Source organism: Sediminibacterium sp. C3, assembly GCF_000508085.1.
Taxonomy (GTDB): Bacteria; Bacteroidota; Bacteroidia; order Chitinophagales; family Chitinophagaceae; genus Sediminibacterium.
The window spans coordinates 619,918-677,588 of the sequence record NZ_KI669560.1; the positions used below are offsets into that span (position 1 = coordinate 619,918).

Sequence of the window (57,671 nt, forward strand, 5' to 3'; positions counted from 1 at the left end):
AGAGACCCCAATGTATTCTGGCACGACAAGACTAAACAGTGGGTAATGGTAGTGGCCATGCCCAATGAAAAAATGATTTCTTTTTACACCTCTTTTAGTTTAAAGCAGTGGACCTATCAGGGCGACTTCGGTCCCATTGGGGATACATCGGGCGTTTGGGAATGCCCTGATTTAATTCAGGTACCGGTGGTTGGTGAACCCGACAAAAAGAAATGGATTTTACTGGTATCTCAGAATTCCAGCATGCAATATTTTGTGGGTGAATTTGATGGATATAAATTCTATAACGAAAACCCATCCAACAAAGTAGTACGTCCCGATTATGGCAGCGATTATTATGCAGCCATTACGTACAAAAATACACCCGATAAAATTCCGGTTTCTGTAGGTTGGGTAAACAACTGGAATTATGCCAACGAAATTCCCACCAACCCCTGGAAAGGAGCCATGTCCATTCCCAGAAAATTGGCCGTGAAAAAAATGGGATCGGAATGGGTGCTGGTACAGGAACCCATCAAGGCCTTGCGTGCCATGCGTTCTACGGGTCAGGTATTGAATGGACCCATTGCTGTTAAGAATGGTTATACCCTTCCTTTCCGCAGCAATTGTTTTGAAATGGAAGTAGATCTAAAGCCTGCTATTACCAGTATCAGTGGGATTAAAATTGCCGTAGGAGGCAACCGTAGTTTTGTGATTGGTTACGACGCCACTTTGGAACAACTCTTTATAGACAGAACCAATACACCATCCGGCTTCAGTAGACAGTATCCGTATTTTGCCAAGAAGAATGCCTATTTAAAACAGCAGAACGACAAAGTGAAGCTGCATATATTTTTTGATAAGAGCATTATAGAAGTATATGCCAATGACGGAGAGCTGGTATTTACTTCACAAATATTTCCTGAAGAAAATGATACAGGCATAGAGTTTTTCAGCGATGGAAATGTTTCTGTCTTCGAAAATATATGGTTCTGGCCTATGAGATCCATCTGGAAATAAACACGATCTTTGCACAGTAAAATAATACTATGAGTTTCAGGAATTTTAAGATGGTCAGTTATGTGGTTTTCGGCCGCGGAAGTTTTAATCAGTTGGATGAAATTTTAACGCCGCACAGAAAGGGAGATGCTCCCATGGTGTTTCTGGTGGACCATTTTTTTGAAGGCAAAGCTTTACTCAACAGAATTCCTTTAAGAGGAAAAGATAAAATTATACTGGCAGATGTAACCTATGAACCCAAGACTACACAAGTAGACGCATTGGCCCGTTCTTTAAGAGAAGAATTTGGAACCATCAGCGGAGTAATTGGTATTGGAGGCGGATCTACCATGGATCTGGCCAAAGCAGTTTCCTTGATGATGACCAATCCGGGTTCCTCTGCAGACTATCAGGGCTGGGATCTGGTGCAGGTTCCGGGAGTATATAAAGTAGGTATTCCAACCTTAAGCGGAACAGGTGCTGAAGTGAGCAGAACCACGGTATTAACAGGACCTACCCGTAAACTCGGAATGAATTCTGATTTTACTCCTTTCGATCAGATTGTGCTGGATCCTGAATTAACAAAGGATGCGCCGGTGAATCAGCGTTTTTATACAGGTATGGATTGTTATATCCATTGCATTGAAAGCTTGGAAGGCACTTACTTAAATGAGTTCAGCAAAAGCTATGGCGAGAAGGCCCTACAGCTTTGTCAGAAAGTATTTGTAGAGAAGAATCACTGGGACGATGAATCGGATGATCAGTTGATGATGGCATCTTATGCAGGTGGAATGAGCATTGCTTATTCTCAGGTGGGAGTTGCGCATGCGGTGAGTTATGGCTTAAGCTATTTACTCGGCACCAAACATGGTATAGGCAATTGCATCGTAATGAATCACCTGGAAGAATACTATCCTGCCGGAGTTAAGGAATTCAAATTAATGGTGGAGAAAAACAATATTGAAATTCCACAGGGCATCTGCAAGGGTTTAACCGATGAGCAATTCGACACCATGATGAATGTATCCTTAGGCATGAAACCCTTATGGGAGAATGCTTTGGGCAACGACTGGGAAAAAATCATGACCCGCGAAAAACTCAGAGAGCTTTACGAACGATTATAATAAACGTAATAAAACCCGCTCGAAGATTTTCTTTATAAAAGTTTAGCCGCTTTGATTAAATCTTCGGGCGTGTCTATTTCTACCCCCATGTATTGGGTCAATACCATTTTTAGCGGAACCCCGTATTCCAGATAGCGAAGGCATTCAATTTTTTCAGCTGCTTCCAGTGGCGTCATCGGCCAATTTGTAAAATGAATCAGCGCCTGTTTTCTGAAAGCGTATACACCAATATGTTCGTAGTAAGGAATGGTAATGCTTTTGTCTCTGGGATATGGAATAACACTGCGCGAAAAGAACAGCGAATTCATATTTCTATCTACCGCAACTTTTACATAGTTAGGGTCTTCTATAGATGTTTGATCTTTTAATTCCTGCATCAAAGAAGCTACCTGTACTTTTTCATCAGCAAAAACCGCCAGTAATTTTTCCAAAGGATCTTTTTGTACAAAGGGTTCGTCTCCCTGAACGTTTACAATAATATCAACGTCCATATCTGCGGCCGCTTCTGCAATCCGGTCGCTCCCACTCTCGTGATTTTTTTTGCTCATCACTGCCTTACCGCCATGGCTGGTAATTTCATTGAAAATGATATCGCTGTCGGTTACCACTACCACATCGCTGAACAATCCCGTTGCTATTGTATTGTCATAAGTATGACGAATCACGGATTTATTTCCCAATTGCTGCATCAGCTTGGCAGGAAAACGAGTGGCAGCATAACGCGCAGGAATCATGGCAACAATCTTCATATAGAAACTTTGTACAAAGATGCACTACCTCGGGCTGAAGTAGAAAAAAATGATTCGGAAATATTAATACTGGGTTTTTATTGAGTTGTCGAAAGGAATTTTTAGCTGATAGTTGAGTTGCTCGTCTGTACTGTCATCCAGTACATCCAATCCGTAACGTAAAGAATCTACGGGGGTGTAATTATAGGTTCCAAACAAACGGTCCCAGATAGAAAAGATATTGCCGTAATTGCTGTCTGTTTGTGGTTGTTTATAGTGATGATGCACTTTGTGCATATTCGGAGAAATAATGATCCAGCTGATGGCATTGTCTAACCAGAGTGGCAAGCGCATATTCGCATGATTGAACTGAGACAAAACCGCACTTAAACTCTGGTACAACATTACCAGCCACATAGGTGCTCCACAGATAATTACACCGATGGTAGTAAACACCGCTCTGAAAACACTTTCACCAGGATGGTGTCTGTTGGCGGTGGTAGTATCTACATGGGTATCTGCATGATGCACCATATGAAACTTCCACATCCATTTTATTTTGTGTTCAATGAAATGAATGAAATAAGCCCCAACCAAATCAAGCAATAACAATCCACCAATCAGCATTACCCAGGCTGGCAGGGTGGTCAACTGCAATAAACCAAATTGATTTGCAATGGCCCACTCACTGGCTTTTACAATCACCAATGCAAAAGCAAAGTTGATGATAATGGTAGTGGCGGTGAAAAACAAATTGATACCAGCGTGATGGTATTTATTGTATTTGAACCTGGCCAATGGTACAATCCCTTCAACAATCCAGAAAAACAAAATACCACCTGCTAATATCAGGGCCCTGTGTAAACTGGGAATGGTGTTGAAATAGTCAATGATGGATGCTATCATGGACAGTACAATTAGTTATTCAACATCAACGGCATTACCAGCATCAAAAGGTCTTCGCCTTCTGCCTGCTCGGTTGGTTTAATTAAACCAGCCTTGGTTGGTGTAGACAATTCCATTTTAACATCGTCGGTATCTGCTGCGTTCAGCATTTCAATTAAGAAACGTGCATTGAAAGCAATTTGTAAATCTTCTCCATCGTACTGACAGCTCATGCGCTCGTTACCTTCAAAGCTGAAGTCAACATCTTGCGCAGCCATTTGTAGCTCTGCACCGGTAATATTCAAAGCTACCTGGTTGGTGCTTTTGTTAGAGAATACATTCACGCGACGCAGTGCATTCTGGAAAGAAGATTTGTTTACAATCAGCTTATAAGGATTGTCTGCAGGAATCACCACTTTGTAATCGGGGAAACGGGCATCAATCAAACGACAAATCATATGCGTAGAACCATGCTTCACAAACAAGTGATTGCTGTTGTAGCTGATGGTTAGTTCGTCTTCATTATCAGGCAAAGCATTCTTCAATAAATTCAATGGCTTCTTAGGCACAATGAATGAATCGGTCTTGGTAGCATGGGTATCGGTGCGCTTGTAACGTACCAGTCTGTGCGCATCGGTTGCTACAAACTGAACGCCATCCTTGCTCAACTCAAAAAATACGCCCGTCATAGCAGGTCTTAAATCATCGTTGCTTACTGCAAATAAAGTTTTATTGATAGCAGTCAGCAATGCACCACTGTGCATGGTAAAGCTGGTGGTATCATCTGCTGATGGTTCTTTTGGAAAATTATCAGGGTTCTCTCCCATTACCTTGTACTTACCATTGTCACTGGTAATTTCTACCGCAAAGTTTTTGTCAATGGTGAAAGTAAGCGGCTGGTCTGCAATATTCTTTAGTGAATCCATTAAGATTTTTGCAGGAATACAAACGCGGCCATTGGCCTTGCTTTCCACATCCATCTGAACACGCATGACCGTTTCCAGATCGGTAGCCACTACATTTAATTTTTTATCTTCTATTTCAAACAAAAAGTCTTCAAGAATCGGAAGTACAGTATTGGCATTAATTACACCACTGATCTGCTGCAAATGCTTTAACAGGGAAGAGGAAGAAACGATAAATTTCATATGAACGTTTTAATCTGGACAAACTTACTGTAAAGGGACGATATTTCACAAGCAATTTACACCCAAAATATCAGCCATTGTAGAAGTTGAGCCGGTCAATCAGCTCCTGGTATTTGATCTTGTTAATGGGCTTGACAATATAGTCGGTAACCCCGCTGTATTCCTTAGATCGCTGTATATCGCAATCGTCTACGGAAGAGCTCACCATATAGATATAAATGGGCTTTTTGAAACGTTCCATTAACTTATGGTATTCGTCTAAAAACTGCCACCCGTTCATGATGGGCATATTGATATCAAGGAAAATCACATCCGGTAATTCCTGTTGGCCGCTTTCTACTTTCTCTTTAAAAAATCCAATGGCTTCACTCCCGTTGTAAAACGACAATATATTCTTGGCCAGTCCGGTGGACTCCAAAATTTTTCGTGAAGTAAACTGATAGATTTTATCGTCGTCTATCAAACAAACATTGTATTGTGTTACAGCCATCTTGTGCAGGACTTCAGTTTTACCGGGGGATATTTGGGGTCCTGAAACAAATATAATTACTTTACCTAAAAATACTAACAGTTGTTTTCAACCGACCCAAATAGCACAATAGAGAAAGCCTACATGAAGCTAAAGCATTATTGTGGCTACCAGGACCGTTGCCATCAGGAGGTAAAAGAAAAGCTGTACAGCCTGAAATTGAACAAAGCCACCGTAGAACAACTACTTTCCCGTTTAATAGAAGAGGATTATTTAAACGAGGAACGATTTGCCAAAGCCTTTGTGGGAGGGCATTTCAGGCAAAAGCAATGGGGGAAAGTTAAAATTGCCTATGCCCTCAAACAGAAAAGAGTAAGTGAGTACAATATCAGAAAAGCCATGAGTGAAATTCCTGATGAGGATTACCGTGCACTTGCCGAAAAACTGATAAAAACAAAATGGGATAGCTTAAAGAATGACCAGTATATCCACAGAACCGTAAAGACCAAAGCTTTCTTACAGCAAAGAGGCTTTGAGCCAGCACTGGTTCAATCCATTATCCAGCAAATCCGATCCACCCCATGAGTACAAATAAATTATTTGGATTGATGCTGATGATGGCGGTCTGGACTAATGCGCTGAATGCACAGTCGATAGGACTTACTACAGAGAACGATGCCTATCTGTTGAAAATGGAAGACGCCTATTATACCAACGGACTTTTTTTACATTATAGTTATGCAAAATTGGGTAAATCGGGATCCAGACAGATCCATCAGTTTACTTTGGGGCAAAAAATATTCACCCCGTTGCTAAGAAATACCCAAACCCCTGTAGATATTGACCGGCCCTATGCAGGCTACAGTTTTGCTCAATACAGCCAGACTCATTTTTTAAAAGACAGGTCTGTGTTTCAATGGGCGGGAACCCTTGGCATTATTGGTCCGGCTTCCGGTGGTGAGGGATTGCAAAATACCTATCACCGTTGGTTGAACTATGCCCAATTTAGGGGATGGAGATATCAGATCAACAATCAGCTGGTGCTGAATGCGGGCGCTATGTATGCATACCATATGGTTAACACCCAACAGTTTAAAGGCATTCTTATTTCAGATGCACAATTGGGCACCGGTTTTGTGAATGCATCTTTGGGAACCAAATGGGTGTATGGTTTGCTTAATTCGGCTCAGCAGAGCCAGCTTTGGAACGCAGCACAGGAATCCAAGCGTAACAACAAAAAAGAATTCTATTTCTATTGGTATCCCAAAATTACCTGGCAGGGATATAATGCCACAATTTCCGGGGGGAGCAGAACCACTGCTGATTCATCGGTTACACGAACCCCACAACGCTGGGTATTTCAACATACGCTTGGCCTGGCATACAGCGCTGGCAGATGGGCCGCTCAGATGGAACTGGTGCATCAATCGCGGGAAACACTTGAGCAATTGAAAAAACATCGCTATCTGAGCCTGCAATTACAGTATCGAATCCATTAACTTGCTGTTTCAAAACAGCCCTATGCATCCTTTATCTGTTACCCTGATACAAAGCAATTTACACTGGGAAAATAAAGAAGCAAACCTGAAGCAGTTTGCTGAAAAAATACAGCATCAGACTGCACCAGGTCAGCTGGTGATCCTGCCTGAAATGTTCAGCACCGGCTTTAGTATGAACCCTGCTCAACTGGCTGAAACTATGGAGGGTCCTACCGTTCAGTGGATGAAGGAAACGGCAGCGAAACAGAAAATAATTCTAACCGGTTCTGTTATTATACAGGAAAAAGAAAAATTTTTCAACCGTCTTTTATGGGTTTTACCCAATGGAGTGGTTGCCCACTACGACAAAAGACATTTGTTTGCATTTGCGGGTGAGGACCGGTTTTATGCTTCCGGAAATAAAAGATTCATTGCATCAGTCAATGGCTGGAAAATCAATCTGCAGATCTGCTACGATCTGCGCTTTCCTGTTTGGGCAAGACAACAAATTACGGATGCACCTGAATATGATTTGCTGGTATATGTTGCCAATTGGCCGGAGAGAAGAAACCATGCCTGGAAAACCTTGTTAACGGCCAGGGCTATCGAAAACCAATGTTATGTTATTGGGGTTAACAGGGTGGGTGAAGATGCCAATGGAATCATCCATAGCGGAGACTCTATGATTGTGGATCCACTGGGACAGGTACTTTATCATAGTGCTCAAGAGGAAGCCATAACTACGCATACACTGTATCCCGAACATTTACAGGATTGCAGAACCCGCTTTCCTTTCTGGAAAGATGCAGATGCTTTTTCTATTTATTAACAAGATTTATGAAACGAATTGTAGCAGCTGAAAAATTATTTACCGGTACCGATTGGCTAATGAATCATGCAATGATTCTGGAACAGGATCAGGTGCAATCCATTGTACCGATTGTTTCTTTAAATGAAAAGCCACAACAGGTATATCCCTTTATTATTCCCGCATTAATCGATTTGCAGATTTATGGTGCCGGAGGTCAATTGTTAAGTGTTTTTCCAACGGTAGAAGCATTGGCATTACTTCAGGAATATTGCATTAAAGGGGGAGCAGCCTGGTTTCAACCTACAGTAGCCACGAATAGCCATGAAGTGATTCATGCTTGCATTGATGCGGTCAGGAAATTTCAACAGTTACCCGGAAATCGTTGTATAGGATTGCATGTAGAAGGTCCTTGGATTAATCCGGAAAAAAGAGGAGCACATTTAAGCGAATACATTTATCAACCCAATAAAGAACAGGTTGCTGCTTTACTGGAATATGGCAAAGGAGTCATCACCATGATTACCCTGGCTCCGGAAATGGTGAGTTCCGATTTGGTTGATTACATACAATCCCGTGGTATTGTAGTGTCTGCGGGTCACAGCAACGCTGATTACAAAACAGCTACAAAAGCGTTTAACCAGGGGATCAGAACTGCGACACACTTGTACAATGCCATGAGTCCCTTGCAACACCGCGCCCCCGGCATGGTGGGAGCCATTTTTAATCACCCCATGGTAAATTGTAGTATTGTACCGGATGGTTACCATGTAGATTTTGAAGCCATTGAAATTGCCAAAAAACAAATGGGCGAACGATTATTTGCCATTACCGATGCGGTAACTGAAACTCATTCAGGCCCTTATCCGCATCAATTGAATGGAGATAAATACGAAGCCAATGGTATTTTAAGCGGGTCTGCCTTAACCATGCTGGCCTGCATGCAGAAATTGCATTGGCATGCGAACATTGAATTGGGTGAAGCCATCAGAATGTGTTCGTTGTATCCTGCAAGGGTTATACAAAAAGAAAATATTTCTGGAATGTTAAAACCAGGCCAAAAAGCCGATTGGATTGCCCTTGATGCGCAATTATCCTGTTTTAAAACAGTAGAATAACTAACTTTAGGGAGTAATAAAAACGAATCAAAATGAAAAAACTATGGGTATTGGCATTGGCTGCCATCATTACGGTTGGTGTGCATGCGCAGGAAGCCGCGTGGAAACAAATGGAAGATTTTCACGGCGTAATGGGTAAAACCTTTCATGCAGCCGAAGAAGGTAATTTAAAACCCTTAAAGGAAAATGTTGCCACGCTTGTAGCCAAGGCAAAAGCATGGGAATCGGGTGCAGTGCCTGCGGGATACGATGCCAAAGTTGCCAAGCCAATTTTAAAACAACTGGTTGCAAAATGCACAGCAGTGGAAGCAGCTGTAAAAGCAAAAAAATCCGATAAGGAATTAACTGCTTTGATTACTGCTACCCATGATGTATTTCATGAAATAAAAGAAAAATGCAAACCCGGAGAAAAACACTAATTGTTTTTTGATTGAATCATTTGAAGAATAGCCGCCATTTTCGGATCCCATCCTTCACGGATGGCAGTAGAAGATGGCGGTATTTTTATGTCCGGAACAATTCCTCCCCCTTTGGGCCGAGTACTGTCTATGACCATTCTGTAGAGTGGTAGTCTAACGCGCAGTTTTGTATTTGGCAAAGTGATATTGGGTATATGCATGGCTGAGTTGCCATAATATCCTCCTCCTGATTCTTCACCTACTACTTTAATATTTTCCTGACCTTTCAATGCTCCTACAACCAGTGTGGCGGCACTGAATGTGTACCCGCCTTGCACCAGGTATATCTGTCCATTGAATTTATATTTCGTATTCGGTTTAAAATAGTGTTGCTCGAATCTGCGGTAATGAATACTGCCGTCTTCTGCTTTTCGTGCTCCCAAGTTCATAGCCAGCCAATACATCCAGCTATGCTGAATATATCTTCCGTATTTTAATTTTCGATTGGTAGCTACCACAGAGTCCGCTACTTTAAATGGCTTGTTTGTCAGGTATCGAGTTAAACTGATGCTGTTGCTGATTTTTCCACCTCCATTCTCTCTTAGATCAATAATTAAGTGTTGTATATTTTCTTTTTTCAGTTTTTTAAAGCTTCTTCTGAAAAATTTTTTCAGACCCCCATTGCTAAAACTGGTAAGTCTTAAATACGCAGTATGTGTTAGGGTATCAATGGATAATGAACGAATGCTCAAGAGACGCATTTGTCTTTTTGAAATCTGTGGTCTTGATGTAGATGGCGGAGGTCTTTTGCTGATACTGTCCCTGGGAACCGGAGAAAAGTTTCCCAATGATACCGTATCTCTTTTTCCTTTGGCGTCAACAAATCCAATCAGGTAACTACTGTCCAGACCAAACACTTGTTTATATAAATCCGGAAAACCGTTGCTAATTACCTGATAGGAATGATTAATCGCATTTCCGTCATTTGAAATTTGTTGGAACAATCGGTTTCTGTACCAGGATATGGGCAGTCCATTGATTTGTTCAATAATGGTTCCCCTTCTGATGGCGGAATCCCTGGTATATCCATTGCTTAAAACAACGGCACTGTCTTCCCAAAATTTTATCTGTAGTGGAAATCTTGGATAGCGGTACTGACTTAGATTTTTCAAAAAGCGCTTGGAATACAATGTGCTGGTATGCCCGCACTTAATTTGTGCAACCCAGTTTGCAACCTTGTTTTTGAATGCTATTTCGTTGAGTGAATCGTTTAGTGAAATGAGCAGTTTGTTAAAGCTGCTGTCCAGTTCATCTTTAGAAGTGAACCAGTACAAACTCGGATGATTGGCTTCAAGAATTTTTTTTAAGAGTACCGCATCTTCTTTGAGTTCAGTAGATGCGAATTTGGGCAGGGATACTATTGATTGTTGGCCAACTACTGTTTGCATTGGTACAATTGCACGCATCAAAAGAAGTACCCATCCAATCCATGCCCTGTTCCTCATACTTATGAATTGAATGCATTCCAGCCCTGTGCTTTTAGATCAAAAGTATTTCCTCCCTTAGTCAGCAACTTAACTCCCTCAGTATTTTCAGTCATATAGCCAATTACGCTGATTTCTTCGTTGAGCACAATTTTATCGTGGTCTTCCTGGCGAATGGTAAAAATTAATTCATAGTCTTCTCCGCCATTCAACGCACAAACCGTTGGATCCAATCCGAATTTGAATGCTGCTTTTCTGCTGGCATCGGCAATGGGAAGCTTCTCTTCGTATATACGTGCACCCAATCCGGACTGTTTACAGATATGCAACACTTCGCTGCTGATTCCATCGCTTACATCCATCATAGCAGTTGGAATAATTTCATTTTTTCCAAAGAATTCAATGATGTCTTTTCTGGCTTCGGGTTTTAGCAAGCGACCCACTATATAACTCTCCCCTTCCAGGTCGGGTTGAATATTGGGATTCTCCTGGTAAATTTTCTTTTCTCTTTCCATCAGGGTTAAACCCAGATAAGCGCCGCCCAGATCCCCACTTACACAAATTAAATCACCTTTTGAAGCCGTACTTCTCTTAATAAATGTATCGGGCGCCACTTCACCAATAGCCGTTACAGAAATGATGAATCCTTTCTGCGAGGAAGAAGTATCTCCTCCAATTAAATCAACACCGTATTTTTCACAGGCAAAATATACGCCCTCATAAAATTCATTCAATGCTTCCAAGCTGAAGCGATTGCTGATTCCAATACTCAGGGTTATCTGAGTAGGGGTTGCATTCATGGCATAAATATCGCTTAGGTTTACTACCACGGCTTTGTATCCCAGGTGCTTCAGCGGCGTATACATTAAATCGAAATGAATTCCTTCCAGCAACAGATCGGTGGTTACAACAGTTTGCTTGCCAAAATGGTCAATCACGGCTGCATCATCCCCTACGCCTAAAATGGTAGAAGCATTCTGGGTTTCCGCATTTTTGGTAAGGTGTTCAATCAAACCAAATTCACCTAAACTCGCTATTTCTGTTCTTTGTTCCATACGTCTTTTTTATGATGACCTTTAATTTTCCTTTAGAATGCACCTCCATTCACTACTGCTACCAGCTCATCGTGAATTAAGCCGTTGGTTGCAATAATATGAGGCTGATAAGGAGAATAATAATTGCCTTTGAAGTCGGTTACTTTACCGCCCGCTTCTTCTACCATTAAAAATCCTGCAGCACTGTCCCAGGCCTGTAGTTTATGTTCATAAAATCCATCAAATCTTCCGGCCGCTACCCAGCATAAGTCGATGGCAGCACTTCCCAGTCTTCTTACCGGAACCCCCTTTCTGATTAATTTTTCAAAAACCTGCAAGGGTCCGTTAGGGGCATCCAGGTAGGTATAAGGGAATCCGGTAACCAGACAGCTTTTAATTAGTGTGGTCTTATTTCCTACCTGTATTTTTTTGTCATTTAAATAAGCACCTTGCCCTCTTTCGGCAAAGTAAAATTCATTCATAAATGGGTTGTAAACAGCGCCCAGTATCATTTCTCCGTCTTTTTCCACTCCAATGCTTACACAACAAATGGGTATGCCATTGGCAAAATTGACGGTTCCATCAATGGGATCAATAATCCATTTATAGGTTGAATCCTGTTTAAGCTCTCCTGACTCTTCACTTAAAATAAAATGATCAGGAAAAGCAGACTGGATGGCATCTATGATGGCTTTCTCAGCCGCATGGTCTGCTTCTGTAACTAAATTATTGATACCTTCTTTATTACTGATTACAAAACTTCCGTTAAAAAATCTTCTGAGTTCAACAGCGCCCGCTTCTGTGGCTTTTAATAAGGTTTCTTTAAGCATGAAGCAAAAGTAACCCAGATTCTGCATCTTTGAAATATTATTGTGTCTGCACTACTAACCATAATCATCGTTCATTATCGGGTGTACCATCACCTGGATCATTGCCTGGCATCCATTCAGCGGTCTCAACATTCCTTTCGGGTTGAGATTATGGTGGTAGATAATGAATACAGTCCGGAAGATCAAACCCTACTTGCCACAAAATATCCGACAGTTCAATGGTTATCAGAATCCAAAAATATTGGCTTTGCCAAAGCCAATAATCGCGCTTTGCAACAGGTATCTACTGATTATGTTTTGTTTTTGAATCCAGATACGCTTTTATCTACAGATGTTTTGCAGCGATCGGTTGAATATTTGCAGGCAAATAGTGAAGTGGGGGCTCTGGGTGTTCAAATGAGAAACAGCCAGGGGTTTTTTTTACCGGAAAGTAAAAGGGAAATACCCACCATTAAAGGATCATTTTTTAAGTTGTCGGGATTGGCTGACCGTTTTCCGGATTCTGCCTTTTTTAACAGTTACGCGCTGGGACATTTAAATGCCGGAGGCCTGCACAAAGTGCCCGTTCTGGCAGGAGCGTATATGATGATACCAACGGAGGTGGCAAAGCAGGCAGGCGGCTTTGATGAGTCTTTTTTTATGTACGGGGAAGACATTGACCTGAGCCTCAGAATATTGGGCTTGGGGAAGGAAAACCATTATTTGGGAACAGCTTTTATTACGCATATTAAGGGCGCTAGTTCAAAACAGAATCCCGATTACCTGAATCATTTTTATGGCTCCATGAAAATATTCCTGGATAAATATCCTCATTTGTACGGAGGCAAATCAGGGATTTGGATACTGAAGATTTTTATACAAACAATACTGTTTGTTTCCCGCATAACTAAAAACTATAAATAACGCTTTTCACAAAATATTTTATATAATTCATTTAGTTTAGCTTCGTAACTCAACTGTTAAAGAACGCATGCCAATCTTTGATCTGAAACTCCCCAATGCCATTTTAAGAGCCCTTCGGCTTCCTGAAAACAATCTTAGAAGAGAACAGTTAAGGGTTTTAAAGAAGCTATTAAAAAAAGCCAGGTTTACTTCTTTCGGACAGCAGTATCGTTTTGATGAAATTTTATTAAGCAAGCATCCCGGAAAAAAGTTTCAGGAGATTGTACCCACATTCAATTACAATAAAATTTACAATGAATGGTGGCACAAAACCATTGAAGGGCAATCGGATATTTGTTGGCCAGGCAAAATTAAATACTATGCACTCAGCAGCGGTACCAGTGAATCGGCCAGTAAATACATTCCCATTACCAATGATTTATTGAGGGGAAATAAAATGGTGATGATAAAACAATTGCTAAGTCTGAGTAAATATGAAAATATTCCTTATGCTTCTATTGGGAAAGGTTGGCTTACTTTGGGGGGCAGTACGGAACTGCAAAAAGGACCAGGATATTTTGCCGGAGACCTGAGTGGCATAACCGCCAAGAAAGCGCCTTTCTGGTTTCAGCCCTTTTATAAACCAGGGAAGAAAATTGCCAAACAAAAAGACTGGAATAAAAAAATTGCAGAGATTGTTGATAAAGCGCCTCAATGGGACATTGGTTTTTTAATTGGAGTTCCTGCCTGGATTCAGATGTGTGTAGAACAAATTATTGAGCGGTATAAATTGAATAATATTCACGAAATCTGGCCCAATCTGGCCTTCTTCGTACATGGTGGTGTAAGTTTTGAGCCGTATAAAAAAGGATTCGAGAAAATGCTGGGTAAGCCCATCACTTATATAGAAACCTATCTGGCTAGTGAAGGTTTTATAGCCTATCAGGATCGCCAGCATGCCAAGGGGATGAGACTGGTAACGAACGAACATATTTTCCATGAGTTCGTTCCTTTTGATGATAAAAATTTTACTACAGACGGAGAAATGGTTGAGAATCCGGAAGCCTTAATGTTGCATGAAGTAGAGGAAGGCAAAGATTATGCCTTGTTGATCAGCACTACTGCCGGTACCTGGCGCTATTTGATTGGAGACACAATTCGATTTGTAGATAAAGAAAGATCTGAAATTATCATCACAGGCAGAACCAAACATTTCTTAAGTCTGGTTGGAGAACACCTGAGTGTAGACAATATGAATAAGGCCGTGCAAATGGCATCTGAAAAATTCAATATCAGCATACCTGAATTTACAGTAGCTGGTGTACCCTCTGGCAACTTCTTTGGCCATCACTGGTTTGTTGCCTGCAACGACAAAGTAGAGGAGAATGCTCTTTGCAATTTTATAGACGACTGTCTGAATGAATTAAACGACGATTATGCAGTTGAAAGAAAAAGTGCGCTCAGGGAAATAAAATTAACAGTACTGAAGGAAGAGGCCTTTTTAAATTTCATGCTTAGTAAGGGTAAAGTTGGTGGGCAGCATAAATTCCCCAGGGTTTTAAAGGGGTCTATGTTGCAGGATTGGTATCTGTTTTTAGAAAAGAAGAACGAATGCTAAAAACTCTTTTTGTTACTTTTTTCTTTTTGAATCCTGTATTCTTTCAGCATTCTTTTGCACAAAAGCCAAAGACAAATCTAACGGTTAGGAAACAGGATTTTGTAGCACCGGATACGGTGAATGTTTTGTTTACAACCACTCAGGGCAATTTTATTATTCAGGCATACCGAAACTGGGCGCCGCTGGCAGCAGACCGTTTTTACACTTTGGTCAAGCAACAGTTTTACACCAACAATTATATTTTCAGAGTAGAAAAAGACTATGTGGTTCAATTCGGTATTGCCGGACGAACCAAGGAAGACAATAAATGGGATCTGCAGCGCTTGCCGGACGAACCAGTCAGAAAAAAACACCTCAAATCAATCGTTGCTTTTGCAAGAAGTGGTAAAAATACCAGAACTACACAACTGTTTGTGAATATGCAGGACAATCCAAAGTTGGATACAACCATGCGGGAAGGAGTTCACGGTTATCCCCCCTTTGGAAAAGTAATCAGGGGAATGGATGTTTTGTTTAAACTGAACGGGAAATACAGAAAGCAAATTCTACCGCTGCAGGATTCGGTTTATAAATGGGGAAACTCCTATCTGGATAAAAAATTTCCGGGCCTGGATAAAATTATTAGCGCAACAATTATCCGCTGAAATAGCCCCAATCAGTTATTTTTGTAATTCAACTTTAATTGGTTTAGATGATTGCACCATTGATGAAGGGGCTGGTTTTAGGACTGATTCTGAGTATTTCAGTAGGCCCGGTTATTTTTGCCATCATCAAACAAAGCCTTGCAAACGGTCATAAAGCGGGGTATACTTTTGTTGCAGGGGTTTCAGCAAGCGATATCAGTCTGGTACTGGTTTGTAATTTGTTTACCAGCTTTTTCACAACGGCCTTATCTCATAGCAATACCATTGCCATTGCAGGTAGTATTTTTTTAATTGGCGTAGGCATTTATACTTTTTTCTTCAAGAAGGTAATTGTTGATGAAGACAATAAAGTGGAAATAAAAAAATTCCGCAAAAGAGATCTGGCCGGAATTTTCTTGTCAGGATATTTTATGAATATGCTAAATCCTGCCGTCTTTCTTTTTTGGTTTGCGTGGACTGCGGCAATAACTGGTGATGCTGCGGGAACTCCTAATCCAACGCAATACAAATGGATTGTATTCATTACTTGCCTTGTTTTTGTTTTACTCGCAGATATTGCCAAAGTTGCCTTAGCAGGAAAATTAAGACAACGTTTGACACCTAAGAATCTTCACTTTATCAATAAACTTTCGGGGATTATCCTGATAGGATTTGGCGTTGCCCTGATTTGGGGTGTGCTTAATTTTGGGGACAAGCTGAAATAGGTTGTATCTTCCTCTTGAAATTATTTGTTGTGATTAAAAAAATCTGGAAGAAAACAAAACGCATCCTCTGGATACTCTTTCTGAGTTCACTTTTATATACCATTGTTTGCAGATGGGTTATGCCACCGGTTACCATGACCCAAATAGCCAATTCATTCGGATATGGACTCAAACGAGACTATGTTTCCTGGAATCAGATTAATCATTCGGTAAAGCTGGCCGCCATTGCCAGTGAAGACCAGGTATTTCCTGACCATAGTGGTTTTGACTGGGATGCCATTGAAAAAAGCATCAAACCCAAAAAGAAAAATAAAAAAACCAGAATACCATTGGGAGGTGGCGCAAGTACCATAACGCAGCAAACAGCCAAGAATGTTTTTTTATGGCAGGGAGGATCCATCACCAAGTTCATCCGAAAAGTACCAGAGTTGTATTTCACAAAATTAATTGAATGGATCTGGGGTAAGCAAAGAATTCTGGAAGTATACCTGAATGTGATAGAAATGGGTCCGGGTATTTTCGGTATCCAGGCTGCTTCCAGACATTATTTCAAAAAAGATGCGTCGCAATTAACCAGGGCCGAAGCCGCTATGATTATTGCTTCATTGCCTAATCCGAAAAAATTCTTGGTGAAACCCATAAGCCGCAGGGTTGCCTGGCGATATCCGCAAATTCTGAAACAGATGAATAATATTGAGGGGGATGAAGATATCAAAGCCTTGCTAAGATAATTGAAGGAACTGATTGGTTGCCGTAATTGCAGCGACAGTTCTTTCTGCATTTGTTCCGCTGATCAAAGCCCAGGGCACTGTTTGGTTAATTAATAAGTCTTTGTAAATAGCAAACAGTTCCTGTCGGGGTTTTTCATCAGGATATTCTCTTAGTTCATCTTTCACCCAGGGCAGATCGATATTGCAAAGTAAATAACCGTCGTATTTTCTTTTAATAATGGTATCGAGAATAAAAAAATCACAGGTTCCGAAAACATATTCACTCCAGACCTTCATTACGTACATATCAGTGTCAACAAAAAGAAGTGAACTTTTAGTTTCCTTCTGCACTTTTTGGATGTATTCATCTTCAAGTTTCAACTGACCTTTTGCAATAGTCAATAAATCTGTCGGACCATAATTGGTTCCGTTTTGTAGCAGGTATTCTCTTGCATACTCGGGACACCATAAGGTTTGATAATGATCAGCAAGGGCTTTGCTTAATGTACTTTTACCTGTACTTTCCGGACCTATAATGACTATTTTTTTAATTTCCTGCATGACCGGCTTTTTTCCGCCAGCTTATTAAACCGGCAATCGCTAAAATGAGTAATACTACAAACTGCACACTGGTAAAAACATATCCTTTCGTAAAGTATAACGGAATGGAAGCAATATTTGTTGCTATCCACCAATACCAGCTCTCTACTTTTTTTCTTGCCATTAGCCACATACCTGTGTAGGCAGTTGCACTGGCAAATGCATCTGCCCATGGGATTGCTTCCGGAGCAAAGGAAACCTGAAGTTGTTGCAATGAAAAGAACAATAAAGTATAAAACAAACCAAAAAACAGAACTTGTTCCGCCCATTCTTTGGAAGAACTGAATTGAATTTTCAGCATTTTTTCCTTTGTCTGATTATTTTTCTTCGACCACAAAATCCAGCCATAAATACTCATAATTGTATAATATAAATTCACGCTGGCTTCCCCGTATAAATGTCCTTTTACGCTGAGGTAGATATAAATGGTAGTATTGATTAACCCAATGGGATAAACCCAGATATTTTCTTTTCTGCTAAACCATACACTGCCTATTCCTGCAAAAACGGCAATGAATTCCAAGATACCGGTTTCTTGTATTCCGGTAACAAACGCATCATAGACCTGAGGTATCGTCATTTCTGTTGATTTCTGGTAAAATAAAAAATAGAACCGTCTTTAAATTGCCATTCGCTTGTTTGACGATAATGTTTACGAATAAAAGCATCATCTATCAGGTCGTCGTTTTTTCCGTAGACAAACCAAACCAGATAAATATGTGGAGTTTTAAGAAAGTCACTGATTTCAGAAGGAATATCTTTATGGGGTAAAGGATTAGCTTTTATATCAGCCAGAAAAAATACGGCATCATTGGTATTGGAATAAATAGGTGCCTGGTATTGCTGATGATGACTTTTCATGAACTTTAGTAGCGGAGAACTTTTCCAGTGCATATCTGTGTAGCCGGGGATACCAGCATAACCAATGCCTTCCCAATTAAAAGCATGAGTCTGATAATGATAATGGGCGCCTGCGGTATATCCACTTAAAAACAATGCTATAACCAGCCATTTTTTATACTGCCTGGTTTTAATTATCCAGGTATAAAAAAACCAGGCAATTAAAATAATGATTGGAATATAAAGAGGAATTAATAACCGGCTGCTCAGGGTTTCGAAACGGGAAACACTTGCAATAAAAAGCATGAACCCTCCATACACGAGTGTGAATAGGCTGATGATGGTAACCGGACTATTGTAAAACTGCTGCTGTATAAATCGGAATCCCAAAAAAGTAATAATCAGTAACAGCAAAAGGGTTCCGAAGATTATTAAAAGACTTTGATTTTCAGCATTGCCTAACGGGAACCAATATCCCAGCACATTTAAAAAATCTGCCAGGTTAGAAGTGAATGATTTAAGAGATGTCTGACGTACCCCGGCAATGGTATCGGTTACCCAATAGTTTCTTAAGGTATTCAATAAGGGTAAGATGGCTCCTGTTATTCCAAAAACAAGGACATGTTTTAATTTCAATTGCCAGTTGAATCTTGTATTAAATAGGATTAAAATGCCTCCTGTAATGATCCAGGTAACTCCCACGTAGCGAACCATGCAGGTGAAACTAACTATAAGAGCAGCCCATAGCAGCCAGGAAATTGAATGGGATTTCAGGTATCGCAAAAAGGCCATCACAAAAAACAATCCCAAAACCAGAAATACTGTTTCGGACCATAACATGGAATACACTTCCAGCATGCCCGGGTTGCTTAGAATAAAAACCAATATCAAAAGCCTGAAGATCCCTGATTGTATTCCGGTTTCAATCAATAAAAAACTAACAGTATAAAGAACCAATGCCAGCAGGAATGCATTTAAACAAGGGGCTAACAATAACAGGTTTGCGCCTGATACCCATTTGATAACACCTAATAAAAAGGGGTAGCCCAATGGAAAATTCACCAGCGGGAGATTGTTGTAATCTGAAAAACGAAATGAATCGGCAAAATGATCAGCCGTACTTAAATAAGCTACCGAGTCCGGTGAAATACCTATCCCCCCTTTTGAAGTATAAAAAGCAATCCAGATACAGCCCAAAGCAGACGCCAACAATGCATCCCAATGACGGAACAATAAATGTTGTATGATTTGCTTCATGTAATGCAAGATAATGCACTACCGAGGTTTATTCTGCTTCAGCCACTACTTCTTTCACTTCAGGAATCATTCTCTTCATCATGCCTTCAATTCCCGCTTTAAGGGTAATCATGGAAGAGGGGCAACCGGAGCAAGAACCCTGCAACATCAGGTTTACAACTCCGTCGTTATAACTTTTAAACTGAATGGCGCCGCCATCCATTTCAACTGCAGGCTTTACATAGTTTTCCAGTAATTCCTTCACTCTCTTCACAATATCATCATCGTCTGCACTTACGGTATTGCTTGCTTCCTGTTTTACCTTAGCAACTTCTTCTTCATTAACTACCACTCCACCGTTTTCAAGGTATTGTTTTAAAAATTCCTTAATGGTAGGAATCACATCCTGCCAGTCTTCTGTATCGGCGGTCTTGGTAAGGGTAATAAAATTACTTGCTATGAAAACGCTCTTGATAAAAGGGAAACTAAACAATTCCTTTGCCAGCGGCGAGGGTGCCGATAGGGTTTCATCTGCAAAATCAATGCTTTTTCCAGGATATAAAAGCTTGTTGGCTACAAACTTCATTGTCTCTGGATTTGGAGTCATTTCTGTATAAATGCTGATGACAGGGTTGCCAGTCGTTATCATGGTATGCGTTTTTTAAATGTGAATCAGGTACAAATTTAAAACAAAAGGATGGGAGGGAAAGTTCAAAGCACCTAGTTTAACGGTTTGTCCGTCTTATTTTTCGGATATCGTAAGTAAAGCCAATAAACCGGCAAATTTTACGTTATCAGTAATGCATTTCGCCTTTTTTGAAGAGCAGCTAATGAAATAACCCATGCGAAACCTAGTCTTTTTATGTATCTGGATGGTGTTTTCAAGCCAATTAAAGGCTCAGACCGATCCTTTTTTGCTTGGAATGACCCTGGGCGGGGGTGAAATCAATGAAAATCAATTGCCCGGCCAGCTGAATGAACATTACCAATATCCAACAGAGGAAGAAGTTGACTATTATTATCAAAAGGGATTCAGGTTAATCACCATTCCATTTAGATGGGAGCGGGTACAAAAAAATCTGGGTGGGGATCTGGATTATGGTGAAATCGGGGAAATCCGTAAAGTGGTAACCTGGGCTTCGAATCGGAATATGCAGGTAATTCTTTCCATGTACAACAGCGGCAGGTACCGAAAGTATGGAGTGGATTATATTGTAGGGTCTTATTCGGTAAGCAGACAGGATTTTGCAGATTGCTGGAATAAAATTGCCAATGCTTTTGCAGGATACCCCAATATTTATGGCTACAACTTAATGTCTGAGCCACATGATATGCAGGCTTTTGACTGGCAGACTACTGCACAGTGGGCCATTAGTTCCATACGACAGGCAGATCGCAGAAGCCGTATTATTATTTCCGGAAATAACTATGCAGCTGCGGAAAGCTGGCCCGATTATTCGGATGCCTTAAAATACCTGAATGATCCTCAGGACAAGTTGGTGTACAATGCACATTGTTATTTCGACAACGACTTCACCGGCAAGTATTTGTTTTCCTACGACCAGAATCAGGCCTGGGATTCAACAGGTATACAAAGGGCAATGCCATTTGTACAGTGGTTGAAGCAACACAATAAAAGAGGAATGATTGGCCAGTTTGGGGTACCGGATACGGATGCACGCTGGTTAAATATCATGGATAAATTCCTTCAATATTTGAAGTCTGAAAATGTAACTGCCCAGTATAGTTCCTCTGGAAAAAAACTTTCGGGCAATCCGGTTAGTACCTATCCACTGGCCAGTGTTGAACGACCACAAATAAAAACCCTGCAGTCTTTTCTGGATGCTTCCGGATTTTCCAATAAACCCTGGGTTGAAAAAACAGAAACAGTTTCCAATGCAGATCTGAATAAAAAACAAGAAGTAGAAACGCCACCTGAGCCACCCTCTTCCTTTTTGTTTTTACCGGGAACGGTTTTACTTCCACAGCCTAACGGGGGTTTGTACAAACCAACCATTAAATCGAATATCAGAGAGAAATCAGTGCGAACAGCGAAATACCGTAACCCCTAGTTTATTTTATATGCTTAGGAAACGATTCTAAGCTTTGCATAATTTAGCATGATTTTCTTTTCTCCATTAACGCCAAAATCAATGGTAGCAACAGGATTATGAGCCGATCCTTCCATAGATTTAACTGTACCAAACCCAAATTTTTGGTGTTCTACTTTCTGTCCGGCTTCTAAATTGGAAGTATCGCTGGGTGTAAAATCAGCCGAAGGAATATGTGCTACTACTTTAGGTGCCAGTGGCTGAATTGGCATGTATTCAGGTTTGCTTGTTGCTGGTTTCTTCGAAGGAGGAGGACCATATTTCTGTGCAGCCTGCTGGGCAGAAGAACCAAATCCCCTGTTCATTCTTTCGAAAGCAGAACCCCACTGTGAAGCACCGTGATTTCGGGCGCCACCGCCGGCATAGGATTTATCAATTGATTCTTCCGGCATTTCTTCTATGAAACGGCTGGGCTCATTTTGTACCAGTTGACCAAAACGATATCTTGAATTGGCATAGGTTAACCATAGCCTTTCTTTTGCTCGGGTTACAGCCACATAGAACAGTCTTCTTTCTTCTTCCAGTTCCTCTCTGGTATTAATGCTCATGGCACTGGGAAATAATGTTTCTTCTACCCCGCCTACAAATACACATCCGAATTCTAGACCTTTTGCTGCGTGAATGGTCATCAGTTTTACTACGTCATTATTTTCTTTGTCGTCATCCGCATCCGTTAACAAAGTAATTTGTTGCAGATAGGACCCTAGCGATTTATCACCCAGTTCTCCATCCTCATTACTTGGACTTTCTGTCCATTCCTTAATAGAGTTGAAAAGCTCCTGAACGTTTTCGTATCTGGCAAGTCCCTCTGTAGTTTTATCATTAAAGAGTTCTTTCACCAGGTTCGTATGTTTGCCCACCTGTGTAGCCACATCAAAAGCGTTATTATTGGTCAGCATGCTTTGAAAATAGCGAATCATGGTCGCAAAATTCTGTAATGCTTCCAGTGTTCCTGCTCTGAAACCAAATTCACCTGCCCTTACCACCACATTAAATACAGGGATATTTTGTTCGTTGGCAATAATGACTAATTTTTCAATAGTTGTTTTTCCAATACCCCTTACCGGATAATTGATGATTCTTTTTAGCGCTTCTTCATCATTGGTATTTACAATTACCCTTAAGTATGCAAGCAAATCTTTGATTTCCTTACGCTGATAGAAGCTCACTCCACCATAAATGCGGTAGGCGATTCCCATTTTTCTCAGACTTTCTTCAAAAGAACGGCTTTGCGCATTGGTTCTGTAGAGAATGGCAAAGTCTTTATTATAATAATGATTGCGCAGTTTTTGTTCCTGAATGGTGTCGGCAACAAATTTCCCTTCTTCATTATCGGTTAATGTTCTTACTAATTTTATTTTTTCTCCTTCCTGGTTTTCGGTCCAGAGGTTCTTGGGAATCTGTCCTTTGTTGTTTTTAATGACCTGATTGGCAACTTTTAAAATCTGCTGGCTGCTTCGGTAATTCTGTTCCAGTTTAACCACTTTAACATCGTCGTAGTCTTTCTGGAATTGTAAAATGTTTTCAATCGTTGCTCCCCGGAAACTATAGATACTTTGAGCATCATCACCCACAACACAAATATTTTCATGCGCAGCAGCCAATAGTTTACTGATCTGGTACTGAACAGGGTTGGTATCCTGGTACTCATCTATCAGCAGGTATTTGAATTTATGTTGATACTTATGCAGGGCTTCAGGGAAATTATTGAGCAACTCATACATTTTCAACAACAGGTCATCAAAGTCCATGGCTCCATTCTTAAAACAACGTTTGGCATATGCGGCATAAACCTGGGCAATGGCCGGGCGGTTAGCTCTTGCATCTTCCTGTTGAATAGCATAGTCTGTAGCATATTCTGCAGGACCCACCAATGCGTTCTTCGCAGAAGAAATTCTATTCCCTACAATATTGGGCTTATAATGTTTATCGTCTAAGTGTAATTCGTTAATTACTGTTTTTAAAACTGAACGGCTATCATCCGTGTCGTAAATAGTGAAATTACTGGGGTAACCCAATTTATGAGCTTCTGCTCTTAAAATACGCGCAAACACGCTGTGAAAAGTACCTACATAAAGGTTTCTGGCTTCTGAATTACCAAGAATTTTTTCAATTCTTTCCTTCATTTCAGCAGCAGCCTTATTAGTAAAAGTAAGGGCTAATATATTGAAAGCATCTACGCCATTGGCCATCAGATGAGCAATACGTGTGGTGAGTACTTTTGTTTTTCCGCTTCCTGCACCAGCCACAATCATCAGTGGTCCCTTAATATGAGTGACTGCTTCTCTTTGAGAGTCGTTTAATCCATTCAAATAATCCTGCATACAAATTAATTCTGGTGCAAGATACTCTCTTAACCCGTTTTATTGGGGTGAATTCCCGTATAATGAAGAATAAGTTTAAATAATTCTGAAGGGATAAAAGGTTTTACCACTATATCATTAATGCCAGTATTTTTTATCCGGTCTTCTATTTCGCGTGGCAAACTGGCAGTAAGTGCAATAATCGGCGTTTTAACTCCTCTTTCCCTCAGGATTCTGGTAGCTTCGTATCCATCCATAACCGGCATATGCATATCCATCAGAATAATATTATGTTTTTGTTCGTCAAAAAGTTGAATAGCTTCTTTTCCGTTTTGTGCAATATCTATCGAAGCGCCCCACTTGCTTAAAAATGTTTTTGCAACCAGAATATTCACTTCATTGTCTTCTACCAGTAAGACATATTTTCCCTGTAAAGGTTTACTTTCTTCAGCGGGTATTTCAAGCACAATTTCTTCTTGCTTCAGCACCCGAGTTGGTAAAATTGGATAACTGATTTCAAAATAGAAACAAGATCCTTTGTTGGGTTCGCTTTTCAACTTTAATTCTGCGCCCTGCAAAGCCAGTAATTTTTTACTGATGGCCAGCCCAAGACCGGTGCCTCCAAAATTTCTGGAAGTACTATTATCAGCCTGCGTGAATTGCTCAAAAATCAATTGTTGTTTTTCCTGTGCAATTCCAATTCCGGTATCTTCTACTTCTATTAATAACCGGAGCCTCAATTCGTCTCTGCTGAGGACGGACATTTTCAAAGCCACATGCCCTCTCTTGGTAAATTTAATTGCGTTGTGAATCAGGTTTCCGATAATCTGGCTGGTTCTGGTAGGGTCTCCGATAACTTTTACATTCAGCCCATCGTCCAAGACCAGTTTCAAAGCAATGCCTTTCTCTTTTGCCAGTGTTCCAAATCCTGCAACCAGATTTTCAGAAATGGTTTTCAAATCCATTTCAATGGTTTCAAATCCTATTTTTCCCGCTTCAATTTTATTGAAATCCAGAATATCATTAACTATAGACAATAAGTTTTTGGCTGAAAACAGCAACACATTCAGTTGTTCTTTTTGTTCATCTGATGGCTTCTCCATGAGCATAATATTGGTCATACCCAGAATAGAATTCAAAGGAGTTCTTATTTCATGCGACATGGTGCTCAGGAAATCATTTTTTGCTTTCAGCCCCATCTCTGCCTGTTTTTTAGCTTCTTTTAATGTAAAGGCAAACCGGTGAGAAAGAATTAATGACTGACAAAAGAAAAAACTGATATATCCAAAGAACAGAACAAATCTTGGTGGCTGAATAACATTGAAATATTTCAGGTTAATTAGTATAAAAATGATCAATAAAATTCCTGTACTTAACAGTGCGTATTTGGCTCCCAGTTTTTTATTAAAATAAGCTTTGATATAAATATAAAAAGCATGAGCAATAACCGTAAACATCACAATCAGAAAGGGATTCAACAACCGGCTAAATATGCTCGGCGGAAACAATAGTACTGTTAAACAAAGCAATCCGGCCATAATGGCTTCTATTCTGATTAACCATTTATTGGTCTCTTCCGGAAATAAATACTTGGTGTAAAACATAAAGAAAATAACACTGACAAATAAGCTCAGGTATTCCAGATGAACCCCGATTATCCATGGATAATTGGGAAATAAACTGTGGAGCACATAATTATCTGAGCCAACTATCCGATAACTATAGGCGATACAGAATAATGAGAAATATAAAATGACCCGGTCGTGTTTTCCAAAGTAAAAAAGACCAATGAAAAAAAGCCCTCCCATTAAAATAGCCCCCGCCAACATCAAATCAAAACCATCTTCTGAAGCTTTTTCAGCGGTTAATTGTGTGGTGCTTCCGATAACAATGGGTTTATAGGGCCCCCCTTTTGAATGCCTGAAATTGGCAATCTGAAGTACCATAGAAACCGTATCTGTAACCGGAAGCGTAACAACTTGTTCAACCCATTTCTCTACCGTTGTTTCCTTTGTTTTTCCCGGCTTCCCAGCAGCTGCAAAAGGCTTGCCATTCAGAAAAAGTTGAAACGAACAATAGGTGTCTGGAAGCTGTATAGAGAGGTCATTTTGTTTTTCAGGATCCAGTAAAATTTTCAGGGTATACGTTGCAAATCCCTTAGCTGGAAGTAGCTGATTATTAAACAGGGTGTTGTCCCACCTTTCTGGAAAATAAGTGAAGACCTCAGGATGGGTGCTGATCTCTTCCGGCGTTAGTAATTGATTCCAGTAAAATCCCCAGTTGCCGTTCAATGCAAAAGGTTGTCTCTCTAAATCTGCTTTTCTTAAGTCAATAATACCTTTTTCAATTGTCTGAGCCTCTGCAAAGGAAAACAGCACTGTAAACAAGAACAGCAGAAATAAATGTAATGGCTTCCTTGAGCTACAAGACATGGATTTTAATTGATAATCCAATTTATGATTAAAATTTTATATAAAAAAAGCGCCGGAGAATCCATTCCCCGGCGCCTGTATAGTAATTTGTTAAAATTCTTATTTCTTTCTTTCCAGCAGTTTAAAGAACTGATCTAATTGCGGTAAAATAACAATTCGGGTTCTTCTGTTGGTAGCTCTACCTTCAGCAGTAGTATTGTCTGTTAAAGGTACATACTGGCTTCTTCCTGCTGCTGTCATACGCTTTGGATTCATTCCGTATGATTCCTGAAGGATTCTTACAACTGTTGTTGCTCTTTTAACACTCAGATCCCAGTTATCAACCATTCCTCCACCTTTAATCAAAGGGATGGAATCTGTATGACCCTCTACCATAAATTCAATTTCTGGTTGAGCATTCAGCACTTTGGCAACTTTACCAAGCACATCTTTAGCACGGTCAGTTACATCATAACTACCACTTTTAAATAAAAGCTTATCAGAGATATCTACATAAACCACTCCCTTATCTACTTTAATATTAATGTCCTTGTCGTCCATATTACCCAGTACCCCTTTCAGGTTCATCACCAGGGCCATATTTAAAGAGTCTTTTCTGGCAATGGAACCCTGTAAATCCTGAATATATAAGTCTTTGGCACCAATGTTTTCAAGTGATCTTCTGATGCTTTCAGCCTGAGCTCCGGTTACAACTGATAAATCTTTCAGTTGATTTAAAACCATGCTATTGGTTTGTTTTACATAATCCAATTGAGTATTGGTTGTACCCAGCTGTGCTTCAACAGATTGCTTCTGAGTTTGCAGATTACTAATCTGATTTTTGGCTTTGTTAAATTCCTCTTCCAGATTTCTGTATTTTCCCTGCAATTCTGCATATGCTCCATTTAATTCGCCATACCTGGCTTCGGCTTGTCTCAATTGTTTCGGGCTAACGCAGGCAAATAAGCTAACAGAGGCAAGAGCTGCTAAAGTGTAGAATTTCATTTTCATTGGTCTTACATATTATTGGTCAATTGTTGGTACAAACGGAATCTTATACCAATTATTGTGCCGTTACTAAATAAGTTAAACGGGTGCAAGTTACACAAAAACCACTTTGACCGATTCGTTATACCAATTGTTGTAGAAGTCTTTGAATGTTTCATCCAACACTTTGCGCTTGATTTTTAAAGTTGGTGTTAAAATTCCATTCTGAATCGTCCACTCTTCGGCCATAATAATCAATTTAGCCAACTGTTCATGGTGTTCCAGTTCTTTATTAATGCGCTCCAATAGCTGGTGCAGATGATCTTGTAAATTTGTTTGCGCCAGACTTTTGGCCTGCTCGGAAAGGGTGCACAAAAGCAAAGGAGCAGGCATTCCCCATCCCACCACACAGGCCTGAGCAATCATGGCATCGGTTAGTACTTTGGATTCAATGGGCGCTGGTGCCACATATTTACCCTTACTTGTTTTAAACTGGTCCTTGATTCTTCCTGTAATAGAAAGGTATCCCTCGTCATCTATACTTCCTTCATCGCCTGTTTTTAAAAACCCATCTTCAAACATTTCTTCAGATAAAACAGGCTCTTTGTAATATCCCAGCATATTGGCTTCGCTTTTTACCAAGACCTCTTTTTGTTCACTTAATTTAACCTCCACACCCGGATAGGACTGTCCTACTGTTCCGAATTTGCAGGCGCCTTTCCTGTTGGAATGAGACAAGGCAGAATTCTCTGTCATCCCATAAGCTTCCTGAATTTCCATTCCCAATGCCTTATACCAGCTGAGGACGGCAGGATTGATGGGAGATGCACCTGTGAACAAATGTTTGGCTCTTCCAAGGCCTAATTTTTTGCGGATCAGATTCTTAATCAATACCGAAACCAATGGTACTTTAAGTAATCTGCTCAGTTTTTGCTGAGGCATTTTGCGTAAGATCTCTTCCTGAATTTTTTCCCAGATTCTGGGTACTGCCAAAAAAATCGTGGGTTGGGAATATTGCAGATTTTTAGAAAAACTATCCATGGATTCTACAAAATGGATGCAGCTTCCTGTAAATATTGCCCCACATTCTACCAGCATTCTTTCCGCCACATGGCAAAGGGGCAGGTAAGAAAAAAACACTTCATTGGCCAATGGGGGTGTGCTTTCCAGAAATGAATAAACTGCAAAAGACATGGTATGATTGCTATGCATTACTCCTTTGGGAGCACCTGTAGTTCCTGAAGTATAAATAATACAGGAAAGATCTTTAGTGTCTTTTTTTACAGGCTCACCCAAAGGCTGGGTTGCTGCCACCAGATCGTTCCAGTTTAAACAACCTACATTAAAATAGAAAGGAAAACTGATTTGTGTTAATGTATCCGGAATGCCCATTCTGATGATTTCCGGATTGTCTAGCTTTCCTACAAAGATGGCTTTGGATTCACTATGCAAAAGAATTTCATTGACTGCATTGCTGGTGATATTCGGATACAGCGGAACGGAAACCATGCCTGCCATATTGATTGCCAGATCGGCCATAATCCAATGTGCACAGTTCTTGCTGAGAATAGCCACCTTATCACCTGGGTTCAATCCTGATTGCAATAGCCAGGCCGCCATTGATCTTATTTCTTTTCCCGCACTGGCCCATGAAAAATCCTGATAGACGCTTTTTACAGGTTCGGATAAAAAGAGTTTATTGGGCTGTACTTTTTCGTAATGGCAAAAACGGTCAATAATGGTAGGAAAAGGTTGACTCATATGGTTTAGGGGGATTAGTGATCTAAATGTTTCAGGCCGTATTCTGGTATCTTACCTTCCTTGTCGGCAAAAAAATGTATGATTTTTTTAAAGTCTTCTTCCATATTACCGGTTGGCAGGAAGGGTTCGCTGAAACTGATTTCTTTTCTACCGAAATCCAAACCGGCTAATACAATGGGTACACCTGCTTTTAGTGCAATATGATAAAAACCAGTTCTTAATTTATCTACTTTTTTTCTGGTACCCTCAGGGGATAATGCTAGAACAAACTGATCGCGAATCCTGAATTGTTCTGCAACCTGATCAACTACATTGTTATTGCTGAATCTATCAACGGGAAATCCCCCCATTTTTCTGAAGAAAAAGCCAAATCTTCCTTTGAATAATTCCGCCTTGCCCAGAAAATTAAGATGGTATAATTTGAGCTTACTTCTAACTGCTAGTCCAACTACAAAATCCCAGGCACTGGTATGAGGCCCTACGGCTATCACACATTTTTTCAGGTGATAGGGAAATTCACTACGAATTTTCCATCCCTGCATTTGCAGAAATAGGTTCCAGCATATACGCATAGCAATCGGTTGGGAAAATCAGGATAGAAAAAAAACAGAATTGTACCTAAAATTTTAAGTGTCGGGCACTTGCATAAACCGAGTGGGTCATACTGTCCCAGCTGGCGAACCATTGCATGATGATGGTGGATCCATCCTTCTTCAACATTCTGTTCTCGAAGTCTTTTAATTCTATTCCGCGTTTTATCTGTGAAAAGGCTTCAAATGTTTTTCTTCTGTCGTCTTCCAGCACAAAATCTATAATATCTTTTCCCACTAACTCCCAGTCTTCGTATCCCCATAATTCTTCTACCTGTTTATTAATTCTTACAAATTCTCCCTTAATATTTAATACACACAAAATATCAAGTGAGGCATCCAGAATTTTTTTCAGGTCTCTCAAAGATTTTTCCAGTTCCAGTTCTTCAGCAACATTTTCGGTAATGTCGTTAATCAACGCATAAATTCCGGTTATTGCACCTTCTATTTTAATAGGAATATAGGTGATAATGCACGTTAATTGCTTATTCCTGACAGTTTGAACTTTGCATTTGAACTTTTGTGTTGTCCCTGATTTTACCAGGTTGAATATTCTAAAAACAGTACCCATTTCATCTTGAAGCAGAAATGGAAATATACTTTCACCGTTTAATTTAGTTTCAGGACATTCTAATAAAAGCGGCAGTTGATTGTTCATGGAAGTTATGTTTCCTTCTAAGTCTAACGAACAAACCGCGTAGGGGTTTTGATCAAAAAGTAAATAATAAGGTTGATCAGATTTCATAAAATTAATTTACCTCAATCAAGAACAACAAATCTCTTTTATAAAAAAGATGTTATTGTAACAAATCTAAACGATTTCTGCAAAATCAGTTTGCATATTGATCATAAAGAGCTGGGAGTTTAACAAAACCGTTTTTTATACAATATGTGATTAATTCTGATTTATTCTTTACTTCAAATTTTTCTAGAAAATAGGCAAGATATTTTTTGATAGACGGGAGACTTTTATTCATTATCAATGCAATTTCTGAGTAACTTAAATCAGCAGCATTCAATAACAAAAACTGGCGTTGTATTAAAGTAAGTTCTGGAATTTTTTTATCAATTATTTGATTTGTTGAACTTGATAGTTTTAATTCTTTCCCTTTATTAAAAAGCAAGTCGTCAATATATGTTGAATTTAAAATTGTATAATCTAAAGCCTCTCTGAAAACACTTCTATTTCCATAAGCTTGTTTATATATAGCTGAGTTAGGACTTGTAAAGTGCTTGCTAATAAAACTTCTGGCTCCTTCATTAAGAACTTCAGTAACTAGTGCTTTATTACTATGTGAGGATACACCAATTATCTTAATAGAGGGATAAGTTCGCGAAATATAACTTGTTAAAAGTAAACCATCTATTTTGGGTAGTTCAATATCTAATAGTAGTATATCTGGAAGTTTTTTGGCAAGGTTCAAATTTAGCAGCAACTCAAAACCATCAGAAGCATCAATAATTAGTTTTGAGTTTTTAACTTTACCGATCTCATTTTTAATCAATAGCCTATAGCGCTCATTGTCTTCTACTAAACCTATCTGTATCATAAAAGCTTATAAAGACCAAAAATAACATAAATAATTATTATATGTAAATTTTGCATATTCGATTATCCAAATGGATAAGTTTTTAAGCTACTAGAAGAAATATTCATTTGGATATATATAAAATAGATAGTACTATTTATTTTCATTTTCTACTAATAAAACAAATCGAATGATTTCAAAAAGGGTCTTTAAATCACTATTCTTTTTAACTATTGTATTATCTGTTGCATCTTGTATTAAACAAACATTCATGCCACAAGATGAATTTTATGTTGAAAAAACATGGATTAAAGAAAATGGGAAAAACTATAAAGAAGGAATTCTTTTTATGTATACTAAAGAAAAAGTAAACAAGTGTTAACATTAGATTGGTCAACTACAAAAAAAGCAATCATTAATAATATTTCATATACAGAGGTAAAATTTGTAGAAGGTTTAAATCACGAGCATGATAAGGGCATTAAAAGTTCAAATAGTTCAGTTTCAACACAAATTCAATTTAGTCTTGTTTTTAGAAAAGTTAGTGATAAAATAGAGTCTGTTATTAAATATACTATTCCTAATGCAACCTTGGCTTTTTCAGATAGTGTTAGAAAGGGTACTATAGAAAGCTATCACACTTTTGACGGAAAAGTGTTAGATGTCTGGTTTACTGATTTTTCAACAAACAAAGTGATGAAGCGCAAAGAAATGCAAAATCAATCATTTTCAAACACTTCAATCCGTCAATTAGAACAAAAAATAAGGTCCAGAAATGTTAATGATCCAGAATCGTTGTGTTATAATACAACAGAAAGCCAGTATGTATATTCTTGTATCAGTTTAGGGGCAAGTGCTGCTGGAGATTATAACATTGAGTGTGGTTGGAGGTATATTGGAGAAGTTACATCTACATTTTGCTTTTCAGGGTCAGGAGGAACTGAAACTTGGCCACCTACAAGTGGTGGTGGAAATCAAACAGTACCACCTACAAAAACTCCTTGTCCTGGAGATGTAATTTTAAATCCAATAATTGCAAAATCAAATGCTACAAATATTAATGGTGGAAGATTTGGTCCGACTCGTAAGTATCCTAACGGTCAACCAAAAGAGCATAAAGGATTAGATATTTATGCAAAACCCAATACACCATTGTATGCTATTTTTAGTGGGGTGGTAACAAGATCAATTTCTATTTTTCAGCCTCAATATTATGGAAGCCCAACTTCATTTGGTAATTTAGTTGAAATAAAGAGTACTTTAGCTGATGGCCGTGTAATTAAAATCTTGTACGCTCATTTAAATTCAACAAGTTTGACTGTTGATGACATAATTGATCAAGGACAGCAAATAGGCCTGAGTGGGAAAACCGGAAATGCACAAAATGTTATTTCGCCTCATGTTCATATTCAAGTTACTGAAAATGGTCAGAAAAAAAATCCGGAAAATTTTATTTCAACTAAATACAATCAGTTTGGATATTCTACAGGTAGCCCATGCAATTAATCCACTTATATAAATCTCAATATATGAAGTTTAAATTATCATTTTATTTGGTCTTTATCGTATTAATAGCTATTTCATTTATAGTTAATAGTCAAAGTATATCCCAACAAGAAAATTTGAATTTAGATTATTTATGGCTGAATCAGTTTGATATTAAGCCTCAATATTCACAAAATAATAATAATTCACTTTTGATGAATGAATCTGAGTTTCAATTAAAATTTAATTTAAGTCTAAACGGGAATTCAGATTATTCGGAGGAGTTTGATTCAAATATGAATAATTATTTTGGTAGTGGTATAGAGGTGTGGTTTATGGATAATATTCTGCAAGCCATGGAAGTAACTTCTAATTCTTACATATTTGAAATTACAAATGGAAATAGTATTAGTGTTGGAGATAATATTAGTATTCTTTCTACTCAATTTCCTAATTCCTGGCTAAATAAAAATGAATCAGGAAAGATATTTGTTTTGCTTAAAAATAATAATTCTGATATTGATATGAATTTAACATTTCATTATAATGTTAACTCCAACTTAATAACTAAAATTTCTGTGCAGTAATTTCATAAATATAAAAAAATGAGAAGATTTTTAATTATAGTAGCAGTATTTTTTTTCTCTCAATTTAATTCAAATTGTCAATTGAAATCTATAGTTGGTACGGTTTATAAGGAAATCAGTGATATACCAATGCTAAGGGAGTATAAGATTGAGGAGGGCATTGCAATTGATGAAGATGAAAGCGGTAAAATATCCTTTATATTGATCAACAACGGGTTAAATAAAAAAATAATATGCTCTGAATATCTTAGACCTCAATCAAGAAGAATATTAGCTATTCAAGAAATTGGTCAACTTTCTAAAAATAGTAAAGTAATTATGTCTAGGTGTAGAAAAGCGCAAAAAGATAATGGCTATATAATTGCAATAGTTGAAACTACACAGTCTGCTTACTTTAAAAAAGTTAAAAAGGCTTGGATTTTTAATAAAGTGCCTCAATCGTTTTCTGAAATTCCAACCAAGGGTATCGATTGTATTAATGATGAGTTTGATAATTTGTAGTATGAAATTATTGAGAATTGGGCTTTTTAAAAAAAAAACTATGTTTGATTTTAAAAAAATATTTCTCTTTTCAATGTTGTTTTTAGTAGTTAATGAAAAGCTTCATTCTCAAAATATAAACTCTGAAAGAAAATTAATAGTTGGCACTTGGATTTCAACTGAAGGAGATTGGGTTTTTATTTTTGATAAAGATTCTTCTTGCAAAGAATATATGGCCAAACAATTAATATCCAAATACTATTATAAGTTAACACCAGCTAATTCTTATTGCGGAAAAATTGCTAAAGTAAATCTTAATGACGAATCAATAAGCTATTTGCAATTAAATAATTTTGAAACAAAGGAAATTACTTGTTACGAAATTAATGGTATAGGAACTAAAACTCTAAGCATTACAGAGTACATGATGCCAGAACCAGCATTATTTAGACGAAAAGTTGCAAAAACAATTCCAAAAAAATAGTCGTTTTTTGCAGAAACATATTTTGAATGGGAGCTGATACTCGCAAAATCATCATTATTGCCGCACCTTCCGGATCGGGTAAAACTTCTATAACACGCTATCTGTTACAGCAGCACCCCCTCCTTTCCTTGTCTATATCGGCTGCTACCAGAAAACCCAGAGGGGAGGAAAAAGACGGGGTTCATTATCATTTTATTTCGGAAGCGGAGTTTAAACAGAGAATTGAAGAAAATGCATTTGTAGAATGGGAAATGGTATATGAAGGAAGTTATTACGGCACATTAAAGGCTGAATTGGAAAGAATCTGGAATCTTGGTAAAATTCCCATCCTTGATATTGATGTAAAAGGAGCCATTCATTTACAAGATCAGTTTCCCAATCGTTGCCTGTCTATTTTTATAGAACCCCCTTCAGTAGAAGAATTAAAGAAAAGACTGGAAAGCCGGGGTACGGAAACACCGGAGAGCCTGGCAAACCGGGTGAATAAAGCCAGTTATGAGCTTTCTTTCAAAAGTCATTTTCACAAGAATATTCTGAATGACAATCTGGAGAAAGCTTGCAAAGAAACAGAAGAAGTAATCAAAGAATTCCTCGGTTGGTAAATTGCTTTGGCTTAAATTGAGTCTCTAAGCTTTTATCTATGTCATCATTTGCCAACAGAACTGTATTTATTACCGGTGCCAGCAGAGGGATCGGAAAAGCCATTGCTTTAAGACTGGCCAAAGAAGGAGCCAATATTGTAATTGCAGCCAAAAGTGTAGAAGAGGACCCCCGACTGGGAGGAACCATTTATTCTGCTGCTGAGGAAGTGGAAGCCGCTGGTGGTAAAGCACTGGCTGTGCAGGTAGACATCAGAGACGAAGCACAGATTGCTGCAGCCGTACAGCAGGCAGTAGATAAGTTTGGGGGGATTGATGTTGTTATTAACAACGCATCCGCTATTTCTTTAACCAATACCGAAAAAACAGAGGCCAAGCGGTTTGACTTAATGCAAAGTATTAATGTCAGGGGCACATTCCTGGTGGTAAAGCATTGTTTACCCTGGTTAAAAAAAGGAAACAATCCGCATATCATTACTTTGTCTCCACCCATTAGTTTAAAACCCAAATGGATGGGAGGACATATTGCCTATACGCTTACCAAATACAATATGAGTATGCTGGCATTGGGCTGGGCGGCTGAGTTTAAGAATGATGGTATTGCCTCCAATGCTTTGTGGCCTAAAACCACCATTGATACAGCAGCTGTAAGAAATCTGCTGGGTGGTGAAGCATTGGCCAAAATGAGCCGTACACCGGAAATCATTGCAGACAGTGTGTATTATATTCTATCTAAAACAGGACTGGCTTATACAGGAAATACCTTCATTGACGAAGAAGTTCTTGCCAAGGAAGGTATTTCTAATTTAGATCAATATGCAGTTGTGCCCGGAGGACAATTGTATCCTGATTTGTTTGTTGATTAGTCTTCGAATCGTTCAGGTCTCATCTGAGGGAACAGCAACACATCCTGAATGGAAGCCTGGTTGGTCATCATCATGCACAAACGATCAATACCAATTCCAATTCCGGAAGTTGGAGGCATTCCGTATTCGAGGGCACGTAAAAAGTCATAGTCGATAAACATGGCTTCATCGTCCCCTCTCTCCATTAGCTTAACTTGTTCTTCAAAACGTTCCCGCTGGTCAATAGGGTCGTTTAATTCTGTGTAGGCATTCGCCAGCTCTTTCCCATTCACCATTAATTCAAAGCGTTCTACCAAACCTGGTTTACTGCGATGTTTCTTGGTTAAAGGACTCATTTCAACCGGATAGTCTATAATGAAAGTGGGTTGCACATAAGTGTGTTCACTGGTTGCACCGAAAATTTCATCAATCAGTTTGCCTTTTCCGATGGTTGGAGGTACATCAATTTTCAATTGCTTGCAAACTTCTCTCAGGCCTGCTTCATCCATTCCGCTAACATCCATGCCTGTATTCTCTTTAATGGCATCGTGAATGCTGATTCTTTTGAATGGTGCTTTGAAGCTTACGATTTTATCTCCCAATTGTACATCCGTAGTTCCGTGTATGGTTAAGGCAATCTTTTCGAATAGCTGTTCGGTTACTTCCATCATCCAGATATAATCTTTGTAGGCAGTGTACCATTCTAATACCGTAAACTCCGGATTGTGGGTTCTGTCCATTCCTTCATTTCTAAAGTTGCGGCTGAATTCATATACCCAGTCAAAACCACCTACAATCAGACGCTTCAAATACAATTCGTTGGCAATTCTTAGGTAAAAAGGAACGTCCAGGGCATTGTGGTGCGTAATGAAAGGACGCGCGGCTGCCCCTCCGGGAATGGCCTGCAGAACCGGGGTGTCAACTTCAACAGCACCTTGTGAATTTAAAAAGTCACGAATGGTGTTGATGATTTTGGTTCTTTTAACAAAAGTGTCTTTTACATCCGGGTTAATAATAAGGTCGGCATAACGCTGACGATATCTGAATTCCGGATCAGTTACTGCATCAAAAACATTTCCTTCTTCATCTCTCTTTACCACCGGTAGTGGCTTTAAAGATTTGGTAAGCAGTGTAATGGTTTGTGCATGTATAGATGTTTCTCCGGTCTTGGTGATAAAAGCAAAACCGGTACATCCGATAATATCCCCTAAATCCAATCCGTGTTTTACAACTGTATCCCAGAATGACTTGTCTTCTTCCGGACAAATGTCATCTCGTTTTACATATAATTGAATAATGCCTTTACTATCCTGAATCTTGATAAAGAAAACTTTTCCTTTATCATTCATGCTCATAATTCTTCCTGCCACACAAAGATTGGTGAACTGATCTTTCTTCTCTTCGGTGTAGTTATTTTTAATATCAACAGAAAAACTATTGACAGGATACAAGGGTGCGGGAAACGGATCAATTCCTGCTGCCTGCAATTTTGCAAGCTTCTCTCTTCTAATTAATTCTTGTTCTGAAAAATGTACTTCGCTCATAAATTGGTTGTTCAAATTGGTACAAAACAAAAGTCTCGCAGAAGCGAGACCTTGTATATGGATGGGTTAGTAAGTACAGGGAAACGCATTTCCCTACACAATATTAAAAAGACTTTTAACTTATACAAAAATTTTTTTGAACAATTTTATTAACATTTTAAGCTCAAATGTGAATTCAGAAAAATTTTTAGTGCATCATTAATTCAATTTTTAGAAGACTATTTACAATTTAAAATCAATTCATTTTTTTCATGATCCTCTGAAACATATATGAATAAAGTGTTTCAGCGAAATGAAAAAATAGTTTTATTAAGACAACAACTTTTTATTTCCCCTTTTTGTAATGGAATTTTAATTGATAATTCAGCCAAGCGCTTTCAAAAAAAAATTTTCGGAAAAGCTTGTCTCACTACCTTTATCACCTCAAAAATTCACTCAAATGAAGTTTCCGTCTCCTGTTTCCGTTTCCTGGATGTCTGAGTTTCTGGATGCAAAAGTTGCTGGGAATACCCGGGCAGAAATTTTGGGCATCAACGAAATTCATCGCGTAGAAAAAGGAGATATGGTTTTTGTTGATCATCCAAAATATTATGATACCTGTTTAAACAGCGCTGCTGATTTTATAATCATCAACACAGATGATGTAAATATTCCTGATGGTAAAACCATTTTCATTGTTACAGATCCATTTGAATCTTATTTAAAAATTGTTCAGCATTTCAGTCCTTTTTTACCGGCTTCAAAATCCATTGACGATTCTTTAAAAGTTGGTGAGCATACGATAATCATGCCCAATGTATTTATTGGTAAAAATGTAGTTATCGGAAACAATTGCATCATTCATCCGAATGTTACGATACATGATAACACCATCATTGGAAATGATGTTATCATACAGTCGGGCACTGTTATTGGCGGGGATGCATTTTACTACAACACCAAGAAAAATCGACCCGTTTGGTATAAAAAAATGTTGAGTTGTGGTAATGTTGTTCTGGAAGATTTTGTTGAGATAGGAACGGGCTGTATGATTGACAGGGGCGTAACTGCTGAAACCAGAATTGGCCAGGGTACCAAACTGGATAATATGGTTCATATTGGTCATGATGTTACCGTTGGAAAAAATTGTTTGTTTGCAGCCCAGGTGGGTATCGCAGGGGGAACCATCATTGAAGATGGGGTTACGCTATGGGGACAGGTTGGCGTTAGCAAAACACTTACCATTGGATCCAATGCCGTAGTGTTGGCACAAAGTGGTGTTCCTTCCTCTCTGGCAGGAGGTAAAACTTATTTTGGTTATCCTGCTGAAGACGCTTCCATCAAACGCCGTGAGTTGGTATGGATTAAGCGAATTCCTGAACTCTGGAAAAAAGTGATGGAATCATAGCCGGTACTTTTCCCTGAATTCATTACAGATTCTATCAATAGATGTTTTAAGCGGAGTATAAGAAAATCCAGGTATGGATGCAAGTAGTTTTGAATTGTTGAAAACCACTTTCGCCTGAGCTGTCCTGGCTGTTTCTTTGGTAAGCAAGGGGTCTTTACCTGTAAAAAATGCTTTAATGGCTTCCCATCTCCATACAATGCCTGCCAGCAGAGGGGTTACTTTTTTGTGTGGCGGTTTCTTGTTAAAGCCAGCTGCAATCAACCCAAAAATATCTTTATAGCCAGTATTGTGGCCACTTAATATAAATCTTTCGCCATTCACTTCACTGTTCATTAAGTGATACATGGCTTTCACAACATCCAGCACATCTACAAATCCGCTGGTCCCTTCGGTGTACCATGGAAATTCTTCGTAAGATGATTTGAAAATGCCGGAAGATCCTCCGTTCCAGTCTCCGCTCCCCAGAATAATAACAGGGTTTACTACTACTACAGACAAACCCTCACTCATTCCCCGCCATACTTCCATTTCTGCTAGGTATTTGCTTTTGCCATACTCACTGTTACTGGTTTCAGGGGTCCAGTTCATTGTTTCATCAATTGGTTTGTCTTCCCTGATTCTTCCGAGAGCAGCAACCGAACTAACGAATAATAATTTCTTCACCCCACTGTTGATGCAGGCGTTTACCACATTGGCAGTGCCTTCTACATTGGTGTGAAACATAGAAGTTTTCTTTGACGGATTAAAAGAAACAACGGCTGCGCAATGATATACCTGTTCAACATTCTGCAGAGATTCTTCCAGAGAGACGATATCCAGTATATCTCCTTTTATCCATTCCACACCTTCTGTTCCAGCTATTTCAGGGGGATTGTTTCTATATAATGCTTTAACTGAATGACCTTCCCGGATCAACTTTTGCAATAAGTGTGATCCTACCAGACCGCTGGCACCTGTTACTAAAATCATTGCTCACATTTATTACAGGTTCCGCTAATCACTAAATCGGTTTGAGCAGCTTTAAATCCTTTGGGTAGTTTTACTTTAGGAACATTGACTTCATCAATACAGTAAGTTGTTCCGCAATCATCGCAAATAAAATGAACATGATCGTCGTGGTGATGTCCAGCCCCACATTCGTCTTTGCACAAAGCATAGCGAACAGAATTGTCCGCAGTAGGTATGGTGTGTATGATTCCTTTTTCTACAAAAGTTTGTAAGGTTCTGTAGATAGTTACACGGTCAAATTCTTCACTGCTTTTTTGTTCAATATCACCGTGAGCCATTGCATTTCCGGATTCCCAGAAAAGTGCGAGGATTTTTTTTCTTGCCTCAGTAATGCTTAGGTGATTCTTTTTTAATATGTCATTGATTTTATCCTGCATGTTGCCCCTAAGGATTATTGTTAAAGATACCGTTTACAAAATTACTGTTAGCAGATCGCTCCTGTAATAATTCTCTGATATCTTTCTTTAATTTTTCTATTTCATCTTTTTTTAGACCATCATAAATCTGAGAACGAACTTTTCCATCTTTATCTACCAGGGCAAAAAACTGGGTATGAATAAACTGGTCTTCAATTTTTTGAACACTGTTCTTGGGATCGTCCAATAAATAGGCGGCTCTTGCCATTTGGTATAAACTGTCTTTTCTGCCCGTTACCATCACCCATTTTCTGCTGTTTACCTGCATAGAGTCTGAGTATTTTTTTAATTTGGGTACAGAATCTGTTTCCGGATCACAGGTATGAGATAAAATCAAGAAATCAGGCTCGGCCTGGAATTCATCATAAATCTCCTTCATGTTTTTGTTCATCTTTGGACAGATACCCTTACAGCTGGTAAAAAAGTATTCCACTACGGTTACCTTGCCTAATAAATCACGGTCATTAAAGGGCAGACCTTCCTGTGTAGTAAATTGAAATGGTTTAATATAGCTAATTACAGATAACTTTTTCTTCCATTTATCAGTACCTCTGAATAGGAAAAAATAAAATCCACCCAGTAAAACCAGAAAAAACCCCAGATAGGCCAATACTCTCTTACTCATATGCTTATATTAATGCTGTAAAGGTAATACCATTTTACAACAAATATTTTGCAACAAAGTTGCATTGTTGTAGTTTTACAGACGATGAAGTTTAAAATCAACTGGGATGCATTGGGAATTGTTGCTTCTGTGGCCTGTGCCATACACTGCGCCCTGCTTCCCCTTTTTTTAAGTAGTCTTCCTTTATTTGGGGTAAATATTATTGAAAATATACATTTTGAATATTTAATGATTGGCCTGGCTTTTATACTAGGGACATATGCATTATACCATGGTTTTAAAAAACATCATCATAGCTGGTGGCCAGTTGTTTTATTTACAACTGGTATTCTCTTTCTCATTTTAAAAGTAAACTTCCACCAACTGGAATGGATCTTATTGGTTCCTTCTGTTGGATTTATTGTGGTTGCACACTACCTGAACTTTAAACTTTGCAGAAAACACGATCATGCGCACAGCGATGATTGCGCACATTAACTGAAAAGGGTTACCTTTAAGTATAAAGTAAAAGTTTAATGAAAACTGCCCAGCTTCAATTTGGTTCGGGAAAATGGATTAAGGCGGATTTACCTGACAATTTTCCTGCTGAGAAAGCACAACTGGTTTTGGCATTTGGTTCAGGAGAACTCGTAACTAATCAAGCGGTCTTTACCTCAATTAAAGAAAAGTTTCCCAATGCGAATATTGTTTCCTGTTCTACATCTGGCGAAATTCTTTATAAACATGTTTATGATGAAACAATAGTTGTAACAGCAATCTATTTTGAAAAAGCAACAACGCAGGCGGTTTCTATAGACATATCCCAGTCAGTAGACAGCTATGAAACCGGGAAAAAGCTGATGGGTATGTTAAATCAGGAAAAGCTAGTGTCTGTATTTGTTATTTCAGAGGGTTCGTTTATTAATGGGTCCGAATTGGTAGCAGGTTTTAATGCTGTCAATCCCAATAATATTCCTGTAACTGGTGGACTGGCAGGAGATGCTGCAAGATTTGAAAAAACACAGGTTGGATTAAATACGCCAGCCAAGCAAGGAACGGTTGTAGCTATAGGATTCTATGGGGCTGGTTTAATGGTTGGGCATAGTTCCTTTGGTGGATGGGATGAATTTGGAAAAGAGAGAGTAATTACCAAGTCTGTAAAAAATGTATTGTATGAAATTGATGGTCAGAAAGCGCTTGATTTATACAAGGAGTACCTGGGTCCCTATGTAGATGAATTACCTGGCTCTGCACTCTTATTTCCTATTTCTTTACGAACCGAAGACAGTTCTAAAAATCTGGTAAGAACTATCTTAAATGTGAATGAAGCGGATGGCTCAATGATTTTTGCGGGAAATATGCCGGAGGGAAGTAAAATGCGTTTAATGAAAGTAAATTTTGAAAAAGTAATAAATGGTTCTTCTGTTGCCGCAACTACAACTGCATCCATGCACGAGAACAACAATGCTAATCTGGCAATTTTAATCAGTTGTGTTGGACGCAAATTGATTTTACAGGACAGAACTTCTGAAGAAGTGGAAGCTGCTCAGAAAGTATTTGGTGAAAATACTACTATCACTGGCTTTTATTCTTATGGGGAACTATCACCTTTCAATCCAGGTTCTAATTGTGAACTCCACAATCAAACCATGACTATTACAACATTTACTGAATTATAACGCCAGTTTCAATGCCTTATCATAGCTTACTTAAAAAGCAGATATCTCAGTTTCTTAATAATTCTTTGGAGAACAATCCAGACCTGGCTTCTTTTCTGGATGCGGTCAATAAAAGCGATAGCTCTTTCGACAGAGATAGAAAAATTACAGAACATGCATTTGATGTAAGTGAGAAGGAATACCAGCTTGCTACGAAAGATTTACAGAGACAAAATGAAATTAGACAACAATCTATTTATAAATTAAAGCAGGCGATTAAGGCACTGGATCCTGCTGCACCGCAGGAGTTTGATGAAGATAGTGATGACCTGATTGATATTATTTCTTTTCTGGAAAAACAGATTCTCAAAACAAAACAGCTGGAAGCAGATTTGATTCATGCCAAGGAAGTGGCTGAAAAAGCGGCACAGGCCAAGAGTGAGTTTCTGTCTGTAATGAGCCATGAAATCCGTACACCTTTAAATGCAATTATTGGTACCATTATGTTACTTCAGTATCAGGATCTTGCACCAGACCAGCGAGAACTGTTGAATGTGATGGAGATTTCTTCTGAGAATTTACTAAGTCTCATTAATGACGTACTCGATTTCAGCAAACTGGAAGAAGGTAAAATCATATTCGCTGAGCGAAATGTAAATGTGTTGCATTTCCTCAAGAATATTAAAATGGCCAATCAGGTAAAAGCGGAAGAAAAAAGAAATAGAATTAAAATTACCTATGACGATGATATTCCTGAGTTCCTGGTATGTGATGATGTAAGATTGGGTCAGATTTTAAATAACCTGATTTCCAATGCGGTTAAGTTTACCAAGGACGGAACCATTACCATACAGGTAGAACTGGTAGCCAACAATAAACAGGATGTAGATCTGATGTTTTCAATAGAAGATACCGGAATTGGTATTCCCAAAGAAAAACAACACCTGGTATTTGAACGATTTACGCAAGCCAACAATAATATTACCCGCGAGTTTGGAGGATCCGGACTTGGGCTAACCATTATTAGAAGATTGCTACAGCTTCAGGGCAGTGAAATATTTTTAGAGAGTGAGCCTGGTGTGGGATCCAAGTTTTATTTCACGCTAAAATTCAAGAAAAGCAATAGTGAAATCAGAGAAGAAGCCAAACAAAGCGGTACAGAAAACAAGCCAGATTTATCAGGCAAAAGAATATTGTTGGTAGAAGACGTAGAGTTCAATATCATGGTTGCCCAACGAATGTTGAAGAACTGGAATGCGGAAGTAGATTTGGCAGAAAACGGATCCATTGCTGTTGAAAAAGTTAGGCAGGAGAATTACGATCTCATATTAATGGATATTCAGATGCCGGTAATGGATGGATATACGGCTACCAGAAATATCAGGACATTCAATACCACTGTACCCATCATTGCGTTGACAGCTTCTGTTATCACCACCGATATTGAAGCAAAAGCAATACAGATAGGAATGGACGGTTGTTTATCCAAACCATTCAATCCTAATACGCTCTATACAATCATCATGGACAATATTGCTCCATCAGCATAATCAATCAGATGACTCAATCTATGGGAGGTACCAAACTCCGTTATTGGTATGATTTGTTCAGGGAATCATTGAACAGCGAACACAAGGACTTTACAAAAGGAAGTTTAAGAAAAGCCATTTTTTTACTGGCTGTTCCAATGATTCTGGAAATGTGCATGGAGTCTGTTTTTGCTGTTGTAGATATTTTTTTTGTAAGCAAACTGGGATCTGCTGCAGCGGCAACAGTTGGATTAACCGAGTCGGTATTGACCATTATTTACTCTTTAGCCATTGGACTCAGCATGGCCGCTACTGCGATGGTAGCCAGAAGAGTGGGTGAAAAGAATCATGAAGCTGCTGCAGAAGCAGGGGCACAAACACTTATTATTTGTATCGTCATCAGTATGATCATCAGTATCATCGGTGCTTTTTTTGCTTCGGACATATTGCAATTGGTAGGAGCTTCTCCTGAAATTCTAAGTATCGGTTCTAACTATGTTTCCATTATGCTGATTGGGAACCTGGTTATTATGTTGTTGTTTTTAATCAATGGAATTTTCAGAGGGGCGGGCAATGCAGCGATTGCTATGAAAAGTTTATGGCTGGCCAATCTTTGTAATATTATTTTATGTCCTGTAATGATTCATTTTTATGGTTTAACAGGAGCGGCAATTGCAACAACTACCGGAAGAGGTATTGGGGTACTTTATCAATTATATAATCTTCAGAAGGGAAAGGGGATTATTCAAATAAAATGGAATCATTTTAAGCCTATCTGGTCGGTTATTCTATCTGTTCTAAACATTGCATCAACCGGCGCACTTCAATTTATTATTGCTTCTGCCAGCTGGATTTTTATGGCAAAAATCATTTCCGGATATGGGAGTGATGCCATTGCAGGGTATACCATTGCTATTCGGCTTATCATTTTTTTCCTGATGCCTGCCTGGGGCTTAAGTAATGCAGCGGCTACCCTTGTAGGACAAAATCTTGGAGCAAAACAAATTGAAAGAGCAGAAGCTTCTGTTTGGAAAACAGCAAAGTACAATGCAGTTTTTATGGGTATTGTTTCCGTTTTATTTATCACGGCTGCTCCTTTCTTTGTTGGATTAATGAGCAATGAGCCAATGGTAATTGCAACCGGAACCAGTGCACTAAGAATAATAAGTTTCGGTTATTTATTTTATGGAGTAGGAATGGTAATGATGAATGCCTTTAACGGTGCAGGAGATAGCAGAACGCCTACCCTTATTAATTTTTTCTGGTTCTGGGTCTTTCAGATTCCGGTAGCTTATTATTTATCGGGGGCAGCTAATTGGGGAACCAATGGAGTTTTCTGGGCCATTGTAATTACCGAAACAGCAGTGGCCATTACCGGCACTATTTTATTTAAGAGAGGCAGGTGGAAAACCATACAAATTTAAAACCAGCCTCGCTTTCTGAAAATAAAAACCATAACCAGGGGAACAATAATCATTAAGGCTGTAGCAATATAAAATCCATTGCTTTCATGCGCATAGGGAATACTATCGAAGTTCATTCCAAAAATTCCTCCTATTACCGTGGCGGGTGCCAGTAAGCAGGTAACGATTGCCATTACTTTCATTACCTCATTCATTTTCAAATTTACATTACTCACATACAGGTCGTGAAGGTTTAGCATCATGTCTCTGTAGCTTTCTGCCAGGTCATTCGCCTGAACAATATGATCGTAGATGTCTTTGAAATATTTGCGGGTTCTGTCTTCCAGCAGATGACTATCCGTTTTTACAAACCCATTGATAATATCTCTTACAGGTCCTACATTTCTTTTTAATACTATCAGTTCTTTGCGTAGTGCATTAATTTCAGCCAGCGACCTCTTATTGCTGCTTCTGATAATTCGTTCTTCCAGTAATTCTATTCTGTCCCCAATTTTATCCATTACCAAGTAGTAGTGGTCTACTATCATGTCTATCAGGGCATAGCATAAATAATCAGCACCACTCTGTCTTAGTTTTGAATCACTGACCCTTAATTTTTCACGCACTCCGTCAAAAACATCTCTGCTGGCATCTTCCTGATAAGTGATTACATAGTCTTTTCCGAGAATAATACTGATCTGCTCTGTTTCAACCGTAGCGGTCTGCTCATTAAAGTAAAGCATATTCAATAAACAGTACAACACAGGATGTATTTCATCTATTTTAGGCCTTTGACCTACGCTTAAAATATCTTCTGCAATGAGATAGTGAATTCCAAAATGATTACATAAAAGTTCTACTTCTCCTTTTCTGATACCATCTACATTAATCCAGCTGATTCGACCATTGTCCTTAAACTGTTCACAGGATTCAATTCTGTCAAAGCTGCTTTCATTAATTTCTTTTTTATCAAAGTCAAAAACAGAAACCACAATATGATCGGCTTCTTTTCTTTCCGGAGTAACGGTTGGGTTTACTTTAAAAATATCTCTTGTACGCCTGGTATTAAAAAATGCAAGCGGATTCAATAGTTTTAAATACTGGCTTCCTGTCATAGATTGAAGTTAATTAAAATGAGGTATTTAATACCTTCGCTCATAAATTGAGTCATGCCTTTATTAAGTCCTGCAAGTTTTAAACCTCCGGTCCTTCAATACAATGGGCACTGGCAAAGCATTTATCCCAGCTTGTTCAGGAAAGTTGCCTTTCGGTATGCAAAAAGAGAAAGGCTTGAATTACCGGACGGTGATTTTCTTGATCTGGATTGGTCTGTGTTGGAAAGGCAATCGGAGAAGCTGGTTATTATTACTCATGGTCTGGAGGGAGATTCGGGAAGGCACTATGTAACGGGGATGGCCAAAATTTTCAGTGCCAATGGATACGATGCACTGGGTTGGAATTGCAGAAGTTGCAGTGGCGAAATGAACAGGCTGGTAAGGTTTTATCATCATGGAGATGCCAGCGATTTAAGGGCCGTAATAAATTATAGCATTCAACAGTATGGCTATAAACATATAGTTTTAATAGGGTTTAGCATGGGAGGAAGTTTAACCTTCAGGGCCATTGCAGAAAACCCTTCAGCAGTTCCTGAGCAAGTAAAGAAAGCCATTGGCTTTTCTGTTCCCTGCAGTTTAAAGGGAAGTGTGGATGCATTGTCTACCTCCGCGAACCGGATTTATTTAAACCGGTTTTTGAAAAAACTGGGAAAGAAAATAAAATTAAAATCAAAGCTTTTCCCTGATCAGATAGATGCTAGCGGATACGATAATATCAAAACCTTTATTGAATTCGATAACCGGTATACAGCACCCTTGCATGGGTACGAAAATGCACTGGATTTTTATGAAAAAGCCAGCGTAGGACCTTTATTACATCAGGTGGCCATACCTTCTTTGATTGTACAGTCGGTGAATGATCCTTTTTTATTACCCAACTGCATGCCCATAGAAACAGCAGAGAAGCACCCTCATTTATTTCTGGAAATGCCCAAAGAAGGAGGGCATTGCGGGTTTATGATGAGAGGTCAGTCTTATACCTGGGCAGAAATCCGCGCATTGTCATTTGCAGAAGATACAACTGGGCTATAAGGGTCTGATCCAGATATTTCTGAAGCTAACCGGATTGCCTCCATCCATACCATGATCCTGTATAATCAGTGATTCCTTGTCTCCATGGAGTTTGTAAGAAGCTGGTCCAATCCATTCTGTGCCACCTAAAATGGTAACATTATTCTGAACCAGTACTCCATTGTGGAATACAGTGATAGTAGCGGGCTGCTGTAATTTTCCATCAGAGAAGAAGCGGGGAGCATTGAATATAATATCATAGCTCTGCCATTCTCCTGGTTTTCTGGAGGCATTTACCAGAGGAATATATTGCTTATAAATACTGCCTGCCTGACCATTGGAATAGGTAGGATTGTTATAGGAGTCTAATACCTGTAACTCATATTTTCCCATCAGGAAAATTCCGCTATTGCCTCTGCTTTGACCATCACCTGCAATAGCAGCGGGCGTTCTCCATTCAATATGCAACTGGCAGCTGCCAAATTTTTCTTTGGTTTCAATATCACCGGATCCTTTTACTACATTCAATATGCCCTGAGCATCTACTTTCCAGCCGGGTAGTCCCCCACCTTTTTTCTGAAAGGCATTCAGGTTTTTACCATTGAATAGAACAACGGCATCGGAGGGAGCATCACTGGCTGATTTACCCGGACTAACCATTACTGGCACGGGTTCCCATACTTCTGTTTTTTTAGATTCTTTCACCAAACTGTCAATGTTAGGCTTTTTTTGTCCATAGCTGCTACTTACTAATAGAATGCCTGTGATGGTGGTAATAACGGTGTTTTTCATGATTCTAATATCGTGAAAAAACGCTGAATAATCGTAATAATACTATTGTGAACCCTTAATTATTACAAGAATTTAGATATCCCTTTTCACTAAAAACTAATATTATGCAAACAACGATTACCGTTTTCATCGCCGATAATCAAATGATGTACAAGCTTGGTTTAAAAACAGTACTCCAGGCTTTCCCTACTATTAAACTTGTTGGAAACAATGAGTTTAAAGAGAACTGGGTGAATGATATCGTAGAAGCCAAACCCGATGTGGTATTAATTGATCTTGAATCAGACTCTCCTGAAATAACCAGGCATATTTTGAGTCATTCACCGGAAACAGCCGTGATATTTTTATCTTACCAGATTACACATCAGTTAATGTATCAGTTACTGGAAGTGGGAACCATGGGATTTGTTTCTAAACAAGCCAGGGAAGCGGAAATCATGGAATCTATTCAAACCTGTTATGCGCATAAACATTATTTCTGCAAAATCAGCGCGGAGTGCTTAAGTTATATAGTGACTCAGAACTATCAATTACCCACTAAAGTATCTGCCAACTTTACAGAAAGGGAACTGCAGATTATTGAACGTATCTGCAATGAAAAAACCAGCAAGGAAATTGCCAGTGAATTACACTTGAGTAAGAGAACAGTGGAAGGACATAGAATCAGAATCATGGGAAAACTAGGAGCCAAATGCAGCGCAGGAATTGTTACCTATGCAATTCAGAATGGCCTTTACCAGCATGCCTGATTTAGTTCCAGCCACCTCCTAAGGATCTGTATAAGTTGATTAAATAAACAAATACTGTTTTCTTAGAGTTGATCTGATCAAGCTCTGCTTCCAACACCCCTCTTTGTGCGGTAACAACTTCCAGATAAGTTGCTGCTCCACCCATATATAAATCGTTGGAAGAAGCAACCGCAGCCTGTAAGCTTTTGGTTTCCTGTACTTTCAGGTCATATATTTTGTTGTACTGATCAATCCCGCTTAGATTGGTTTGTACTTCATGGTAGGCATAAATAATATGCTTTCTGTATAATTCAAAAGCTTCCTGTTGAGCGGCACTTGCCAGCTGATAATTTCCCTTTAGCATGTTTTTGCTTAGTACAGGGGTAACCAATCCGCCCAATAATCCATAGGTTAGTGACTGTGGGCTAAATAAAACAGAGGACTTAAAACTATTCAAAGCAGTATAGGCGCTGATGTTCAGGGATGGCAGAAACGCTTTTCTGCTGGCTTCAACTTCTGCACCGGCGGCTTCCAGTAAGTATTCAGCTTCTTTAATATCTGGTCTGTTCGCGAGCAATTGAGCAGGAATGCCTATTTGTAAAGTTGCAGGTAATTGTAAGTCTGTGATACCCACACCTCTTTTAATTTTGAAATCGTACTTACCGGAAATAGCACTTAATAAATTTTCAGTTGCGGTAATTCTTTGTTTCATTACATTCAGCATGCTCTTGGTGCCTAATAATTGGGCCGTAAATTGTTGAACGGCTAATTCAGTGGCCCTTCCACCTGCTTTTTGAACTTTTACAATTTCTACTCCATTTTCCTGAAGCCTGATATTTCTTTGTAAAATTTCCAGTTCTTTATCCAGTGCCAGTAATTCGTAATACAATTCTGCAACTTGTGCAACCAGTTGTGTGGTTACCCATTTTCTGGCCTGTTCCGTAGCAAGGTATCGGTTTAAGGCTGCTTTTTTCTGATTCGACAATTTACCCCAGATATCGGCTTCCCAGCTACTCCTAAAACCCAAAAATAAATCAGGCATGTTCAGTGGAATCTGCTGGTCTTTTCTAATATTCGGTGAAAGGTTCATGTCATAGTTACCCAAACCATTCATGGTATAATCCCCAAATTTGTCTACTCCTGTAGACACTACCGCATCAACTCCAATTTTTGTTAAGCCCTGCGCTATTCCCAAACCTGCTCTGGAAGACGCAATTCTTTGAACTGCAATTCTAATATCAGCATTATTGGCAATAGCAGTATCAATTAGTTCCTGTAAAAAAGGATCGGGAAAAAAAGTTTTTTTAGGAAGGGTTGCAATACTAACACTGTCTGTGGATTGCTGAAAAGCTGCAGGAAGTATTTCAGATTTATTTAGGGTTACAGGTTTGGGCATGGCACAGGAAATGGCCATGAAAGTGATACCTGTATATAGTAAAAATTGAAAATTATTCTTCATAATATATTTTCTATCTGTCAGATAATTGTTCAGGATGATCCACCACAGGGACTACTGCCGCAGGGCTTTTCTTTTTGGAAAGTTTTTCGGAAAGTTGAGCAAAAATTACATAAAGCCCCGGTATGATGATGACCCCGAAAATGGTTCCGAATAACATGCCTCCGGCAGAAGCGGTACCAATGGACCGGTTTCCGATGGCACCCGCACCCGTAGCAATTACTAGCGGTATCAATCCTGCAATGAATGCAAAAGAAGTCATTAAGATAGGTCTAAGACGTGATACGGCACCCTCTTTAGCAGCTTCCAGAATACTGAAACCCTGCGTTCTTCTTAGCATGGCAAACTCAACAATCAGGATGGCATTTTTACCCAATAATCCAATCAGCATAACCAGGGCAACCTGTGCATAAATATTGTTTTCAAGTCCTAAAGCTTTCAGCGCCAAAAACGCCCCAAAAACCCCGGTAGGAAGAGAAAGAATTACCGCAAAAGGCATTAAGAAACTTTCGTATTGGGCAGCAAGGATTAAATAAACGAATAGTAAGCAAACGATAAATATAGATGCTGCTTGTCCGCTGGATGCTACCTGATCTCTGGTAATTCCAGACCATTCGTAACTGTATCCTCTTGGTAATTTTTCTTTGGCTACTTTTTCAACGGAAGCAATGGCTTCACCACTACTAAACCCTTTCCCAGCATCTCCATTCACCATAGCAGAAGTGTACATATTATATCTGGTTAACTGCTCAGGTCCGTATACTCTTTCCATTTTAATGAATGTGCCATAGGATACCATTTCTCCACGGTTATTCTTGACATACAAATTCATTAAGTCGTTAGGTTTAGCCCTGAAGTTCGGATAGGCCTGAACCATTACTTTGTACATCTGACCAAATCGTATAAAGTTGGTTGCATAATAACTCCCAATCAGGGTTTGTAAATCTGTCATGGCATTATCTACGGTCACCCCTTTTTTAGCAGCCATATCATAATCAATATGAATCATGTACTGCGGAAAGCTTGGATCAAAACCAGTATAAGCTGCTCCAACAACTCCAGCAGCTTTAATGTCTTCAATTAATTGATTGGTTACGGCGGCAGTTTGCTGTAAATCACCCGTACCTGTTTTATCGATTACACGTAATTCGAATCCACTGGTGTTTCCGAATCCGGGTACGGTTGGAGGAGGCATGAATTCAATATTGGCATCTTTGATTTTACTGGTCCTGTCTCTTAAAACAGGAATTAGTTCAGCAACCGTTAAATCCCTCTCCTTCCAGGGTTTCAGATTAATCATCATCATACCATAGGAAGCACCAGCTGCTTCTGTAATTAAGCTATATCCACTGAGGGTTGTAATATTTTCTACCGATGGTATTTCTTTGATTACTTTTTCTAATTGTACTAAAACATTTTCTGTTCTTTCGACAGTAGCACCTGCAGGCGCAGATACATTTACATAGATAATTCCCTGATCTTCTGTAGGAATAAATCCTCCTGGCAGAATGCTATTAATTCCTGCTGTTCCAACAAAGAAAACTGCAAGCAATGAAATGGTTACCAGTTTTCTTCCACTAATCCAGCCAACCAGATTCATGTATTTATTTTCAGTAGAAGAATAACCCCTATTAAATGAGGCAAAAAATCTGTTCAATAGATTTGTTTTCTTTGTCTTGCCATGGGTGTTTTTGATAAGCAATGCACAAAGTGCAGGTGTCAGCGTTAGTGCGTTAATTCCAGATATTACGATCGATACAGCCAATGTCAATGAAAATTGTCTGTAGAATACGCCTGCTGGTCCGGATAAAAATGCTACTGGAATAAAAACAGCTGACATCACTAAAGTGATTGCAACAACCGCACTCGCAATTTCTTTAATGGCAGCCAGGGTTGCATCCATTGCATTCAGGTGCTGCTCTTCCATTTTAACATGAACAGCTTCTACCACTACAATTGCATTATCAACGACTATACCTATGGCCAGTACCAGTGCAAATAGTGTTAAGAGGTTAATAGAGAAGCCCATCACCTGCATAAACGCAAGCGTACCAATCAGGGCAACCGGTACAGCTAATGCAGGAATCAATGTAGAACGGAAATCCTGAAGGAAAATAAATACAATAATGAATACCAGGATAAATGCTTCAATCAATGTCTTTAATACCTCTTTGATAGAAGCATCCAGAAATCTGGATACGTCATAGGCAAAATTGTATTTCATGCCGGGAGGAAAAGAAGTTTCTTTCAATTCTGCCATTCTGGCTTTTACCTTGGTGATTACTTCTTTTGCATTAGAGCCTGGTCTCTGTTTTAACATGATGGAAGCCGAAGGCTTGCCATCTGTTTTGGAAATCATGCTATAGGTCATGGCACCAAACTCAATATCAGCAATGTCTTTCAGGTATAAAATAGATCCGTTGTTCTCTGCCTTTACAACTATGTTTTTGTATTGATTGGGCTCGAAAAATTTACCCGTATAGCGCAAAATATATTGTAAACTCTGTGGATTCATACCGGAACTTTCCCCGGTTTTTCCTGGTGCAGCTTCTACGTTCTGGTTTCTTAATGCATCAATTACATCCTGAGCAGATACGTTGTAGGCCAACATACGATCAGGCTTTAACCATACACGCATGGAATATTCCTTCTGCCCCATAATTTCTGCAAAGCCCACACCGTCGATACGTTTTAGTTCCTGTAGAATATTGATATCCGCAAAATTGTAAATGAACTGTTCATCAGCAGCAGTGTCCTCACTCATTACATTCAAATACAGCAACATGCTGTTTACATCTTTTTCTGTAGTAACACCCGCTTTAATTACTTCTTCCGGCAATTCATCCAATACGGTACTAACCCTGTTCTGAACACTTACTGCAGCAACGTCAGGATCAATCCCTACTTTAAATGCCACCGTAATCAATGTAATCCCGTTATTACTGGATACAGAAGACATATAAGTCATGCCAGGCACCCCATTGATGGCTCTTTCCAATGGAGTAGCAACAGCTTTCGCACAAACTTCTGCGTTGGCTCCTGTATATTTAGCAGTAACAGTTACAGAGGGAGGCACAATATCCGGGAACTGGGTAATGGGCAAGGTAAATAAAGATAATACCCCCAGTAATGTGATGATAATGGATATAACCAGAGATAGAACCGGTCTTTTAATAAAAGTTTCTAACATGATTCAATTAGTTGATGGTTAAAGCAGTTTGCATTAAGCTGTCTAAGTTCATTTTGACAGGTTTAATTTTTGCACCCTGGCGAATGCTTTGTACTCCTTCATAAACAATACGCTCACCAGGTTTCAATCCGGCTTCAACTATATAATATTGAGCAATCCTTCTCCCAGGCTTAAATGCCCTGGTCTGAACCATATTTTCTTTGTCCACAACAAAAACAAAGGTTTTATCCTGAATTTCAAAAGTTGCTTTTTGTGGTATAATGATAGCATTATCAACTTCAGTTGTAAGTCTTGCTTTGCCTGAAGCACCATGCTTTAAGAGCTTATTGGGATTAGGGAATCTGGCTCTGAATGCAATGGCACCAGTGTTTTCATTGAATTCACCATCGCTGGTTTCAATTTTACCAGTATAAGCATATTCAGTACCATCTGCCAGCATTAAATGAATTAGACGATCTTCTTTTAACCCTTTTGAAAGCGATTTTCTGTAACGTAAATATTCGTTTTCTGAAATATTGAAATAGGCAAAAACATTGTGTACGTCTGAAATGGTAGTTAGCAGCGCTCCCGGATCAATCAGGCTACCCATTTTTAAAGGTATCCTGTCGATGATACCATCGAAAGGTGCTTTCACAAAAGTATAAGACAATTTGGTTTCAGCACTGGTTTGTGCAGATAGGGCTTCTTCAATCTTGGCTTTTGTAGCAGCTACTTTTGAAGCGGCCAATTCATATTCTGTTTTAGATATCACATTCTTTTCAACCAGAATTTTTATTCTGCCCAGCTCCAGTTCTGCTGCTTTAGCCTCTGCCATTGCACTGGATACAGCAGCTTTTGCTCTGGCCAATTCAGTTTTGTATTCAAGGTCATTAATCTGAAACATGGGCTGTCCTTTTTTCACTTCCTGACCTTCATCTACAAATATTTTTTCCAGAAATCCCTGAACCCTTGCTCTGACTTCCACGTTTTTTACAGCTTGTATATCGGCTACATAGTCGGTTTGTAAAACAGTATCTTTTTGCACAACCTCAACAACTGGCAAACTCGGGATAAGCTCTGCTGTCCCATTTTTATCCTTGTTTTCACAGGCGGCAAATCCAAAAACACTAAACATTAATAAAGGAGTCAATCCTTTAAAAGGGGTTGAAAAGGTAATTTTCATGTCTTATTTTGAGTTGAATAAACTACAAATATACCGTTTTAATGTTTTTTTAATCTTTACATTTATAAATGGCTGTTATGAGGGGGATTTTTCGGTGAATCTGGATAGACAGGCATTCAAATTAAAATTGGCACTAAACAGAACAGATGATATTTTTATAACATGAGCTTTATTGAACGCATTAAATCAAACACTAATTTAAAGAAGTGGGTTTACTGGATGATGGTTTCCGAAAATAATCCCGGGTGCAGACTTTGGGTTAGGTTGTTTATGAACCCTTTTGTTCATAAAGTTTCCCGTAAATCAGTAATAAGGTCAAACGCAAGATTGGATTTGGCACCCTGGAAAATGTTTTCCCTGGGAAAGAAAGCGGTGATAGAAGACTTTTGTTGTATCAACAACATGGTTGGTGATGTTTATATTGAAGATAATGTTCATGTAGGTTTAAGTAACACGATTATTGGTCCGGTAACAGTGGGGGCCAATACCATCATGGCACAGAATATTGTTTTGTCCGGATTAAATCACGGATATGCGGATCCGGATATACCTATTAAAAATCAAAAAGAAACAACTGCACCTATTGTTATTGAAGAAGATTGCTGGATAGGAGCCAATGCTGTTGTTGTAGCCGGTGTAACCATTGGAAAACATTGCATTGTTGCTGCAGGTTCAGTTGTAACTAAAAGTGTTCCTGCTTATTCTATTGTTGGAGGAAATCCCGCAAAAATTTTAAAACAGTATAACAATGTAACAAAGAATTGGGAGAAGCCTGTTTAAGAATTATCTTGCTCGGCCTATGACGGCCATATTGATATTCTTAGTTTTACATTGGTACTTATCTCTTTTTGGACAAACATTTTACCTGCACAGATATGCAGCCCACAAAATGTTTACGATGAATAAATTCTGGGAAATTTTCTGGTATATCTATACCTGGGTAACACAGGGAACTTCTTATCTGAACGCAAGAGCCTATGCAATTTTGCACAGGATGCATCATGCTTACAGCGACACAGAGAAGGATCCGCACACTCCTCACTTTTTCAAGGAAGTTTTTTCTATGATGTGGCATACAAAAAAAGTATACCATGGCGTACTGAAAGGAACCATGCCGGTTGAAAAAAAATTCGAAAAAAATTTTCCTGTATATCCCATTATTGATAAAGTAGCAGATAGCTGGTTCACGAGAATTTTATTTGCTATAGGCTATGTAGTCTTCTATTATTTCTTTGCAACAGAATGGTGGATGTATTTATTTCTGCCTATCCATTTTTTAATAGGCCCTATTCAGGGTGCTGTTGTAAACTGGGCTGGTCATAAATATGGATACAGAAATTATCCTGGTGAAAAAGATCATTCAAAGAATACCTTGATCATTGATTTTTTGATGATGGGAGAGTTATTCCAAAACAATCACCACCATGCAGGTGCAAGACCCAATTTTGCCAACAAATGGTGGGAGTTTGATCCTTGCTATCCGATTATTAAAATTTTTCATTGGCTGGGAATTATTCAATTGGTTCCCATTAAAGCAAATGCTTAATCACGGGTCCAGATTTCATAAATGGCATCGCCCTTTGAACTCAGGCCACTATGGTGCCACTTGCCTTCTTCTATTTTTGCAGAAAATTGTAATGAAGCGCCTACCCTGCTGCTATCCCTGCTGAAAAACTCAATGTTTTCAGTGTATTTGCCATTGATAAATTGATAAGTACCGCCGCCAGTTCCGGAAAATTCACCCGTCTCAATATTGATAGCAAACCACTGAAAACGAGTACCGGTTAGTAATTTATAAGTACGCCTTGCCCTCAGCGGGTTTTCTGAAAATTGCTCTCCTGTTTTTCTTCCACTCATTCTCCAGTTGCCGGCCAAAGCGTTTTCTCCCTTATCAATGGATTCCAGCGTTTTGGTATTAAAGGGTATTTCCCTGTTTTTGCCTACGACCAATTTATCCCTTGAATCAAAATGTGTTAACACAATTAATTTGTTTCCTTCTTTTGTATATGGCCCTCCCCAGGTATATTCAAAAGTTTTAGTACTTACATTGAACTTGGTTTCTACAAAATAACCGTCCATTAAACTGTATACAATATCCGGGTTTTCTTTACTTCTGAAAGAACCCTTGATGGATTGTTGAGCCTGAGATTCAAACCCAATCAAAAGGGTAAGTAGAATGGCATAGATTGTTTTCATGTTTGTTGGTTATTTTCTAGTTTCATTAATAAGTCGGTTTGTATATCATTACCCAAGCTAAATAAATGGCTGCCAAATACCTTGAAACCATATTTCTCATAAAACCGAATGGCCCTTTCGTTTTTCTCCCAAACACCCAGCCAAACATAACTGGGTTTCATTTTGTAGGCAATTTCCAAGGCAGCGTCCATTAAAAAGTTGCCCATACCCTTTCCAAGATAGGGTTTTAACACATAAATCCTTTCAATTTCAAAAGCAGTTAGATCAGTCAATTCCGTTTGCGCAGCACCCCAATTCAACTTAAGATATCCAGCTGCATCATTGTTTCTTTCACCAAAGTAAAATGCTGATTCCGGGTTCTGTATTTCTTTAGATAATTTATCTATTGAAAGTTGCTCATGAAGATACTTATTCAGGTCTTCGGCAGAATTATGCTCTTCAAATGTTTCTTTGAAAGTAGTTCTGCTTATTTCCTGTAAATCATGCAGGTCTGAGAGCACTAATTTTTTTAAAGTGTAAATGCTCATAGTTGATTCTGTATAAAAAACTGGATGGCCTGTTCTTTTTGGGATTCACTGATATCT

Annotated in this window: 58 protein-coding genes (2 of these 58 only partly in view); 28 read left to right on the forward strand and 30 right to left on the reverse strand. The window is 38.9% G+C overall.

All coding sequences use genetic code 11. The features are described 5' to 3' along the window. Both F777_RS15490 and F777_RS0102835 read left to right on the forward strand, forming a co-directional pair. Positions 1–999, forward strand: the 3' portion of a protein-coding gene (locus F777_RS15490; RefSeq protein WP_051408386.1) for a glycoside hydrolase family 32 protein. 489 nt of this gene lie to the left of the window's left edge; only the last 999 of its 1,488 coding nucleotides appear in the window; the start codon falls outside the window, past its left edge; the stop codon is at positions 997–999. 29 nt (positions 1,000–1,028) lie between these two features. After that, on the forward strand, positions 1,029–2,102 hold the full coding sequence (locus F777_RS0102835) for an iron-containing alcohol dehydrogenase family protein (RefSeq protein WP_026750720.1): 1,074 nt from the start codon (positions 1,029–1,031) through the stop codon (positions 2,100–2,102). Between the two features lie 32 nt (positions 2,103–2,134). Here F777_RS0102835 and kdsB read toward each other — a convergent pair whose 3' ends face one another. From kdsB to F777_RS0102855, 4 genes are all read right to left on the reverse strand, one after another. After that, complete coding sequence (kdsB, locus tag F777_RS0102840) at positions 2,135–2,851, reverse strand: 3-deoxy-manno-octulosonate cytidylyltransferase (RefSeq protein WP_026750721.1); 717 nt, start codon at positions 2,849–2,851, stop codon at positions 2,135–2,137. 63 nt (positions 2,852–2,914) lie between these two features. Further along, on the reverse strand, positions 2,915–3,736 hold the full coding sequence (locus F777_RS0102845) for a sterol desaturase family protein (RefSeq protein WP_037369070.1): 822 nt from the start codon (positions 3,734–3,736) through the stop codon (positions 2,915–2,917). Positions 3,737–3,747: 11 nt separating this feature from the next. Beyond that, positions 3,748–4,863 carry a DNA polymerase III subunit beta gene (gene dnaN / locus F777_RS0102850; protein ID WP_026750723.1) on the reverse strand — a complete coding sequence of 372 codons (1,116 nt, stop codon included), beginning with the start codon at positions 4,861–4,863 and terminating at the stop codon, positions 3,748–3,750. A 70-nt stretch (positions 4,864–4,933) separates the two neighbouring features. Next, positions 4,934–5,353 carry a response regulator gene (locus F777_RS0102855; RefSeq protein ID WP_037369072.1) on the reverse strand — a complete coding sequence of 140 codons (420 nt, stop codon included), beginning with the start codon at positions 5,351–5,353 and terminating at the stop codon, positions 4,934–4,936. Positions 5,354–5,476: 123 nt separating this feature from the next. Here F777_RS0102855 and F777_RS0102860 point away from each other — a divergent pair, with 123 nt between their 5' ends. From F777_RS0102860 to F777_RS0102880, 5 genes are read left to right on the forward strand one after another with little or no spacing between them, the layout of a single operon-like run. Beyond that, positions 5,477–5,917: a regulatory protein RecX gene (locus F777_RS0102860; RefSeq protein ID WP_051408387.1), complete on the forward strand. Its 441-nt coding sequence runs from the start codon at positions 5,477–5,479 to the stop codon at positions 5,915–5,917. Beyond that, positions 5,914–6,831, forward strand: a complete 918-nt coding sequence (locus F777_RS0102865) for a lipid A deacylase LpxR family protein (protein WP_026750726.1) — start codon at positions 5,914–5,916, stop codon at positions 6,829–6,831. Before F777_RS0102860 ends, F777_RS0102865 begins: the two co-directional genes overlap by 4 nt. Before the next feature lie 22 nt (positions 6,832–6,853). After that, a complete protein-coding gene (locus tag F777_RS0102870) occupies positions 6,854–7,639 on the forward strand; it encodes an amidohydrolase (protein ID WP_026750727.1) in 786 nt (261 codons plus the stop codon). An 8-nt stretch (positions 7,640–7,647) separates the two neighbouring features. Next, complete coding sequence (nagA, locus tag F777_RS0102875) at positions 7,648–8,736, forward strand: N-acetylglucosamine-6-phosphate deacetylase (protein WP_026750728.1); 1,089 nt, start codon at positions 7,648–7,650, stop codon at positions 8,734–8,736. A gap of 32 nt (positions 8,737–8,768) precedes the next feature. After that, positions 8,769–9,155 (forward strand): hypothetical protein, encoded by a 387-nt coding sequence (locus tag F777_RS0102880; protein ID WP_026750729.1) that lies wholly within the window; start codon positions 8,769–8,771, stop codon positions 9,153–9,155. Here the strand turns inward: F777_RS0102880 and F777_RS15495 are convergent. The 3 genes from F777_RS15495 to F777_RS0102895 are packed head-to-tail and all read right to left on the reverse strand — an operon-like array spanning position 9,152 to position 12,482. Next, complete coding sequence (locus F777_RS15495; RefSeq protein ID WP_037369075.1) at positions 9,152–10,639, reverse strand: S41 family peptidase; 1,488 nt, start codon at positions 10,637–10,639, stop codon at positions 9,152–9,154. The genes F777_RS0102880 and F777_RS15495 overlap by 4 nt on opposite strands. Positions 10,640–10,641: 2 nt before the next feature. Continuing rightward, on the reverse strand, positions 10,642–11,673 hold the full coding sequence (thiL, locus tag F777_RS0102890) for a thiamine-phosphate kinase (protein WP_026750730.1): 1,032 nt from the start codon (positions 11,671–11,673) through the stop codon (positions 10,642–10,644). Positions 11,674–11,705: 32 nt separating this feature from the next. Then, entirely contained in the window at positions 11,706–12,482 is a 777-nt protein-coding gene (locus F777_RS0102895; RefSeq protein WP_037369077.1) for an inositol monophosphatase family protein, read from the reverse strand. 42 nt (positions 12,483–12,524) lie between these two features. Between F777_RS0102895 and F777_RS15500 the strand changes: the two genes are divergently transcribed. The 5 genes from F777_RS15500 to mtgA all read left to right on the forward strand — a co-directional run bounded on the left by F777_RS15500 (position 12,525) and on the right by mtgA (position 17,061). Then, complete coding sequence (locus tag F777_RS15500) at positions 12,525–13,385, forward strand: glycosyltransferase family 2 protein (protein ID WP_071790301.1); 861 nt, start codon at positions 12,525–12,527, stop codon at positions 13,383–13,385. Positions 13,386–13,452: 67 nt separating this feature from the next. Further along, positions 13,453–14,982, forward strand: coding sequence for a GH3 family acyl-acid amido synthetase (locus tag F777_RS0102905; protein ID WP_026750732.1), 1,530 nt, complete (start codon positions 13,453–13,455; stop codon positions 14,980–14,982). Further along, the gene (locus F777_RS0102910; protein ID WP_051408389.1) at positions 14,976–15,626 is read left to right on the forward strand and encodes a peptidylprolyl isomerase; all 651 of its coding nucleotides are present in this window, start codon (positions 14,976–14,978) and stop codon (positions 15,624–15,626) included. The genes F777_RS0102905 and F777_RS0102910 overlap by 7 nt, the downstream gene beginning before the upstream one ends. 47 nt (positions 15,627–15,673) lie before the next feature. Next, complete coding sequence (locus F777_RS0102915) at positions 15,674–16,330, forward strand: LysE family translocator (RefSeq protein ID WP_026750734.1); 657 nt, start codon at positions 15,674–15,676, stop codon at positions 16,328–16,330. 29 nt (positions 16,331–16,359) lie between these two features. Then, complete coding sequence (gene mtgA / locus F777_RS0102920; protein WP_235785880.1) at positions 16,360–17,061, forward strand: monofunctional biosynthetic peptidoglycan transglycosylase; 702 nt, start codon at positions 16,360–16,362, stop codon at positions 17,059–17,061. Here mtgA and F777_RS0102925 read toward each other — a convergent pair. Genes F777_RS0102925 through F777_RS0102940 form a run of 4 tightly spaced genes read right to left on the reverse strand, consistent with a single transcriptional unit; the run spans position 17,053 to position 20,365 of the window. Next, positions 17,053–17,601 (reverse strand): AAA family ATPase, encoded by a 549-nt coding sequence (locus F777_RS0102925; RefSeq protein ID WP_037369079.1) that lies wholly within the window; start codon positions 17,599–17,601, stop codon positions 17,053–17,055. The genes mtgA and F777_RS0102925 overlap by 9 nt on opposite strands. Next, positions 17,588–18,220: a nicotinamide riboside transporter PnuC gene (gene pnuC / locus F777_RS0102930; protein ID WP_026750737.1), complete on the reverse strand. Its 633-nt coding sequence runs from the start codon at positions 18,218–18,220 to the stop codon at positions 17,588–17,590. The genes F777_RS0102925 and pnuC overlap by 14 nt, the downstream gene beginning before the upstream one ends. Further along, on the reverse strand, positions 18,217–19,737 hold the full coding sequence (locus F777_RS0102935) for a hypothetical protein (protein WP_026750738.1): 1,521 nt from the start codon (positions 19,735–19,737) through the stop codon (positions 18,217–18,219). The genes pnuC and F777_RS0102935 overlap by 4 nt, the downstream gene beginning before the upstream one ends. Before the next feature lie 28 nt (positions 19,738–19,765). Beyond that, a complete protein-coding gene (locus tag F777_RS0102940) occupies positions 19,766–20,365 on the reverse strand; it encodes a NifU family protein (RefSeq protein ID WP_026750739.1) in 600 nt (199 codons plus the stop codon). 193 nt (positions 20,366–20,558) lie between these two features. Here F777_RS0102940 and F777_RS15505 point away from each other — a divergent pair, with 193 nt between their 5' ends. After that, a complete protein-coding gene (locus tag F777_RS15505; RefSeq protein WP_081720449.1) occupies positions 20,559–21,788 on the forward strand; it encodes a glycoside hydrolase family 5 protein in 1,230 nt (409 codons plus the stop codon). Between the two features lie 14 nt (positions 21,789–21,802). Here the strand turns inward: F777_RS15505 and F777_RS0102950 are convergent, their stop codons facing one another. The 7 genes from F777_RS0102950 to F777_RS0102980 all read right to left on the reverse strand — a co-directional run bounded on the left by F777_RS0102950 (position 21,803) and on the right by F777_RS0102980 (position 31,429). Then, the gene (locus F777_RS0102950; RefSeq protein WP_026750740.1) at positions 21,803–24,151 is read right to left on the reverse strand and encodes an ATP-dependent helicase; all 2,349 of its coding nucleotides are present in this window, start codon (positions 24,149–24,151) and stop codon (positions 21,803–21,805) included. A gap of 29 nt (positions 24,152–24,180) precedes the next feature. Continuing rightward, positions 24,181–26,562, reverse strand: coding sequence for an ATP-binding protein (locus tag F777_RS15510; protein WP_037369082.1), 2,382 nt, complete (start codon positions 26,560–26,562; stop codon positions 24,181–24,183). A gap of 99 nt (positions 26,563–26,661) precedes the next feature. Then, positions 26,662–27,552 carry an OmpA family protein gene (locus tag F777_RS0102960; protein ID WP_026750741.1) on the reverse strand — a complete coding sequence of 297 codons (891 nt, stop codon included), beginning with the start codon at positions 27,550–27,552 and terminating at the stop codon, positions 26,662–26,664. Between the two features lie 90 nt (positions 27,553–27,642). Further along, complete coding sequence (locus F777_RS0102965) at positions 27,643–29,289, reverse strand: AMP-binding protein (protein WP_026750742.1); 1,647 nt, start codon at positions 29,287–29,289, stop codon at positions 27,643–27,645. Between the two features lie 14 nt (positions 29,290–29,303). Next, complete coding sequence (locus tag F777_RS0102970; RefSeq protein ID WP_026764492.1) at positions 29,304–29,861, reverse strand: 1-acyl-sn-glycerol-3-phosphate acyltransferase; 558 nt, start codon at positions 29,859–29,861, stop codon at positions 29,304–29,306. Positions 29,862–29,907: 46 nt separating this feature from the next. Beyond that, the gene (locus F777_RS0102975; protein ID WP_026750744.1) at positions 29,908–30,624 is read right to left on the reverse strand and encodes a PAS domain-containing protein; all 717 of its coding nucleotides are present in this window, start codon (positions 30,622–30,624) and stop codon (positions 29,908–29,910) included. Between the two features lie 85 nt (positions 30,625–30,709). Then, on the reverse strand, positions 30,710–31,429 hold the full coding sequence (locus tag F777_RS0102980) for a response regulator transcription factor (protein WP_026750745.1): 720 nt from the start codon (positions 31,427–31,429) through the stop codon (positions 30,710–30,712). A 354-nt stretch (positions 31,430–31,783) separates the two neighbouring features. Between F777_RS0102980 and F777_RS0102995 the strand changes: the two genes are divergently transcribed. From F777_RS0102995 to F777_RS0103020, 6 genes are read left to right on the forward strand one after another with little or no spacing between them, the layout of a single operon-like run. Further along, a complete protein-coding gene (locus F777_RS0102995; RefSeq protein ID WP_026750746.1) occupies positions 31,784–32,914 on the forward strand; it encodes a M23 family metallopeptidase in 1,131 nt (376 codons plus the stop codon). A gap of 23 nt (positions 32,915–32,937) precedes the next feature. Then, a complete protein-coding gene (locus F777_RS0103000) occupies positions 32,938–33,480 on the forward strand; it encodes a hypothetical protein (protein WP_152530843.1) in 543 nt (180 codons plus the stop codon). An 18-nt stretch (positions 33,481–33,498) separates the two neighbouring features. After that, entirely contained in the window at positions 33,499–33,981 is a 483-nt protein-coding gene (locus tag F777_RS0103005; protein ID WP_026750748.1) for a hypothetical protein, read from the forward strand. 1 nt (position 33,982) lies between these two features. After that, positions 33,983–34,444, forward strand: a complete 462-nt coding sequence (locus F777_RS0103010) for a hypothetical protein (RefSeq protein ID WP_026750749.1) — start codon at positions 33,983–33,985, stop codon at positions 34,442–34,444. A gap of 26 nt (positions 34,445–34,470) precedes the next feature. Then, the gene (gmk, locus tag F777_RS0103015) at positions 34,471–35,046 is read left to right on the forward strand and encodes a guanylate kinase (RefSeq protein WP_026750750.1); all 576 of its coding nucleotides are present in this window, start codon (positions 34,471–34,473) and stop codon (positions 35,044–35,046) included. A gap of 38 nt (positions 35,047–35,084) precedes the next feature. Next, positions 35,085–35,909: an SDR family oxidoreductase gene (locus F777_RS0103020; RefSeq protein ID WP_026750751.1), complete on the forward strand. Its 825-nt coding sequence runs from the start codon at positions 35,085–35,087 to the stop codon at positions 35,907–35,909. On the opposite strand, the gene lysS is transcribed toward F777_RS0103020, so the two are convergent. Continuing rightward, positions 35,906–37,432 carry a lysine--tRNA ligase gene (gene lysS, locus F777_RS0103025; RefSeq protein WP_026750752.1) on the reverse strand — a complete coding sequence of 509 codons (1,527 nt, stop codon included), beginning with the start codon at positions 37,430–37,432 and terminating at the stop codon, positions 35,906–35,908. The two genes, F777_RS0103020 and lysS, sit on opposite strands and share 4 nt — an antisense overlap. A 439-nt stretch (positions 37,433–37,871) precedes the next feature. Here lysS and F777_RS0103030 point away from each other — a divergent pair, with 439 nt between their 5' ends. Beyond that, positions 37,872–38,819: a UDP-3-O-(3-hydroxymyristoyl)glucosamine N-acyltransferase gene (locus F777_RS0103030; protein ID WP_026750753.1), complete on the forward strand. Its 948-nt coding sequence runs from the start codon at positions 37,872–37,874 to the stop codon at positions 38,817–38,819. On the opposite strand, the gene F777_RS0103035 is transcribed toward F777_RS0103030, so the two are convergent. The 3 genes from F777_RS0103035 to F777_RS15515 are packed head-to-tail and all read right to left on the reverse strand — an operon-like array spanning position 38,814 to position 40,868. Continuing rightward, positions 38,814–39,788: an NAD-dependent epimerase/dehydratase family protein gene (locus tag F777_RS0103035; RefSeq protein WP_026750754.1), complete on the reverse strand. Its 975-nt coding sequence runs from the start codon at positions 39,786–39,788 to the stop codon at positions 38,814–38,816. The two genes, F777_RS0103030 and F777_RS0103035, sit on opposite strands and share 6 nt — an antisense overlap. Further along, complete coding sequence (locus F777_RS0103040) at positions 39,785–40,204, reverse strand: Fur family transcriptional regulator (RefSeq protein ID WP_026750755.1); 420 nt, start codon at positions 40,202–40,204, stop codon at positions 39,785–39,787. The genes F777_RS0103035 and F777_RS0103040 overlap by 4 nt, the downstream gene beginning before the upstream one ends. Before the next feature lie 7 nt (positions 40,205–40,211). Continuing rightward, positions 40,212–40,868, reverse strand: a complete 657-nt coding sequence (locus F777_RS15515) for an SCO family protein (RefSeq protein WP_037369085.1) — start codon at positions 40,866–40,868, stop codon at positions 40,212–40,214. An 84-nt stretch (positions 40,869–40,952) separates the two neighbouring features. Between F777_RS15515 and F777_RS0103050 the strand changes: the two genes are divergently transcribed. The 4 genes from F777_RS0103050 to F777_RS0103065 are packed head-to-tail and all read left to right on the forward strand — an operon-like array spanning position 40,953 to position 45,458. Further along, positions 40,953–41,345 (forward strand): MerC domain-containing protein, encoded by a 393-nt coding sequence (locus F777_RS0103050; protein ID WP_026750756.1) that lies wholly within the window; start codon positions 40,953–40,955, stop codon positions 41,343–41,345. 38 nt (positions 41,346–41,383) lie between these two features. Then, on the forward strand, positions 41,384–42,526 hold the full coding sequence (locus tag F777_RS0103055; RefSeq protein WP_026750757.1) for an FIST signal transduction protein: 1,143 nt from the start codon (positions 41,384–41,386) through the stop codon (positions 42,524–42,526). Positions 42,527–42,537: 11 nt separating this feature from the next. Continuing rightward, the gene (locus F777_RS15520) at positions 42,538–44,055 is read left to right on the forward strand and encodes an ATP-binding protein (protein WP_051408393.1); all 1,518 of its coding nucleotides are present in this window, start codon (positions 42,538–42,540) and stop codon (positions 44,053–44,055) included. Between the two features lie 8 nt (positions 44,056–44,063). Further along, positions 44,064–45,458, forward strand: a complete 1,395-nt coding sequence (locus tag F777_RS0103065; RefSeq protein ID WP_026750758.1) for an MATE family efflux transporter — start codon at positions 44,064–44,066, stop codon at positions 45,456–45,458. Here the strand turns inward: F777_RS0103065 and corA are convergent. Next, complete coding sequence (corA, locus tag F777_RS0103070) at positions 45,455–46,552, reverse strand: magnesium/cobalt transporter CorA (protein WP_026750759.1); 1,098 nt, start codon at positions 46,550–46,552, stop codon at positions 45,455–45,457. The two genes, F777_RS0103065 and corA, sit on opposite strands and share 4 nt — an antisense overlap. A 54-nt stretch (positions 46,553–46,606) precedes the next feature. Between corA and F777_RS0103075 the strand changes: the two genes are divergently transcribed. Beyond that, positions 46,607–47,584 carry a YheT family hydrolase gene (locus F777_RS0103075; RefSeq protein ID WP_026750760.1) on the forward strand — a complete coding sequence of 326 codons (978 nt, stop codon included), beginning with the start codon at positions 46,607–46,609 and terminating at the stop codon, positions 47,582–47,584. On the opposite strand, the gene F777_RS0103080 is transcribed toward F777_RS0103075, so the two are convergent. Further along, positions 47,579–48,355, reverse strand: a complete 777-nt coding sequence (locus tag F777_RS0103080) for a 3-keto-disaccharide hydrolase (protein ID WP_026750761.1) — start codon at positions 48,353–48,355, stop codon at positions 47,579–47,581. The genes F777_RS0103075 and F777_RS0103080 overlap by 6 nt on opposite strands. Positions 48,356–48,459: 104 nt before the next feature. Here F777_RS0103080 and F777_RS0103085 point away from each other — a divergent pair, with 104 nt between their 5' ends. Further along, positions 48,460–49,104 carry a response regulator transcription factor gene (locus tag F777_RS0103085; RefSeq protein WP_026750762.1) on the forward strand — a complete coding sequence of 215 codons (645 nt, stop codon included), beginning with the start codon at positions 48,460–48,462 and terminating at the stop codon, positions 49,102–49,104. 1 nt (position 49,105) lies between these two features. Here the strand turns inward: F777_RS0103085 and F777_RS0103090 are convergent, their stop codons facing one another. From F777_RS0103090 to F777_RS0103100, 3 genes are read right to left on the reverse strand one after another with little or no spacing between them, the layout of a single operon-like run. Next, positions 49,106–50,542, reverse strand: a complete 1,437-nt coding sequence (locus F777_RS0103090; RefSeq protein WP_026750763.1) for a TolC family protein — start codon at positions 50,540–50,542, stop codon at positions 49,106–49,108. 10 nt (positions 50,543–50,552) lie between these two features. Continuing rightward, entirely contained in the window at positions 50,553–53,729 is a 3,177-nt protein-coding gene (locus F777_RS15525; RefSeq protein ID WP_051408394.1) for an efflux RND transporter permease subunit, read from the reverse strand. 7 nt (positions 53,730–53,736) lie between these two features. Next, entirely contained in the window at positions 53,737–54,891 is a 1,155-nt protein-coding gene (locus F777_RS0103100; RefSeq protein WP_051408395.1) for an efflux RND transporter periplasmic adaptor subunit, read from the reverse strand. Positions 54,892–55,053: 162 nt separating this feature from the next. Here F777_RS0103100 and F777_RS0103110 point away from each other — a divergent pair, with 162 nt between their 5' ends. Together F777_RS0103110 and F777_RS0103115 are read left to right on the forward strand one after the other, a co-directional pair. Continuing rightward, positions 55,054–55,671, forward strand: coding sequence for an acyltransferase (locus F777_RS0103110; protein WP_026750765.1), 618 nt, complete (start codon positions 55,054–55,056; stop codon positions 55,669–55,671). A gap of 19 nt (positions 55,672–55,690) precedes the next feature. After that, positions 55,691–56,437 (forward strand): acyl-CoA desaturase, encoded by a 747-nt coding sequence (locus F777_RS0103115; protein WP_026750766.1) that lies wholly within the window; start codon positions 55,691–55,693, stop codon positions 56,435–56,437. On the opposite strand, the gene F777_RS0103120 is transcribed toward F777_RS0103115, so the two are convergent. The 3 genes in view from F777_RS0103120 to F777_RS0103130 are tightly spaced (each overlapping or abutting the next) and all read right to left on the reverse strand, a layout consistent with a single transcriptional unit that may run on beyond the window. Further along, positions 56,434–57,087, reverse strand: a complete 654-nt coding sequence (locus tag F777_RS0103120; protein ID WP_026750767.1) for a hypothetical protein — start codon at positions 57,085–57,087, stop codon at positions 56,434–56,436. The two genes, F777_RS0103115 and F777_RS0103120, sit on opposite strands and share 4 nt — an antisense overlap. After that, the gene (locus F777_RS0103125) at positions 57,084–57,614 is read right to left on the reverse strand and encodes a GNAT family N-acetyltransferase (RefSeq protein ID WP_026750768.1); all 531 of its coding nucleotides are present in this window, start codon (positions 57,612–57,614) and stop codon (positions 57,084–57,086) included. Before F777_RS0103125 ends, F777_RS0103120 begins: the two co-directional genes overlap by 4 nt. Beyond that, positions 57,611–57,671 carry the 3' end of a hypothetical protein gene (locus F777_RS0103130; RefSeq protein WP_026750769.1) on the reverse strand. Its footprint extends 599 nt past the window's final position, so the window shows 61 of its 660 coding nt (coding positions 600–660); its start codon lies beyond the right edge, outside the window; its stop codon occupies positions 57,611–57,613. Before F777_RS0103130 ends, F777_RS0103125 begins: the two co-directional genes overlap by 4 nt.

What these genes read in the sequence shown, in the direction of transcription:
- F777_RS0102835 (WP_026750720.1), top strand. Translation starts at nt 1,029, where the DNA reads ATGAGTTTCAGGAATTTTAAGATGGTCAGTTATGTGGTTTTCGGCCGC.
- kdsB (WP_026750721.1), bottom strand. Translation starts at nt 2,851, where the DNA reads ATGAAGATTGTTGCCATGATTCCTGCGCGTTATGCTGCCACTCGTTTT.
- F777_RS0102845 (WP_037369070.1), bottom strand. Translation starts at nt 3,736, where the DNA reads ATGATAGCATCCATCATTGACTATTTCAACACCATTCCCAGTTTACAC.
- dnaN (WP_026750723.1), bottom strand. Translation starts at nt 4,863, where the DNA reads ATGAAATTTATCGTTTCTTCCTCTTCCCTGTTAAAGCATTTGCAGCAG.
- F777_RS0102855 (WP_037369072.1), bottom strand. Translation starts at nt 5,353, where the DNA reads ATGGCTGTAACACAATACAATGTTTGTTTGATAGACGACGATAAAATC.
- F777_RS0102860 (WP_051408387.1), top strand. Translation starts at nt 5,477, where the DNA reads ATGAAGCTAAAGCATTATTGTGGCTACCAGGACCGTTGCCATCAGGAG.
- F777_RS0102865 (WP_026750726.1), top strand. Translation starts at nt 5,914, where the DNA reads ATGAGTACAAATAAATTATTTGGATTGATGCTGATGATGGCGGTCTGG.
- F777_RS0102870 (WP_026750727.1), top strand. Translation starts at nt 6,854, where the DNA reads ATGCATCCTTTATCTGTTACCCTGATACAAAGCAATTTACACTGGGAA.
- nagA (WP_026750728.1), top strand. Translation starts at nt 7,648, where the DNA reads ATGAAACGAATTGTAGCAGCTGAAAAATTATTTACCGGTACCGATTGG.
- F777_RS0102880 (WP_026750729.1), top strand. Translation starts at nt 8,769, where the DNA reads ATGAAAAAACTATGGGTATTGGCATTGGCTGCCATCATTACGGTTGGT.
- F777_RS15495 (WP_037369075.1), bottom strand. Translation starts at nt 10,639, where the DNA reads ATGAGGAACAGGGCATGGATTGGATGGGTACTTCTTTTGATGCGTGCA.
- thiL (WP_026750730.1), bottom strand. Translation starts at nt 11,673, where the DNA reads ATGGAACAAAGAACAGAAATAGCGAGTTTAGGTGAATTTGGTTTGATT.
- F777_RS0102895 (WP_037369077.1), bottom strand. Translation starts at nt 12,482, where the DNA reads ATGCTTAAAGAAACCTTATTAAAAGCCACAGAAGCGGGCGCTGTTGAA.
- F777_RS0102905 (WP_026750732.1), top strand. Translation starts at nt 13,453, where the DNA reads ATGCCAATCTTTGATCTGAAACTCCCCAATGCCATTTTAAGAGCCCTT.
- F777_RS0102910 (WP_051408389.1), top strand. Translation starts at nt 14,976, where the DNA reads ATGCTAAAAACTCTTTTTGTTACTTTTTTCTTTTTGAATCCTGTATTC.
- F777_RS0102915 (WP_026750734.1), top strand. Translation starts at nt 15,674, where the DNA reads ATGATTGCACCATTGATGAAGGGGCTGGTTTTAGGACTGATTCTGAGT.
- F777_RS0102925 (WP_037369079.1), bottom strand. Translation starts at nt 17,601, where the DNA reads ATGCAGGAAATTAAAAAAATAGTCATTATAGGTCCGGAAAGTACAGGT.
- pnuC (WP_026750737.1), bottom strand. Translation starts at nt 18,220, where the DNA reads ATGACGATACCTCAGGTCTATGATGCGTTTGTTACCGGAATACAAGAA.
- F777_RS0102935 (WP_026750738.1), bottom strand. Translation starts at nt 19,737, where the DNA reads ATGAAGCAAATCATACAACATTTATTGTTCCGTCATTGGGATGCATTG.
- F777_RS0102940 (WP_026750739.1), bottom strand. Translation starts at nt 20,365, where the DNA reads ATGATAACGACTGGCAACCCTGTCATCAGCATTTATACAGAAATGACT.
- F777_RS15505 (WP_081720449.1), top strand. Translation starts at nt 20,559, where the DNA reads ATGCGAAACCTAGTCTTTTTATGTATCTGGATGGTGTTTTCAAGCCAA.
- F777_RS0102950 (WP_026750740.1), bottom strand. Translation starts at nt 24,151, where the DNA reads ATGCAGGATTATTTGAATGGATTAAACGACTCTCAAAGAGAAGCAGTC.
- F777_RS15510 (WP_037369082.1), bottom strand. Translation starts at nt 26,562, where the DNA reads ATGTCTTGTAGCTCAAGGAAGCCATTACATTTATTTCTGCTGTTCTTG.
- F777_RS0102960 (WP_026750741.1), bottom strand. Translation starts at nt 27,552, where the DNA reads ATGAAAATGAAATTCTACACTTTAGCAGCTCTTGCCTCTGTTAGCTTA.
- F777_RS0102965 (WP_026750742.1), bottom strand. Translation starts at nt 29,289, where the DNA reads ATGAGTCAACCTTTTCCTACCATTATTGACCGTTTTTGCCATTACGAA.
- F777_RS0102970 (WP_026764492.1), bottom strand. Translation starts at nt 29,861, where the DNA reads ATGCGTATATGCTGGAACCTATTTCTGCAAATGCAGGGATGGAAAATT.
- F777_RS0102975 (WP_026750744.1), bottom strand. Translation starts at nt 30,624, where the DNA reads ATGAAATCTGATCAACCTTATTATTTACTTTTTGATCAAAACCCCTAC.
- F777_RS0102980 (WP_026750745.1), bottom strand. Translation starts at nt 31,429, where the DNA reads ATGATACAGATAGGTTTAGTAGAAGACAATGAGCGCTATAGGCTATTG.
- F777_RS0103000 (WP_152530843.1), top strand. Translation starts at nt 32,938, where the DNA reads ATGAAGTTTAAATTATCATTTTATTTGGTCTTTATCGTATTAATAGCT.
- F777_RS0103005 (WP_026750748.1), top strand. Translation starts at nt 33,499, where the DNA reads ATGAGAAGATTTTTAATTATAGTAGCAGTATTTTTTTTCTCTCAATTT.
- F777_RS0103010 (WP_026750749.1), top strand. Translation starts at nt 33,983, where the DNA reads ATGAAATTATTGAGAATTGGGCTTTTTAAAAAAAAAACTATGTTTGAT.
- gmk (WP_026750750.1), top strand. Translation starts at nt 34,471, where the DNA reads ATGGGAGCTGATACTCGCAAAATCATCATTATTGCCGCACCTTCCGGA.
- F777_RS0103020 (WP_026750751.1), top strand. Translation starts at nt 35,085, where the DNA reads ATGTCATCATTTGCCAACAGAACTGTATTTATTACCGGTGCCAGCAGA.
- lysS (WP_026750752.1), bottom strand. Translation starts at nt 37,432, where the DNA reads ATGAGCGAAGTACATTTTTCAGAACAAGAATTAATTAGAAGAGAGAAG.
- F777_RS0103030 (WP_026750753.1), top strand. Translation starts at nt 37,872, where the DNA reads ATGAAGTTTCCGTCTCCTGTTTCCGTTTCCTGGATGTCTGAGTTTCTG.
- F777_RS0103035 (WP_026750754.1), bottom strand. Translation starts at nt 39,788, where the DNA reads ATGATTTTAGTAACAGGTGCCAGCGGTCTGGTAGGATCACACTTATTG.
- F777_RS0103040 (WP_026750755.1), bottom strand. Translation starts at nt 40,204, where the DNA reads ATGCAGGATAAAATCAATGACATATTAAAAAAGAATCACCTAAGCATT.
- F777_RS15515 (WP_037369085.1), bottom strand. Translation starts at nt 40,868, where the DNA reads ATGAGTAAGAGAGTATTGGCCTATCTGGGGTTTTTTCTGGTTTTACTG.
- F777_RS0103050 (WP_026750756.1), top strand. Translation starts at nt 40,953, where the DNA reads ATGAAGTTTAAAATCAACTGGGATGCATTGGGAATTGTTGCTTCTGTG.
- F777_RS0103055 (WP_026750757.1), top strand. Translation starts at nt 41,384, where the DNA reads ATGAAAACTGCCCAGCTTCAATTTGGTTCGGGAAAATGGATTAAGGCG.
- F777_RS15520 (WP_051408393.1), top strand. Translation starts at nt 42,538, where the DNA reads ATGCCTTATCATAGCTTACTTAAAAAGCAGATATCTCAGTTTCTTAAT.
- F777_RS0103065 (WP_026750758.1), top strand. Translation starts at nt 44,064, where the DNA reads ATGACTCAATCTATGGGAGGTACCAAACTCCGTTATTGGTATGATTTG.
- corA (WP_026750759.1), bottom strand. Translation starts at nt 46,552, where the DNA reads ATGACAGGAAGCCAGTATTTAAAACTATTGAATCCGCTTGCATTTTTT.
- F777_RS0103075 (WP_026750760.1), top strand. Translation starts at nt 46,607, where the DNA reads ATGCCTTTATTAAGTCCTGCAAGTTTTAAACCTCCGGTCCTTCAATAC.
- F777_RS0103080 (WP_026750761.1), bottom strand. Translation starts at nt 48,355, where the DNA reads ATGAAAAACACCGTTATTACCACCATCACAGGCATTCTATTAGTAAGT.
- F777_RS0103085 (WP_026750762.1), top strand. Translation starts at nt 48,460, where the DNA reads ATGCAAACAACGATTACCGTTTTCATCGCCGATAATCAAATGATGTAC.
- F777_RS0103090 (WP_026750763.1), bottom strand. Translation starts at nt 50,542, where the DNA reads ATGAAGAATAATTTTCAATTTTTACTATATACAGGTATCACTTTCATG.
- F777_RS15525 (WP_051408394.1), bottom strand. Translation starts at nt 53,729, where the DNA reads ATGTTAGAAACTTTTATTAAAAGACCGGTTCTATCTCTGGTTATATCC.
- F777_RS0103100 (WP_051408395.1), bottom strand. Translation starts at nt 54,891, where the DNA reads ATGAAAATTACCTTTTCAACCCCTTTTAAAGGATTGACTCCTTTATTA.
- F777_RS0103110 (WP_026750765.1), top strand. Translation starts at nt 55,054, where the DNA reads ATGAGCTTTATTGAACGCATTAAATCAAACACTAATTTAAAGAAGTGG.
- F777_RS0103115 (WP_026750766.1), top strand. Translation starts at nt 55,691, where the DNA reads ATGACGGCCATATTGATATTCTTAGTTTTACATTGGTACTTATCTCTT.
- F777_RS0103120 (WP_026750767.1), bottom strand. Translation starts at nt 57,087, where the DNA reads ATGAAAACAATCTATGCCATTCTACTTACCCTTTTGATTGGGTTTGAA.
- F777_RS0103125 (WP_026750768.1), bottom strand. Translation starts at nt 57,614, where the DNA reads ATGAGCATTTACACTTTAAAAAAATTAGTGCTCTCAGACCTGCATGAT.